A 55,957-nucleotide genomic window follows, 5' to 3' on the forward strand; every position below is an offset into this window, starting at 1 on the left:
TAGATGCCTCAAGAACCTCTATCTTTCCAGCTCGCGGGGGCATTGTCGCGTCCGAGATGCCTCCGCCACATCAATCTCATCGGTGGATCAGGGCTGAGCGCTGGCAGAGCGGTGCCGCTAGGGTGGGCCAATGGCGTCTGTCAGGCAGATTCAGGTCACGTTCGACTGCGCGGACCCGGTGCGCGTCGCCCGGTTCTGGTGCGAGGTCCTGGGATATGTCGCGGCGGTCGAGGACGAGCCGGGGGCGGCGTCCGCGTCGTGCAGCGATCCCGCAGGAGCCGGCCCGCGGCTGTATTTCCAGCGGGTCCCCGAGGGCAAGGTGGTCAAGAACAGGGTGCATCTCGACGTCCGGGTCGGCACCGGCCTCGTCGGCGCGGAGCGCCTGGCCGCGCTGGAGACCGAATGCGCACGGCTGGTCGCGCTCGGGGCGGTCCGCGGGCAGCTCCTGGTCGCCGACGAGGAAAACGAGTCGTGCCAGGTGATGCAGGACGTCGAGGGCAACGAGTTCTGCCTCGACTGAGCGGCCGCGGTCAGCGTGCCTCGCGCAGGTCGGCGAACGCCACGATGTTGTCGCGGTAGTGACCGGTCGAGGCGTCGAACTCGCCGCCGCAGGTGATCAGGCGCAGGGCGGCGCGGTCGACCGGGCCGTAGACGGCCTGGGTGGGGAACGCGTCCTTCGGGTGCCGCTCGACCTTGCCGACGGCGAACACCGCGAGGCTGCCGTCGAGGCGGGTCACGGTGACCTCGTCGCCCGGGACCAGGGTCGCCAGGTGGTAGAAGGCGCCCCTGGTGCCCTTCCAGTCGACGTGCCCGGCGAGGACGGCCGGTCCCAGCGCGCCCGGGGTGGGCGCGCCGGTGAACCAGCCGACGGTGCTCGCGTCCGCGGGCACCTCCATGGTGCCGTCGGGCCGCAGGGACAGGCCGACCACCTCGCTGGTCACGCCGAGCCTCGGGATGCTGACACCGACCGGCGGTGAGGACACCATCAACGGCCCGGAGGTCAGCTCGCCGGGGCGGCTCACCGTGGCCGAAGGCGCCGGGGTCGAGGGCCGGGGTGCCGGCTGTGATGCCGGCTGGGGTGCCGAGCACGCCGCCAGGAGCAGCACCGCGCAGAGCAAGGCGGGACCGCGCACGGCTCAGACCTTGCGGCGCCGGTAGAAGGCGACCGCGAGCGTGCCGGCCACCGCGGCGCCACCGACCGAGTAGATCAGCGCCGGGTCCATCCGGTTCCGCGGCAACGACGAGCCGTCGCCGGTCTCGACGCCACCGGCCGGGACCGAGCCGGCGGCCGCGCCGGCGACCATGCCGCAGGTCGCGACGTCGGTCGCCTCCTCCGGGATGTTGGGCACGCCGAGCGACTTCGCGAACGTCGACTCGCCGAGGGCTTCCAGGTCGTACTTGCCGTTGCCGTTCGCGTCGATGCCGTGCTGCACGATGTGCAGGTCCTTGATGTGCTCGATCGTGCCGGCCGGCAGCTGCGCGGCGGGGATCGTGCGCTCGTAGGACAGGTCGCCCTTGGCGTCGGCGGTCGGGAAGCGGTCCACCGCGAGGCCGCTCGCCTTCGTCGTGTCGCCGGTGGTCGTCAGCGAGACGAAGATGTCGCCGTACATCGGCAGCCCCTCCTCGACGCTGAGGTAGCCGTTGCCGTTCTTGTCGTCGGCCAGGGTCGGGCAGTGGAAGTCCGTGCCGCCCGCGGAGCCGTGCAGGTGCTGGGCGTGCGGCGAGCCGGGGGTCATGCCCGTCGACTTCAGCACGATCTTCAGGTCGCCGTTGGCCATGGGGGTGAGCGTCGCGCTGCCCTTGGCACCGGACTTGCCGAGTTCCTGCAGTTGCACCGAGACCGACTCGGCGGCGGACGCGGGCGCCGGTGCCAGGAACGGCACGGTCACCGCGACCGCCGCGACCGGAAGGGCCGCGATGGCGGCTCGTCTGAGGTTCATGAGGGGTCTCCGATCGCTTGACGATGTGACAGGAGTGGTTCGGAGCCGTGATCCGTCCGGATTGGTGCGGAAAGCTCAGCGCAGCTCGAAGCCGGCGGTCACGGTGCGGAAGCCGTCGAGCGCGGCGTCCCAGCCGGCGTCCGGCGCGGTCCACGACACGACGAACCCGCGGCCCTCGCCGATCGCGAAGTTCCGGCGCAGGGTGTGCCAGCGGGTGCCGTCCTCGTCGAACGTGTACTCCCAGTCGGCGCCGCCCTGCTGGTACAGCGCCACGCTGATGGTGACCCGGCGGTACCCGGCGGGCCTGGCCGGCCCGGCGAGCAGCACGCGTTCCTGCTCCGTCCAGTACGCCACCCGGTCCTCGTCCAGGGGCGGCGTCGGGTCGACGGTGAAGCCCTGCCGCCCGGCCGGGTCGAGGAAACACGCGACGGGACCGTCGGTGGCGCGCGCCCAGCCGTCGGGCACCAGGGTGCTGAAGCCGTCCTCGTCCCGCCGGACCCACCCCTGCGCGGCCGCGTCCGTGGCGGTCGCGTCCGCGTCCGTGGCGGTCGCCCCGGAACACCGCAACGGTGCCGGAAAGCGGACCTGCACGGTCGACGGCGCGGCCGGCGGCATGACCGCGGGAGGGGAGGCGTCGCCGGCCGGTCGGGTGGCGGCCCAGGCGCCGGCTCCCCCCGCGGCGAGGAGCACGACGGCGAACCCGGCCACGACCGCCTTGCGCCGCGTGGTCGCACGGATCGCCGTCGCCGCCGCGGTACCGGTGCCGCCGGCCGGACCGGACGGGGCCGCCGGCCGTCGCTGGACGGGGACACGCCACCGCGGGGCGGGTGGCCGCCGCCCGGCCAGCGCCGCCTCCAGCAGCGGCCGAGCTCCGGCGACGGTCAGGCGGTCGCCCGGGTCGCGGCGCAGCAGCCCCTCGATGACCGGCCCCAGCGGTCCGGCGCGCCGCAGCGCGTCCGGCGGCTCCTGCATCAGCGCGGTCAGCTGCTCGATCGGCGTGGCCCGCTCGTACGGCGGGCGGCCCTCCACCGCGAGATAGAGCGTCGCGCCGAGCGACCACAGGTCGGTGCCGGTGCTCGACGCGCCGGCCATGACCCGCTCGGGCGCGACGTACGCGGGCGAGGCGAGCAGCACGTCCTCGCGGGTCGCGTCGGCCCGGAAGCGCTCCTCCTCGAACACCGCCACCCCGAAGTCGCCCAGCAGCGTCTGCCCGTCCTGCGTGAGCAGCACGTTGCGCGGTGTGACATCCCGGTGCAGCACCCCGGCGGCGTGCGCCGCGGCGAGCCCGTCGAGCAACGCCAGCCCGACCTTCGCGGCGCGCTCGACGTCGAGCGGCCCGTCGTCGCGGACGACCGCGTGCAGCGACCGGCCTTCGACGAACTCCATGACGATCCACGGCCGCCCGTCGGCGAAATGCACGTCGTACACGCGGACCACATTCGGATGTTTGAGCCGTCCCGCGGTGCGCGCCTCGCGGATCGTGCGCTCCCAGATGTCGGTGCGTCCGGGTGCCACGCCGGCGACCGGCATGACCTCCTTGACGGCGACCTCACGGTCGAGGATCTCGTCGTGCGCCTGCCAGACCCGGCCCATCCCGCCGCGCCCGACGACCCGGACGAGCCGGTACCGCCCGGCGACGACCTCCGCCGCCACTCCGCCATCCACTGCCATAACCCGGAGTTCGGAGCCGCACCCCGGCCGGATTGGTGTCGTGTTTTCCGTGGTTGACGCGTCGCGGCCGCCGGGCAGGTCACGCGCCCGTGTAGGCGAACGCCGCCCAGAAGTGCGGGTCGCGGAACGGCTGGTCGTCGAAGCCGCCCGGGTCCGTGCCGGGCAGGACCGCGGTCAGCTCGGCGCGGGTCGCGTCGCGCAGCCAGCGCTGGGCCAGGTTCAGCGCGACGGCGGGCGGGTGCCGGGCCCCGCGCCACAGCTGGTAGAAGGCCGTCATCAGGTAGGCGGTCGCCAGGTCGTCGACCTTCCAGGCGCTGGCGACGACGCCGGCGAAGCCGGCCTGCAGCAGCGCCGACGGCAGGCCGACGACCTCGTTCGGGGCGGTGACCTCGGTCAGGTTGGTCTCGCACGCCGACAGCACCGCGAGGCGCCGGCGGCCGGCCGGAAGGACCCGGCGCAGCTCGCCGAGGGTGACGTCCCGGTCGGTGAAGCACAGGCGGGTGTCGAGGATCGCGTGCGGCTCGGCGACGCCGTGGCAGGCGAGGTGCCAGACGGTGTACTCGTCGGCGTTGTCGCGGAACTCGGCCCACGTGCAGTCGTGGGTGACCCTGGTCCCGGGCGACGGCCAGCGGCGGGCGACGGCGTCGGTCTCGTGCGCGACGTGCCGCAACGGGATGCCGCCGGGGCTCGCGGGCGCGTCGACGGCGAGCAGCCGCAGCGGCCGCCGGTCGAGGTCGCGGGCGAGGTCCTGGCAGCGGCGCAGCCCGCGGGCGTTCGGCGCGTACCGGATCGCCGAGTAGCGCCCCGCGTGGCCGGGCGTGTCCGGGTCCCCGGCGGCGTGCAGCGGCAGGAGGCTGAGCAGCCCGACCGGGACGAGCGTCACGACCGCGCCGCGCGCCTTGTCGAGCAGCAGGTCCCGCATCCCGCCGTCCCACAGCGTCCGCAGCACCTCCGCGAGTGGGTCGGCGGCGGCCGCCACCGGGTCCGCGTCCCGCACCGCCGCCGCGCCCCGCACGGCCTGGCCGGACCGTGTGGTGCCGACGAGCGCGGCGACGGCGGCCCGGTCGAGCTTCGGCAGCTCGACGAACTGCGGGTCGTGCCGGGCGGCGACGACGAGGGCGTAACCGCCGGCCTTCGCGGCCGCGATGTACAGCAGCGCGCCGTCGCCGGTCGCCGCGGTCACGGCCGGGTAGTCGACGGCGGTGACCTGTTCGCCGCCGAACGTCCCGGTGAGCGCGATCGCCCGGCCGGTCTCCAGCGCGACGACGGCCTCCCGGTATCTGCGGCTGCGCGCCAGCCAGTACCCGGCGTCCTCGATGTGCTCCTGCGCGGCGGCGAGGACCCGCTCCCGGGCGCGGGTGCCGGTGCGCGCCGCGGCGTCCAGCGGGATGAGCGCGACCAGGTGCCGGTAGGCCTCGGCGGCCAGCTCCGGGTCGCCGGTGCCGACGGCCCAGCCGACCCATGCCGTGGCGAACCGGGCCCGCTCGACCGCGGTCGGGCAGGACGCGACGGCGTCCGCCCAGGCCCGCCGCCGGCGCTGCGGGGTGCCGCGCCCGGTCAGCGCGTCGTGCGCCGACAGCGCCTCCTGCAGCACGATCCGGTCCTCGACGCCGGGGCGGCGCCACGGCCGGCACCGCCGCCGGGCCAGCCGCACCGCCTCACCGACGTCGGTGCGGCCCGACCCGCGCCGCAGCAGCAGCCGGGCCAGGTCCGTGTCCGCCGCGGTGGTGGACCGCCACCGGCGCAGGCCGAGGTGCCGTCCGGTGCGGCAGTCGGCGATCCCGGCGTCCAGCGCGGCCGGGTCGTGCAGCGTCCGCACCCGGCCGTGGGTGGCGTAGATGACCGGGCGCAGGTCCATGCACAGCTCGTCGGTCGCCTCGGCGGCCAGGGTCAGCTCGTCCATCGCCTGCCGCAGCGCGCCGCCCAGGACGAGTTGCCGGGCGCGCAGCAGGTGCAGCAGGCTCGGTGCGCCGCCGTCCGCCGCGAGCCGCCGGACCATCGCGTCGAGGGCACTGGGATCGTCGTGGAGCTCGGCCGCGTCGAGGGCGCTGTCGGCGCCGGCGGCGGCGCCGACGACGAGGTGGACCGGTGGGAGGCGGTCACCGACGGGGCCCGGTGAGCGACGCGTGCCCTCGATCGCGCCGGTGGTGGCGTGCAGGGTCCGCACCAGCCGGATCCGGCGGAACCCGTCCTGGTGCGCGGGCGTCAGCACGTCCTCCGCGCGCGCCGCGACGTCGCGCATGAGACGGTCGATCTCGGCCTCGAGCGGGTGCCCGATCGACGCCTCGCGCTCCAGCAGGCCGCTGCAGGCCGCCACGAAGACGCGCGCGTCGGTCCGGCGGCCGTTGTCGTTCTCCAGGTCCCGGGTGTCGATCCGTGGGTACCAGGCCCGCAGCTCGGGCACCGCGCCGTCGAGGTCGTCGGCGAGCGCGGCGAGGAGCACCATCTGCCCGATCGCCGTAGTGACCCACCAGTCCTCGCCGTGCTGCCACTGCCGCTGCCGGGTCTGCCGGAAGCCGTGCCACGCCGCCCGCGCCGCCGCGCCGTCACTGCGGAGCCAGGCGTCCTTGTAGGCCCAGATGTGCAGCTTCAGCTCCGCGGCGGTGCGCTGGTACCAGTCTGCGTTCGTGAGGTCGCGCCGGATGAGGTGCACCTCGGCCTCGTGCGCCCACGGCTGCTCGAAAACGGGGTCGGTCGGCCCCCCGCACTCCGGGCACGGAAACGGCCACCGCTCGGGTGGGGAGTCGTCGTCGCCGGTGAGGCAGTGCTCGTTGTGGCAGCGCCAGCCGGCCACCTGGGCGTCGGGCGGCGGCTGGTAGCCGTACGACGTCCGCGGCGGTGCGCTCCGGCGGGTCCACATGCCTGCGTCCTGACGGACGGTCCGTCAGGAGCGGGCATGAACGATTCGCGGATCGAGTTCGAGACGAAGATGTCCGTCACCGCCGCCCCGTCCCAGGCGTGACGGTGGGATGGCTGCGAAGGACGACCGGGTTCCGGTTCCCCGCCGACATGCCGCGGCGGCTCGAACTGCTCGGCCGGTTCGAGATGGACCACGCCGGGTCCGGCGTCGACCCGACCGAGGTCTACCCGACCTGCATCGCCCCCTTCTACGAGCGGGCGAAGGCCGACCCGCAGGCGTTCGTGTCGGCGCTGCTCGCCGTGGTCCGCGACGACACCGGCGGCTTCGTCACCTACGGCGCGAGCTGCCTCGTCGTCGAGCTGCTCGGCATGGACCTGAAGCTCGACGAGGCCCTGGAGCTGCTCGACCGGGCCATCGCCGTCAAGCACGACCGCGGCCTGCCCAGCGCCGCCCTGAAAGGCTACGAGTGGACGCGCTGGCTCGCCGTCCACGGCCCCGGCACCTGGTGACCCGGCAGGTCACAGCACCAGGTCACAAGAGCAGGTCACAAGAGCAGGTCACAGCAGCAGGTCACGGAGGCGGCCGCGCTGGATCTGGCCGGTGGCCGGGGTCCGGGGGATCGACGCCGCGGTCGCGACCCGGCGGGGCACCTTGAAGGTGGCGAGCCGGCCGTCCACGTGGGACCGCACCTGCGCCACCGTCGGCGCCGGGCCGTCGGCGGGGAGCACGAAGACGGCGCAGACCACCTCGCCCCACTGCGGGTCCGGGAGGCCGACGACGGCGACGTCCAGCACGCCCGGCAGGTCGCGCAGGGCGTGCTCGACCTCGGCGGGGCCGACCGACTCGCCGCCGGTGCGGATCACCTCGCGGGTGCGGCCGGTCAGGTACAGGTAGCCGTCGTCGTCGAGCTGGCCGAGGTCGCCGGAGCGGTACTCGCCGGTGAGCGGGTCGGCGCCGAGGTAGCCGTTCATCACCGCGGGCCCCGTGACGCAGACCTCGCCGTCGGGGGCGAGCCACAGCGCGTTCGGGGTCGCGGCCCGGCCGACGCTGCCGGGTCTGGCGGCCAGCTCCCAGTCGTGCAGGGCCGCCATCCGGCCGGCCTCGGTGGAGCCGTACAGGATGGTCGTCGTCGTCCCGGGCAACCGGGCCTTGATCCGCTCGACGAGGTCCAGCGCGACGCTGGAGGTGCCGGTGTCGGCGTGCAGCAGGGAGCGCAGGTCGGCGGTGCGGTGCTCGCGGTCCAGGAGGCGCTCCCAGACGGCCGGGATGCAGTAGAGCGCCGAGGGGCGGCGGTGCTGGACGACGTCGATGACCGAGGCGGCGTCGGCGCGGCGGACCAGGTGCACGGCCGTGCGGTGCTGCCAGGCCTCCATCACGTAGTGCCAGCCGCCGTAGTGGTACAGCGGGAACGTGCACACGACCCCGCCGGGCCCGCGCAGCCCGCTGGTGAACGTGCCGCCGCCGGGAGCGGCCCGCAGCCAGCTGGCGCGGTGGCTGACGAGGGCGCCCTTCGGCGTGCCGGTGCTGCCGCTGGTGAGGTAGACGATGTGCGGCGCGTTGTCGTCGACGGCCCGCCGGTCGAACGCGGCCGACCCGTTCCGCAGCGTCTCATGGTGTACGCCCGGCGCCGCGAACGCACGATCCGTCAGGACGAGCCGGGGGTCGAGGTACTCCCGGACCGCGTCCCGCTCGTGCTGGGGGAGGGCCGGGTTCAGCGGGGCGAACACCGCGCCGAGCCGGGCGCACGCGACGAACACGTCCAGGACCCGCAGGGTCGGCGCGGCGCACCACAGCACGACGTCCCCGGCGCCGACCCCGAGCCCGGCGAGCGCGTTGGCCGCCCTGTTCGCGGCCACGTCGAGCTCGGCGAACGTGAGCGCGTCCTCACCGAGGGTGGCCGCGGTCTGCCGGGGCACGGTCAGCGCGGCGAGGGTGACGATGTCCCCGATCAACAAGCTCATGCCGCCACCTCCGCTGCGCTCCGGCGTCGGCCTGAGCCGAAACTGAGCCCATGATGATCAGCCCTCCGCTGCGCTCCGGTGCTGCTCATGCGCGGTCCCATGGACCGATCATGACCTGGGCGGGGCCCAGTGCGCCGTGCGATGTCTTGTCCCGGGTGATGTCGAGGGCCTTGGGCAGCGCGTCGACGCCCTCCAGGCGGTGGGTGATCAGGCAGTCGACGTCGACGTCGCCGCGGGCGATGAGCCGCAGCCCCTGCTCGAACGCGCCGCTGCCGGGGGAGTAGCCGCCCGCCCCGGACCGTGGATGCAGCAGTGCCACCGCCCGCTCCCGCAGCAGCCCGAGCGGCGCGGGAGCCGTGCGCGGCAGGACCGCGACCATGACGATCCGCCCGCCGCGGCGCACGCACCGGGCGGCGAGGTCGAGCGTGGACGTGCCGGCGAGGCCGGCGCCCGGCGTGCCGCCCGCGGTCTCGAAGACGACGTCGGCGCCGATGCCGCCGGTCGCCTCCAGGACGGCGGCGTGCACGTCGTCGGCCGCGTCGATGACGACGTCGGCGCCGGCGGTGAGCGCCAGCGCGCGTTTCGCGGGGCTGCGGCCGGTCACCATGACGAGCCCGGCGCCGCCGTGCCGGGCCACCTGCGTGTGCAGCACCCCCATGACGCCGGCGCCGAGGATGAGGACGCTGTCACCGGGCCGTACCTCGGCGATCGCGTGCCCGTGCAGCGCGCCGGCCAGCGGCTGCACCGCGGCGGCCTGCGACGCGGTCACGCCTTCCGGCACGGGCACGACGGACTTGGCCGGGACGGCGACGCGCGAGGCGAACGCGCCCGGTCTGGTGAAGCCGAGCACCCCGGGGGACGGGCACGCGTCCGGCCGGTCCCGGCGGCACGCGGCGCACACCCCGCAGGCGGCGGTCTCGACCGCCGTGACGAGGGTGCCGTCGGGGAGGGTGCCGGCGAACTCGTGACCGCCGAAGCGGGTCGGGCCGGCGGCGAGCCGGGCGGCGAGGACGTCGTGCATGGCGACCGGGTCACCGGCGATCAGCATGCACTCGGTGACGCTGGGCTGGACGCAGGCGACGTCGATGACGACCTCGTCCGGTCCGGGGTCCGGGTCGGGGACCTCCTCGACGGTGGTGTCGCCGAAGCCGTGCATGACCAAAGCCCGCATCTCGTGCTCTCCTCGCGGCCGTGCTTGACGGTGCGATCAGATTTTGTATTCAATATTCAAATCTCGTCAAGGGTGCGAGGCTCGGCAAGGGAGGACGCGGATGGAGCGGGAGCTCATGGTCACCGGGGTCGGCGGGCAGGGCATCCAGCTGCTCGCCAAGACCCTCGCGCTCGCCGCCACCCGCGAGGGGCGTTACGCGATGCTCGCGGCCGACTACGGCGGCGAGATGCGCGGCGGGCCGTCCAAGGCCGGTGTCGTCATCGGCGACGCCCCGCTGAAGGCGCTGCCGATCCTGCCGTCGGCATGGTCGGCGATCTTCGCCCACCACCGCTTCGCCGAAGGGGTCGAGGACCGGATCCGGCCGGGCGGCATCGTCGTGGCCAACGTCCCGCTCGTCGATCCTTCCGGGTTCCGCCCGGACCTGCGGGTGTTCGCCGTCGACGCGATGGGCACCGCCAAGTCCGTGGAGGCGCCGCAGGCGTCCGGGTTCGTCCTGCTCGGCGCGTACAACGCGCTGACCCGGCTGGTCCAGCCGGCGTCGCTGACCGCCGCGATGGAGGAGCTGCTGCCGCCGTACCGGCGCCAGCACGCACCGGCGAACGCCCGCGCCCTGGAAGCCGGCGCCGCGACGGTGGAGGTCAGCGCATGAGTGTCAGGTGTGGCTCGGGCCGACGCCGGAGCGTAGCGGAGGTGGCGGCATGAGCCTGGAACTGCTCGACGGCGGCGCCGCCATGGCCGAGGCCGCGATCGCCGCCGGCTGCCGGTTCTTCACCGGCTACCCCATGTCACCGTTCACCGGCCTGCTCGAGGAGATGTCCCGGCGGCTGCCCGCGGCCGGCGGCGTCTGCCTCAACGCGGAGAGCGAGATCGAGGGCGTCAACATGACCCTCGGCGCCGCCGCCGCGGGGGCCCGCGCCGCCACCGGCTCCTGCGGGCAGGGCATCGCGCTCATGCAGGAGGCGATCGCCGAGGCCGCGCTCAACGAGACGCCGTTCGTCGTGTTCAACCTCGCCCGCAACCAGCAGGACTACTTCCAGGCGACCCGCGGCGGCGGCTGGGGCGACTACCGCACGATCACCCTCGCGCCGAAGGACATCCCCGAGGCGGTCGAGCACACCCAGCTGCTGTTCCACCTCGCCGACAAGCACCGCGCGCCCGTCATGCTCTACGGCGACCCGCTGCTCGCGCAGACCCGGGTCGGCGTCGACGTCCAGCCGCTCGACTTCGGTCAGTTGCCCCCGAAGGACTGGGCCCTGGACGGCACCGGCGGCGGCACCGGCAACAGCCGGCAGATCTGGACCTGGGCGATGGGCAAGGCCAACGCGCCCGGCCTCGGTCCCGACGGGCACTGGCGGGCGATCGCCGACAAGTTCGACCGCATCGCCGAGCTGGAGCAGCGGCACGAGGAGTCCATGGTGGACGACGCCGAGACGGTCGTCGTCGCGTTCGGCACCGCCGCGAAGTTCGTCGAGCACGTCGTGGACGGGCTGCGCGCGGAGGGGCACCGCATCGGCTGGTTCCGCCCGGTCACGCTGTGGCCGTTCCCCGGGGCCGCGCTGCGCCGCGCCACCACGGGCGCCCGCAACGTCCTCGTCTTCGAGCTCAACGCCGGGCAGATGCTCGACGACGTGCGCATCCACGCCGCCGACCGCGACGCCGTCCGGTTCGTCGGCGGGGTCAGCATCGCCGAGTCCGGCCTCTCCTACGGCCCGCTGCTCGACGCTCCCGTGATCCGCGACCGAATTCTGGGTGCAATATGACCATCGACACGTCAGGCCCGCCGGTGCTGCCCGCGAAGCTCGCCGCCGACTTCAAGCCCAGCCTGCTGCTCGGCGAGCACTCGCTGTGCCCCGGCTGCGGCGAGCCCGTCGCCCTGCGGATCCTGCTGGAGGTCCTGCAGGAGCTGGACATCGTGCAGCGCAGCATCGGCGTCGTCGGGCATGGCTGCTACGGCAGCTTCGTGCGCATCATGGACGTCGACGTCCTGCAGTGCCTGCACGGCCGCGCCCCCGCGTGCGCCACCGGCATCAAACGGGTCAGGCCCGGCGTCGCCGTCTTCACCCTGCAGGGCGACGGCGACATGGCCAACGAGGGCCTGCAGGAGGTGCTGCACGCCGCCGCCCGCGGTGAGAACATCACCTGCGTGATGCTCAACAACGGGGTCTTCGGCGACACCGGCGGCCAGCAGACCGCCACCACCGTCCTCGGCCAGCGGACCAAGACCAGCATCGAGGGCCGCGATCCTGGCACGCACGGCTACCCGATCCCCGTCGCCGACCTCGTCGCGTCCCTGCAGGGCGTCGGCTACGTCGCCCGCGGCGCCGTCTCCACCGCCGGTGGTGTCCTGCAGGCGAAACGCATGCTGCGCAAGGCGTTCCAGACCCAGCTCGACGGCGGCGGGTTCAGCCTGGTGGAGATCCTCACCATGTGCCCCACCGGCTGGTTCGTCCCGACCGCCGAAGGCCCGACCTACCAGCAGGGCACGATGGAGCAGACCTACGGCATCGGCGAGCTGGTCACGCGATGAAGCTGGAGCGCGCCAACACCAGCGAGGCCGTGGCCGCGCACGTGCTGGACCTGCTCTTCGCCGGGCAGCTGCGCAGCGGGCAGCGCCTCGACCTCGACGAGATCGCGTCCACGCTGGGCGTCAGCCGGGTGCCGGTCCGGGAGGGCCTCATCCAGCTCGAACGCGACGGCCTGGTCGAGCGCGCCCACTACAAGCGGGCGTTCGTCGCCGAGTTCGACGACGCGACCGTCCGCGAGGCCTTCGAGCTGTACGGCATGCTCAGCGCCCTCACCAACCGCAGGGTCGCGGCGCTGCGGGATCCCGCGGTGGTGGAGGAACTGGCGAAGCTCGACGAGCGCCTCGCCGACTGTGAGGACCCGAACGAGTTCGAGTCCCTGGCGCGGGAGTTCCGGCGGGTCGTCAACGTCGCCGGTGCCCGCAACCACCTGCGGGCGCTGCTGCGCACGTTCAGCGGGCTCGTCCCCGTCGCGGCCCGCTTCTCCATCGACGACGCGCTGCCCGCCGAGCGCGCCGCCCTGCACCTGGAGTTCGCCGCCATCCGCGACGGCGACCCCGACGCCGCCGGCGCCGCGGCCCTCGCGCACCTGCGGCTCACCGCCGACAACGCCGTCGCCGCCCTGCGCCGCCGGGGCGTCTTCGCACCATCCGGTGTGGACGGTCCGGAGTGGACGGACGCGGCGGCCGTACTGAAGGGAACACGCCCATGAGCCGCGGCACCCTCGTCATCGACGGCGACAAGTGCAAGGGCTGCGAGCTGTGCCTCGCCGCCTGCCCGCCCAACGTGCTGACCATGTCGGCGACCGTCAACGAGCAGGGCTACCGGTATCCGGAGCTGCACGACGGCTGCACCGGCTGCACCGCCTGCCAGATCGTCTGTCCCGACTACGTCATCGCCGTGTACCGCTTCACGTAGACCTGCCCGGCCGGTCGTCGTGATGTCGGCGGTCGCGGTGCCTCATGCCGGGCCCGCGGCTGCCGAAGTGAGGGGCATGGCGGGTGGGCGGATGCGCAGGCGGGCGGTGACGACCGGCGGGTTGGCCGCCGTGCTCGCCGTCGCCGTGCTGCGGCCCTGGGGCGTGTCCGCCGCCGCGTTCAGCGGTGGCACGAGCAGCCCCGGCAACCGTCTCACCGTCGGCTCGCTGACCGCGCCGACCGCGCTGACCCTCAACGCCACCTGCGCGGGCAGCACGCCCAGCGTCGGCGCCGCGTGGACCGCCGGGGCCGGTGGGTCGACGCCGACCGGGTACCGGCTGCAGCGCCAGCTCTCCGGCGTGACGCAGAACACCGTGCAGACCGCGGCGACGAACGCGACGGACACCGGCATGACCAACGGGCAGACGTACACCTACAGGGTCTTCTCGTACCTGTCGGGCTGGACGTCGGCCGCGGCCACCGGCACCGTCGCGGTGAACTGCGCCACCGCCAACCTGCTCACCAACCCCGGGTTCGAGACCGGCACCGACGCCGCGCCGTGGCGGATCGACACCACCGGCAACATGGCGGCGACCGTGTCCTCACCGGTGCACCAGGGTGCCGCCGCCGTCCGCGTGCCGATCAGCGCGCAGCTGTACACCACGGTGTCGGTCACGGCGAACACCTCGTACACGTTCTCGGCTTGGGCGTACACCGCGCCCGGCACCGGCTCCGTCAGCGCACTGCTGAAGGTGATCAGCGGCGCCAGCCTCTACGGGCCGACGACCCTGGGCAGTGTGCAGGGCAGCGGCACCGCCGGGACATGGAGCCAGATCTCGGTGGCGTTCAACTCCGGCGCGGCGACGACCGTCACACTGGCCATCGGCACGGGCACGGCGACCTACGACGTTTACGTCGACGACGTCAGCCTCAACTGAGCGGCCCGCCTGCCGAAACAGTACGGCATGACCACGCTGCACGCCCTGCTCCGGCCGTTCGCCGTGGGTGTGCTGGGCTTCGTGGTCAGCATGCTCGCCATGACCCTGGTGCCGATCGGGCTGGGCTGGTCGTCCTCGGTCGTGCTCAGCGGCTCGATGCGCACGGCGATCGCGCCCGGTGACGTCGTCATCAGCGCCCCGGCCAGGCCCGCCGACCTCGTGCCCGGCCGCGTCGTGCGGTTCCGTGACCCGGGCCCAGGACCCTGCCCAGGACGACCGGTATCTCGTGCACCGCATCGTCGAGGTCCGCCCCGACCACACCCTGGTGACCAAGGGCGACGCCAACGCGGCCCCCGACAGCACGGCGTCGCCCTTGGTCACGGCCGGAGACGTCGTCGGCGTGGCCCGGCTGCGCGTGCCGTGGATCGGCCTGCCCGCCCTGTGGTGGCGCGACGGGCACCACCTCCGCGTGGTGATCCTGGCCATCGTGCTGGCGCTGCTGTGGTGGGCGCGACACCCCGACCGCGACGACGACCCTCAGGTCCGGCACCGCCCGGCCGATGCGGATTCGTTGCCGTCGAAGGAGGCATTGTGCACGACCAAACGAAACCGGCGCGTTCGCGCGGTGAGCGGGAGATCCCCTCCCACCGCGCGAAGCGTCGCCGGCGCCGCACCCGGCTGGCCGGATCCCTGGCCGTCGCGGTCGCGGTGAGCACCTCCGGCGCCGTCGTCTACCAGGCGTCCTCGGCCGCGTTCAGCACCACGACGGTCAACCCCGGCGACTCGTTCGCCGTCGGGGCCCTCACGCTGACCGACAACGACAGCAACTCCGCGATGTTCAACGTGGCGGGCCTGATCCCCGGCTCCAGCGGCTCGTCGTGCATCACCGTGTCGTGGTCGGGCACCGTGACCCCGTCGGCGCCGGTCCAGCTCTACGTGGCCGCCGGCGACGCCACCGACACCCCGGGCAGCGGCGGCGGGGGCACGTCCGCGTACATCAACTGGAGCGTCGAGAAGGCGGCCGGCTCGGGCATCTTCGGCAACGGCGCCTCGTGCACCGGCCTGGCCGGCCCGACGACCATCTTCGGCAACACCGCCGACACGGTGATCACCGCGGGCCGCATGCTGTCCGACTTCACCGCGAAGAACACCTACAGCGCGGCCGGCGCCACCAGCGTCTCCTCGGCGTGGACCCCGGTCGCCGGGGTGGGCAGCACGATGGTCTTCCGGTTCAACTACAAGCTGGCCACCGACACCCCGAACTCGGCCATGGGCGCCGTCGCGGTCGTCAAGATCACGTGGGAGGCCCGGAGCTGACCCGCTGATCTGAGTTCGACGGTACAGTTGGCGATCTCGATATCGAGATACGTGACGACGGGGGACTCGTGACGGCGGACCAGCAGGGTGCCGGGCCACGCGGCGGTGACAACGGCAGGTTCCACATCTGGATCACCTTCGCCGGCACCATCCTCGCCGCCGTCATCGGCGGCGTCTTCGCCCTCGTCGCGGCCAACCGGGACGCTCCGGAGCCGGCGCCCGGCGCGGGTGCCCCGCTGGCCCCGCAGCGGGCGAGCACGGGCACCGGCGCCGAACCGGCGGTCACCACGACCGGTGCCGGCTCGGCCCCGGCAGCGGCCGGCACCGGCGGCGGGACGGCGGTGCGGTGGTCCGGGCAGCTCGTCGGCTCGACCGGCGGCCTGACCGACGCCGTCGACCTCGACGCGCGGCCGCCACGGTCCCTCGACGACACCGCGGCGGAGGGTGACCTGAGCGTCAGCCGCCTCGGCGCCGGCCAGTTCGACCTGCGCAAGGCCGCTCTGGGCCTGCCGTCGTCGTTCGCCCTGTGGGACGGTGCGGGCACCGCGGAGTTCGCCCAGTGCCAGGAGGCGGCCGTCGCCCGGGGCGTGACCCAGCTCGCCGGCGTCGAGACCGGCGCTGTGCTGTGCGTGCACACCAACCAGGGCCGCACCGCCCGGCTCACCGTACAGAAGATCGACGCCAGGCAGGGCGCGGTGACCTTCGACGCCGTCGTCTGGGACGAGACCTGACCGCTGTGCTCCGGTGCGGACTGGTTCAGTAACGACACCCGATTACTCAGATCGGACTGTGGAATTACGGCATACCATTCTCGCGCGGAGACACGTGCCAATGGCGGATCTTGGGTAGACAGTGTCCCGGGGTGCACACGCCATGAGGAGGACCGGGACATGAGCACGCCGCACGTGTCGGCGATCGACCCAGTCCGGACCGCACGGGCGGTGCGCAGCCGGTCGCGGCTGCGCGCGGTCGCGGCGACGGCACTGCACGCCGCCGCGTACCCGTTGTTCGACGGCATCAGCGAGCAGACCAGCGCCAAGCTCCGTGCGCCGGTCGCGCTCGTGGTGCTGGTCGAGGCCAACCGGCAGATCTTCCCCGGCGCGGTCGGCCTGCCCGAGCCGTGGCAGCGACGCCGGGAGACACCGCTGACGCACTCCTTCTGCCAGCACGTGGTGGGCGGTGCCGGGCCGCTGGTGATCGCCGACGCCCGCCGCGACCCGGTCCTGCACACCAACGACGCGATCCGTGACCTCGGCGTCGTCGCCTACGCCGGAGCGCCGCTCGTGGCCGAGGACGGCGAGACGCTCGGCGCGCTGTGCGCCATCGACTCGCGGGAGCGCAGCTGGACGGAGCAGGAGCTCGCCGATCTCGGCGACTACGCGGCCGCCTGCAGCGCCCGCCTGCACGAACTGGCCGCCGGCCGCGATCTTGACGGTCCCGACCATTTCGCTGACGAGGACGCCGGCGACGACCGTGCCGTGACGGCCCGTGAGGGCACGGCACCCGGCGATCTGTGGTCGCCCCGGTCCCTGCCGCCCGGTCTGCTCCTGGACACCAGGCCGCCGCTGAAGTCGGCCAGCACCGAGCTGGTCCAGGCCGGCCGGTTCCGCGGCGATCCGGCCGCCGTCATCGTGCGCGTCGGCGACGACCGGGTCTCGGCCCAGCGGTTCCAGCGGCAGGTCGAGGTCGCCGCCGCGTTCAGCCGGCGCCCGCCGGCCGTCGTGGCCGGCGACCTGATGTGGACCGATCACGACTCGGTGCTCGTCGTCCGCCGTGCCATGGGCGCGCCGCTGGCGATCGACCCGCACGGCGGACCGGCTCCCGACGCCTCGCAGCTCGCCCGGCTGGCGCACGCGGCCGCGCTGCTGTCCACCTGGCGGCCGGATCCGCAGGACGCGCACCGCTGGCGCGTCGACTACCCCGCCGAGCTCGCCGAGCACCGGCGGGCCGGCCGCCTCACCGACCGCGAGACGCGCCGCGCGCTGGACCTCCTGGACCACTGCGACGACCAGCGGACGTTCGCGCACGGCGACTACCGGCCGGCCGGCGTCGAGGAGTTGCCGTCGGGGCGGCTGAGCTTCCTGTGCTTCGGCCGGGCCGGCATGTACCTCGCCGGCTACGACCTCGCGTCCCTGTACTTCTTCGCCGACACCCCGGCCAAACGGGCGCTCCTGCAGCACCGGGTCGTCGAGGCCGACGTCATGGAACCCTTCGCGGTCAACCTCGTGCTCGCCACCGCCCGCGCCGCGGAACCTCCGCCCGCGTCCGCGTCGACCGGCGACCTCGCGTACCGTCGCGACGCACTGGCCCGCGGCCGCCGCCGCGCGCAGGCCCTGCTCGACGACCTCGGCGTCCGATGACCGTCTCGCCCGGGGCAAGGAGCCGGGGTGGGCGCCGGACCGCCCACCCCGGGCTCGTCACAGGGCCGAGTTGGCGCTGATGGTGAATCCGGTGTTGACCCGCGAGCCGGCGGCGTTGAAGCAGGACACGTTGCGCACGTAGATGGCCGTGCCCACGTGCGTCGGCGGGTACATCATGTTGCAGAACTCGTTGCCCACGCCGTACGCCGTCACCTGGACGTTGTCCGGCGACACGGCCAGCTGTGGGAACGTGACCAGCGACATCCCGACGCCGCCGCCGGTGAGGGTGTTCTGGTTGAACCCGAGCTGCGAGTTGAAGTTCGTGCTCGGCCCGGCCAGCGGCGGCTTGAACAGCAGGTAGCCGAAGTACTTCGGCGGCCAGCCCGCGCCGTACAGGGACTGGTTGTACTGGTAGGTCAGCACGAACCGGGTCTTGAACGGCACGCCGGTGGAGTTGTAGCAGGCGACCTTCGCCACCTGACCACCCGCGCCGGACGTCCACTCACGGATCTTGCACCGGGCGACGGTGCTGTTGACGGCGGTGACCTGGACGCTGCCGTCGAGCGGTCCGGCGGTGCTCAGGCCGGGCAGCTTCACCTCGTACACCGCGGGCATCGCGGTCGGCGTGACGGTGTTGACCGCGCCGGCCGAGTTGTAGCTGTGCACCAGGGTGCCGGTCGCGTCGTCGTAGTCGACGTAGCCGAACTTGCCGTTGATCGACCCGGCCGGTCCCGAGCTGCTCTCGAAGAAGGCGCTGAACGCCGTCGCGATGAGCACCCCGCCGGGCATCGCGCACTGCACGACGACGATCTCGTCGGAGCCGGACGGCCCCCACTTGACCGCCTGGCAGAACCGCGCGGCCGTGCTGATGGCGGTCACGTGCACGACGCCGCCCTTGGCCGCCTGACCGGGGAACCTGATCGTGTAGACGCCGACCGGCCCGGTCGACACGGTCGTCGCCGCGGGCCACGTCGCCGACGGCACCACGGCCCCGTTGTACAGCACGAACCCGTGCGCGTCGGGCAACGCCGCACTCGCCGGCGAGCCGCCCGCGGCGACACCCCCGACGACCGCGAGCAGCACGGCGGACAACATTTGGAGCGTTCTGCGCATGAAACCCTCCTTCTGGCGGGAAGGGTGAACAGGACATCACGCAGGGAAGCACCTCTGTCGATCGACATCCGTAACTTCGACACCTACCCGACAGTGCCGTTCTGCGCCGGTGTGTCGAGCCCGGCCCGGATCTCCCGCAGGCGTCGGGCGATGTCCGGGTGGCGGGCGGCGAGACCGTCGAGTCCGGTCCGCAGCGCCAGGTGCTGCGTCCACAGCACGCCGCGGGTCTGTTCGAGGATCTGGACGGCGAGGGCGGGCTGTCCGGTCTCCAGTGCGCAGGCGGCGGAGCTGCCGGTCAGTCCGTCCGTGCGCAGCAGCATCCGCTCCTGGGTGCGGCGGCGCACCCCGTGCCAGGCCAGCAGGGGCAGCAGGTCCGCGGCGGCGCCGCAGGCCCGCAGCGCCACATCCCACTGCCCCAGGCCGGAGGCGAACTCGCCGAGCCGTGCCAGGACGCCGATCCGCGCCGCCGCCGGCGCCGCCGTGACCTGCGCCGCCTGCCACCAGTATGCGAACCCGTCCCGGGTCTCGGCCGCGGTCACCTCGGCCTCCGGTCGTGAGCGGGCGATGTCGAGCAGGTCGCGGAGCAGCCGCAGATGGCCGAGCGCCTCCAGGACGCCGAACCGTTCGAAGTGGTGCCCGGGCAGCCGGTCGAGCACGGCGGTCGCCGTCGTGATGGCCGTCGTCAGGTCGTCTTCGTCGGCCTGCCGCTGGAAGCGCAGGTGCAACGCACTGGCGTACGCCGCGCACACCGCGGTGTCCGCCCGTTCCGCCGTCTGTGCCGCGATCACCGTGCGGCACCGCTCGATCGCCTCGCCGAGGTCGGCGCCGGCGGCGTCCCTGGTGTACCGGACCAGCAGCCCGGAGATGAGGCGGTGCTGGCGCGATGCCCACATCGAATGGCCGGGCGGGGTGAGGTCCAGGGCGCTGCGGGCTGCGCGGATCGCCTCGGCGAGGTCCGTGGCGGCGCCGGTCTCATGGAACGAGGTGATCAGCAACCTGGCGAGCTCCGATAGGCGGGCGGGCAGCTCGGCGGCGCCGGCGGGCGCGGCGGCGATCGCGTGCCGGGTATGGTGCAGCGCCTCGGCCAGCTCGGCCCGCTCACCGGTCCGGGCGAACCGCGCTCCGAGCGCGATGGCGAGGTTGAAGCGCCACAGGGCGGCGCCGCCGGCATCGCCGTCGCACAGTTCGGCGGCCTCGCGCATCGCGGCGATCCCCTGGTTGGCCGACGAGATGTTGCCGTCGACCGCGAACTCCGCCAGCAGGGTCAGTCCAAGGCTGCCGACCACGTCGGCGCGTCGCGGGTGACCGGGTGGTGCGCTGTCGGCGGCGCGGCGACCCAGGTCGAGCGCGGTCGCGAGGTCGTCCGGCGTGCGCGTGCGCTCGAACCGCTGCCGCAGCGCGCCGGCGAGTGTGGCCAGGACGTCCGGCACCAGCCGCGCATCGGTGATGGTGCTCGCCGCGGTCCGCCCGAACATGATCGCGTTGTCGAGGTGGTCGGGGTCCCCTGACCGCTCGAAGGACTGCAGGCTGGTCAGCGCGGCCAGCTGCGGGTCGGTGGCGTTGTCCGGTACTGCCGGGGCATCCAGTGCCAGCGCGAGCGCGTGTTCGATCCCCGCCCGGTCGGGGTCGTCGGGTGGGCAGTCCCGCAGCGCGGCGCGACCGGCGTCGACGGCGGCGTCGAGGTCGGCCGCTCGCAACGTCAGCGCGTACCGCTCCCGCAGGCGCTCGCACTGCTTGCCGAGGACCGAGGCGCGCAGGCGGCCGGGACCGAGGACGGCGGCGGCGCGCCGCAACAGGTCCACCGCGCCGTCGAGGTCGCCGGGGTCGCGGTCGCGTCGCCAGCGCAGGTGCAGCACCTCGGCCCGCGAGACCATGGCGAGGGACCGGTCCGGGTGCGCCGGCAGCGCCGCCCGGGTGAGGTGCGCGGCCTCGTCCAGTGCGGCGGTGTCGCCGTGCAGCTCGTACCGCAGCCGCAGCGCCGTGCCGAGGATGCGGTGCATCTCGGCGAGCTCGGGATACCCGGTGCGGGTCGCCGCCACGGCCTGCCGCGACCAGCGGACCGCGTCGTCCAAAGTGGCCGGGTCGCCGTCCCGGCGGTGGACGCTCTGCAGCAGGTGCCCGAGGTTGGACATGAAGACCGGCCGCCTGGGATCGTCCGGCGCCACCAGCTGGAGCGCGTCGCGCACTCGGGCCACGGCCTCGTCGAGGGCGGCCGGCGATCCGGTCACCTGGAACATCGCGTGCAGTGAGACGCCCAGGCCGGACAGGCTCACGGTGCGGGCCCGGACGTCGGCGGCGCGGTCCACGGCAGACCGCAGGTGCGTGATCGACCGGTCGAGGTCGCTCGCCAGTCCGGTGACGCAGAACCGGCGCCATCGCGCGACCCCCAGGTCGTGCGACAGGTCACCGGCGCCGGGCGGGTCGCCGGCGAGCGCCTCCTCCGCCTTCGCGATACCCCGGTCGAGGTCGGCGAGCGTGCCGGTGCGCCCGTGGTCCAGCAGCGCGTGGGCGACGATCGCCGGCAGCCCGGCCGGCACCGCGTCCGGGTCGTGCCGCGCGACGACGGCGAACAGCCGCTCGACGGTCTCGATCTCCCCGACCAGGTCCGGCCGGGCGAGGTGCCGGCACAGGTGCAGGAACCCACCGGCGCGGGCGGCGGCGCAGACCTGGCCCGGCGCCGTCCCGGCGGTCCGCAGCGCCGCGGCGGCGAGCGCGGGGGAGTCGTCGGCGAGGACTCCGCGCGGATCGTCGTGCTGCAGGTACGCCTCGACGCGGCACCACACGGCGTCCAGGAGCTGATCGGCCACGCCCGTCACTGACGGACGTCCGGTCGCCCGAAAAACAACCAAGCGATTGCTTGATTCTCGGTACACCTGCCGCTTAATCTTCTAAAAGATTTGGAGGTGAGCCGTGACAGTCACGACAACACCGGACGTGCGTGAGGGCGGGTCAGCGGTCTGGTCGCCGCGCATCACGCCGCCGATCGGGGTCGACCTCACGGAGCGGCAGGCCCTCGCCTGCGCGTTCCGCATCCTCGGGCACAGCGGCTTCAGCGAGAACATCGCCGGGCACATCACGATGGTCAAGGACGGCGGACCGGACGGCGTCATGTGGGTCAACCCGTGGGGCCTGTGGTGGGAGGAGATCTCCGCGTCCGACCTGTGCGTCGTCGACCGCGACGGCACCGTCCTGGAAGGCCGCTGGGACGTCACCCCGGCCATCCACATCCACACCGAACTGCACCGCGTGCGGCCCGACGCCAGGGTCGTCGTGCACAACCACCCCTATTACGTCACCGTCCTCGCCGCGATCGGGGTGCTGCCGGCGATCGTGCACCAGACCGGCTGCATGTACGACGGCGACCTCGCCCTCGTGCACGAGTACACCGGCGAGGTCGACGACGCGGCGCTCGGCGCCGACCTGGCCAGGCGGATCGGCGACAGCTCCGTGGTGATCCTCGCCAGCCACGGCATCATCGTCACCGCCCCGACGGTCCAGGAGGCGACGTACCGGTCGGCGAGCATCGACCGCGCCTGCAAGCTCGCGTACGACGTCATGCTGCTCGGCCGTGACCCCCTGGAGATCGCCCCCGGGCTGCGGCACGGCATGAAGAAGTCACTCATCGAGCGCGGCACCGACGTGTTCTGGGCCGGTGCCGTGCGCTCCCTGCTGCGCCGCGAACCCGAAGTTCTGGACTAGAAGGGCATCCTCATATGGCATCGATCGACGAACTGTTGCAGAACAGCGCGTTCACCATCGCCGACCGGTCGAAGGTGACGTTCCTGCCGGACCCGCCGCGGCAGCCCCGCAAGTACACCTTCATCTCCGTCGACGACCACATCGTCGAGCCGCCCGACGCGTTCGAGGGCCGGATGCCGGCGAAGTTCGCCGAGCAGGCCCCGCACGTCGTGGAGAAGGACGGCAGCCACGTCTGGATCTACGACGGCAAGGAGTTCCCCAACGTCGGGTTCAACGCCGTCGTCGGCCGGCCCGTCGACGAGTACAGCATGGAACCCAGCCGCTTCGACGACATGCGCCGCGGCTCGTGGGACATCCACGAACGCATCAAGGACATGGACCTCAGCGGCGTCTACGCCTCGCTGTGCTTCCCCTCGTTCCTGCCCGGCTTCGCCGGCCAGCGCCTGCAACTGTCCACGAAGGACACCGAGCTGGCGCTCGCCGCGACCCGCGCGTGGAACGACTGGAACATCGAGGCGTGGTCCGGGGCGTACCCGGACCGGATGATCCCCTGCCAGCTGCCGTACTTCCTCGACCCGGAGGTGGGCGCCGAGGAGATCCGCCGCAACGCCGAGCGCGGCTTCAAGGCCGTCACGTTCACCGAGGCGCCGCACCTGCTCGGCATGCCGTCGCTGCACACCGGGCACTGGGACCCGATCATGCGCGCCTGCGAGGAGACCGGCACCGTCATCAACCTGCACATCGGCTCGTCGGGCACATCGCCGTCGACCGCGCCGGACGCCCCGCCGGACGTCGTCGGCGTGCTGTTCTTCGGCTACTCGATGTTCTCCGCCGTCGACTGGCTGTACTCCCGCATCCCGGTCCGCTTCCCCGACATCAAGATCGTGCTCTCGGAGGGTGGCATCGGCTGGGTGCCCGGCCTCGTCGACCGGCTCAACCACATGCTCAGCTACCACCAGATGTACGGCACCTGGAAGGGCATCGACCTGACCCCGGCCGAGGTGCTGCTGCGCAACTTCTACTTCTGCGCGGTGGAGGACCCGTCGTCGTTCGCGCTGCGTGACGTCATCGGCGTCGACCACATCTTCCTCGAGCAGGACTACCCGCACTGCGACAGCACCTGGCCGCACACGCAACGCACCATCGAGGAGGAGATCGGCGGCCTGCCCGACGCCGACGTGCGCAAGATGACCTGGGAGAACGCCTCCCGCGTCTACCGGCACCCGGTGCCACCCGCGGTCCAGAACGACCCCGACGCGTACTAAACTGCCAGTCCATGGTCTCCGCCGACCGGCTTGCCGAGCAGGTCGCCGATCATATCCGCGGCCAGATCCTGCGCGGTGAGCTCGCCGACGGCGCCCCGCTGCCCAAGTCCGAGGAGCTCATCCAGCGGTATCCGGTGAGCATGCCGACGTTCCGCGAGGCGATGCGGATCCTGGAGGCCGAAGGCCTCATCACGGTGCGCCGGGGACGGCTCGGCGGTGCGGTCGTGCACCGCCCGTCCCCGGCGAACCTCGGCTACAACCTGGGACTCGTCCTCGCCGCGCAACGCGCCGGCATCGACGACGTCGCCGTCGCACTGCGCCACGTCGAGCCGGCCTGCGCCGCCCTGTGCGCCGGCCGGCCCGACCGGGCCGTCGAGGTGGTCCCCGTGCTGCGGTCCCTGCACGAGGAGTACGTCGCCCGCATCGACGACCTGGTCGGGGTCGTCGGCGTGTCCCGGCGCTTCCACGAGGCCCTCGTCGGGCTGTGCGGCAACCCGCCGCTCATCGTCCTCGCCGGGGCGCTGGAAGCGCTGTGGTCCAGCCACGAGCAGGACTGGGCCACCCGCATCCGGGAGACGACAGGTGTACCGCTGCGCGAGCGGCGCGCCGCCGGCGAGGTGCACGGCCAGATCCTGGCGCTGATCGAGGCCGGCGACGCCGACGGCGTGCACCGGCTGGTCACCGAGCATCTGACCTCCGCGCAACGCAACCCCAGCCCGGCCTCGGCCGTGATCGACGCCGGCCTCATCCGCCGCCAGCCGTGAATTGACGCTCCGTGCCCGCGGCGTGCTTTGCTATGGGGCGATGGTGAGTGTGGAGCGGGTTGTCGTGGAGCCGATCGACCAGGTCGCGGTCCGGCGCGCCAACCTGAGCCGGACGCTGCGCCACATCCGCGCCAACGGGCCCGGCTCCCGCGCCGCGATCGCCGCCGCCACCGGCCTGCACAAGACCACCGTGTCGAGCCTCGTCGAGGAGCTGCTCAGCCGCCGCCTCGTCCGCGAGACCGGCCTGGAGCGCTCCGGCACCGCCGGCCGCCCCGGCCGCCACGTGGCGCTGTCCCCGGAGCTCGGCGCCGTCGGCATCGAGATCAACGTCGACTACCTGGCGGTCCACGGCTGCGACCTGACCGGCCGCACCGTCGTCGAGCGGCGGGTCGGCTTCGACGCCCGTCGCCGCGACGTCGACGGCTGCCTCGCCGACCTGGCCGCGGCCGCCGACCGCGCCCTCGCCGAACTCGCCGACCATGCGGTGACCCCGGTCGGGTTGACCGTCGCGGTGCCCGGCCTCGTGGACGTCGCCCGCGGCGTCGTGGTCGTCGCTCCCAACCTCGGCTGGAGCGATGTGCCGGTGGTGTCCCGCCTCGCCGCCGGCCTCGACCCGGCGCTGCAGGTCGGCGTCGACAACGACGCGAACCTCGCCGCGCTCGCCGAACACACGTGGGGTGTCGCCGCCGGGACCGCCGACCTCGTGTATCTCACCGGATCCGTAGGCGTCGGCGGCGGCGCCATCACCGGCGGGCGGCTGCTGCGCGGCGCCGACGGCTTCTCCGGCGAGATCGGCCACCTCCCCGTCGAACCCGAGGGCGACCCGTGCGGGTGCGGGCGGACCGGCTGCTGGGAGACGAAGGTCGGGCTCGCCGAGCTGGTCCGCCGGATCACGCCCGAGTTCGCGTACGGCCTCGGCGACGGACCGGTCCCCGACCCCCGCGAACGCATCGCCGAGGTGCGCCGCCGGCTGGACGCCCGCGACCCGGCGGCCCTGGCGGCTGTCGCGGGGATCGGCCGGTGGCTCGGCCACGGCGGCGCCATCCTCGTCAACCTGTTCAACCCGCGGGTCGTGGTGCTCGGCGGCTACTTCGCCGACCTCGCCGACCACCTGATCCCCGCCGCGCAGGCGCAGCTCACCCGCCTCGCCATGGCGTCCCCGGCGGCCCGGTGCCACTTCGTCGCCTCCGACCTCGGCTTCACGGCCGCGGCCCGCGGCGGCGCCGGCGCGGTCATCGAACGCCTCATCGACGACCCGTCCTCAACCCCGGCGAGTTGAACCGAACGTCTGTCGATGACGACCGTGCGTGCCTGCCACAATGTGCCCGTGACGGACGTCGAGGCGAACATCCCCGGTGGCAAGGGCGTCCAGGTCGGCAACAACAACACCCAGTGGAACATCTGGTGGCACGACCGCCGGCTCGACGCCCCCGCGCTGGAGGCGCTGTCGGCGTCGCACGCCGCCGACCTGGTCGCCGAGCTGCCGTACAACGAGGCGGTCCAGGCCCTCGCGGCGATGCGGGTGGCCGCGTCCGCCGAGGTCGCCTGGGTCCTGCTCCGCAAGCACGAGGCCCTGGCGGTGTCCCTGCTCGGCACCATGAACCGGAGTCGCTCGCAGCCGATCGTCGACGCTCTCGTCACCAGGATCGCGTGGGTGGAAGGGCTGCCGCTTGCCGCCGAGGCGATCGAACGGGCTGAGATCGAGTACGGCAGTGAGCTCGGCGTCAAGGTCGGTCACCTGTCCCGGGCCACCCCGTTTCCGCAGGGGATGCAGGGCTTCCTCCGGGACTACGCGCGCGGCAAGATCTTCTGGAGTAACGGCGGCGGTGTGCAGGTCGTGCCTGCGGCGTTCGCGGAATATCATGTGGGTGACTGGCGGCTCGGATTTCCGTTGTCACCGGTGTCGCCCGCGGACACTTCGCCCGGCTTCGAGACCGAGGGCACACGGCAGCACTATGAGACGTCGACGGGAGTCTATTCCCAGGGCGTCTGCGAGCGACTGGGCTACGCCTGCGGGGGGACGGTCTACAGTTCCAAGCACGGCGAACACGCGACCGGCGGCGCGATCGGCCAGTATTACGAAGGCATCGGTGGCTCCGGCAGTCGGCTCGGGTTCCCGATCGGTCGCGCCGCCAAGGCCGGCCCGTCGCGGGCGGCAACAGGCGATGGAGCCACCGGCGGAACACAACGGTTCGAGGGCGGCACGATCTGCTGGTCGGACAAGACCGGTGTCGTCGAGGTCCGGCGTGACATCGCCGAGTATCACGATGGCCTGGGCGGCGTCACCGGTGTGCTGGGGTTCCCGGTCGGCGTCATGCTGCGGGCCGCGACGTCGCCGTTCGGGACCGAAGGCGATTTCCAGCGGTTCGAGGGTGGCTACGACTACCCGGACGACATCGTCTCGCACTGGACCGAGGCCGAGGGCATCGGCGGCTGCACCGTCTACGCCAGCGAACCCCACGGCGTGCACGCCGTGCGCGGAGGCATCGGCGAGCTGTACGAGCGGATGCACGGCACCGGCAGCTGGCTCGGCTTCCCGACCTCCGGCGAGATCGACGGCCGGACCTCACCCGAGCAGGAGTGGCGGTGCCACGCCACGTTCGAGGGCGGCGCGATCTACTGGACAGCCCCGCACGGCGCGGTCGCGATCACGCGCCCCGTCCTGGACCTCCTGACAGCCGACACCACCATGGCCGGACGACTCGGGTTCCCGATCGCCACCGAGGACCGCGTCGTGTACTTCGAACACGGCGTGGTGACCACCCGCAACGACGTCGCCGAGGCATGGCTCCGCCCGGCATAGGCCCGGGCTGAGGCGTCTCAGGCGGTCCCGCGGTCCACCCAGAAGTCGTCCGGGAGGGCCTCGACGTCGGTCGCGGACCGTTCGAGGAGGTCGGCCATCGGCAGCAGGGCGGTCGACGCCGCGTCCCCGGCCTCGGCCATCCGGCGGATCACGCCCGCCTGCCGCCGGGCCCGTCGCGGCACCACGGTCGCGAACGCACGCCGGTCGTCGTCGTGGCCGTACGCGTCGAGCAGCAGATGGAGCCGGCGGGACCGCTCCCGCAGGTCGTGCCCGCTCAACGGCGAGCCGTCCGGCGGCGACGCGAGCGGCACCCAGGTCAGCGCGGAGAACGCCAGGTCCCAGGCCCGTGACGACGGGCCGGCGATGTCCCAGTCGCAGAAGCCGACCAGCCGGTCGCCGTCCACCACCGCGTTGAACGGCGACGCGTCCTGGTGCCCGACGACCAGCCCGGGACCCATCGTGCCGCCGATGAACCAGCGCTCGTCCCGCGGCGGCGGGAAGCCGGCCGTCAGGTCATGGACCCGCCGCAGCCACCGGCCGACCTGGGCCAGCATCGAGTCGGCCGACGCCCAGCCGGGCCACGGGACCTGGTCGCCGATCGTCTCCCCGGGCAGATAGGAGAGCATCTCGCGACCCTGGTCGTCGAAGCCGAGCGCGCGGGGAGCGGCGTCGAAGCCGGCCTCCTCGAGGTGCCGCAGCACCGCGTGCACCGTCGCGGTCCACGGCGAGGCCGGCTTGTGGACGACACCGCCGATCAGTACGGCGCCGGTGGTCTTCCCGCCGGGCAGGGCCTCCTCGCGCATCAGCGCTGTCTATCAGGCACCGGCGGGGCGGCGACACCGAATTTCGCGGCGGCCGGTCGCCGCGTGGCCCACGATCGCGCCGACGCCAGGCGGGTCGGCAAGCGCATCGACCAGCGTGGAGGCAGGACGTGACGGACGGCAGCGCGCCCGCGGCGCGGGCGCTGGTCCGGCCGATCGTCGGTTCCCGGGCGGTGCCGGTGGCTGTCACAATCGGCCGGGGTTCCCGTGACGGAAGGTGATCTGCGATGACGGGTGTCGAGGTGATCCTCGCGGCGCTGGCGGCGGGGGCGGTGGCGGGCGGCACCGACGCGGCGAAGGCGGCGGTCGTGGACGCCTACACCGGCCTGCGCGACGCGCTGCGCCGCCGGTTGACGGGCCGCGGCCGGGCCGCGCTCGACGCCGGGGAGCCGGCGGCGCTCGCCGAGGAGCTGACCGCGTCGGGCACCGACCGCGACGAGGAGGTCCTCACCCTCGCCCAGCGGCTCCTGGAGGAGACCCGCGCCCCGAAATACACCGTCGACCTCCGCGACGCCAAGGGCGTCCAGGTCGGCGACGACAACATCCAGCACAACACGTTCAACTGAAGGCGGCCCGATGCCGGAACCCGCGACCGCCCAGGGCGCCCAGCACGGCGACCACAACGTGCAGCTCAACGTCTGGTGGCACGGCAAACGCTGGGACGCTGCCGAGCTGGAGGCGCTCTCGCCGTCCGTCGCCGCGGGTGTCCTGACCGAGTTGTCCCACGGCGACGCGGTCCTCGCCCTGGCCAAGCTGCCACCAGGCACGTCCGCCGAGATCTGCCGGGTCCTGCTGCACCGCGACAAGGACCTGGCGGTCTCCCTGCTGGCCTCGATGCACAGCAGCCGCTCCCAGCCCCTGGTCGACGCGCTCAAGGCCGAGTTTCGCTGGCTGACCGGCCTGCCGGCCGCGGCCGTCGCCGTCGAGCGGCTCGAGCTCAGGTCGGGAGCGGAGCTCGGCGTACCGGCCGGCCCGCTGATCTACACGGGTCCGTCCTGGCACCGCACGCATGGCTTCTCCCGGGAATACGCACACGGTTGGATCCACTGGACCGCCGCCGCTGGAGCGGTGATCATGCCCGAGGTGTTCGCAGCGGCCCTGGCCACCTATGGCGGTGTCGCAGGGATGCGGGGATATCCGGTGTCGCCGGTGACGTCCGCGTCGTCGCCCGGCGGCGCCACGACGGGCTCTTACCAGCAGCTCGAGGAAGGACGGATCTACAGCTCCAAGCACGGGGAGTACGTGACCATGTCCCTCATCGTCGCGGTGCACGAGTCCCACGGCGGCACGGGCGGGATTCTCGGCTTCCCGGTCTCCAACCTGAGTGTCACCGCCCGGAGGGCCGGGGAAGGCGCGGGTTACGTCCAATGGTTCGAACGCGGCGTCGCCTTCTGGTCGTCGCGCACGGGTGGGACGGCGGTGCTCGGTGCCATCGCCGCCTTCTACGGACACTGTGGCGAAGCGATTCGGCAGCTGATGGGTCTTCCGGTGGGCAACGCCATGCCAGCGGCCGGGTCTCCCTTCGGGACGAAGGGCATTTACCAGCGTTTCGAGGGTGCCGTCGACTATCCGGAGGACATCGTGCGGCACTGGAGCCCGGAGGAGGGCATCGGTGGCTGCACCGTCTACGCGAGCGACCGCCACGGCGCGCGCCTCGTCGAGGGCGCCATCGGCACGCTGTACGAGCGGATGCACGGGACCGGCAGCTGGCTGGGTTTCCCTACCGGCGACGAGGAGCGCGTCGCCGGCTCGTCCCATCCCGGGCCACCCACCCTCCAGCCGTTCGAAGGCGGCGCGATCTATTACTGGAACGAGGAACACGGCGCAGTGGCGGTCAGGTCCGAGGTGGTGGACCTGATGGCGGCCCACCGGCTGGGCCTGCCGACCCGGGGCCGGCGCGGACGGCAGCGTGCTGTTCTTCGAGCACGGCGTGGTGACCATCCGCGACGGCGTGGCCGAGCCGTGGGTCCGACCCGGATGAGGGTCAGAGGCCGTTGTTGGCGATGACGGTCTTGTACCAGTCGGCGCTGGCTTTCAAGGTGCGGCGCTGGGTGGCGTAGTCGACGTGGACGATGCCCCAGCGTTGGGTGTAGCCCTCGGCCCATTCGAAGTTGTCCATGAAGGACCAGAGGTGGTAGCTCTCCAGCGGGACGCCTGCCTGGATGGCGCGGTGGGCGGCGGTGAGGTGGTCGCGCAGGAAGGTGACGCGGTCCTCGTCCTGCAGCGGGTTCTTGGTGGCCATGCCGTTCTCGGTGATGCTGATCGGGATGTCGCCGTAGTCGCGCTTGACGCGGGTCAGCAGGTCGAAGAGGCCGTCGGGGTAGATCTCCTGCCACGTCGCCTGGGAGGTGGGGTGTCGCATGACGCGGCTGCCGGTGGCCGTCACGTGGGTGGGGCCGTAGTAGTTCACGCCGAGCAGGTCGTTGCGTGACCCGATGATCGCGAGGTCGCCGTCCTTGATCGCGGCGCGGACCGGCGCGTCCGCCGCCTGGGTGGCCAGCCAGTCCGCCGGGTAGCGGCCGAGCAGCAGCGGATCGAGCCAGCGCCGGTTCTCCTCGGCGTCCGCGGCGGTGGCCTGCCGGCGGGCGGCGTCGGAATCCACGGCCGGGTAGGTGGGGGAGAGGCTGAGCGCGGCGCCGATGCGGCTGCGGCCGCCGGTGGCGCGCAGCGCCTGCACCGCGAGGCCGTGACCGAGCAGGAGGTGGTGGCCGACGACGTTGGCCAGGCGCCGGTCCTGCTTTCCGGGGGCGTGGGTGCCGGCGGTGTAGCCGACGTCGACGACGGTCTTCGGCTCGTTGATGGTCAGCCAGGTCGGGACGGTGTCGCCGAAGGCGTTGAACATCGTGTGCGCGTAGTCGGCGAACCAGGAGGCGCAGTCACGGTTCTCCCAACCGCCGAGCTCCTGCAGGGCCTGCGGGGTGTCCCAGTGGAAGAGGGTGACGACCGGCGCGATCCCGCGGGCGAGGAGGCCGTCGATGAGCCGGTGGTAGAAGTCGACGCCGCGCGGGTTGACGGTGCCGCGGCCGGTCGGCAGGACCCGCGACCACGAGATCGAGAACCGGTAGGAGGTGAGCCCGAGGTCTCGCATGATGTCGAGGTCCTCGGGATAGCGGTGGTAGTGGTCGGCGGCCACGTCGCCGGTGTCGCCGTTGCGGATCCGGCCCGGCTCGTGACTGAAGACGTCCCACACCGAAGGCCCGCGACCGTCCTCCTTCGCCGCGCCCTCCAGCTGGTACGCCGACGTCGCAGCGCCCCAGCCGAATCCGGGCGGGAACGGCAGTGCCGACGCGAACGCAACAGAGGGGCGCACGGCGGCGGCAACCGCGCCTACCGCGCCAAGGGTGAGGACCGATCGCCTACGCATGCGGCGAACGTAGCTCGCATCACGCTATACCCACAAATATCACTCGCAATTACGACAAAGCAGCGTCGACTCCGATGTTGTCGTCCCAACGGCCGCCGCTGAACACCCCGTCGAACGCCACCCCGTTGCCCGCCAGGTCGTTGTCGTGCACCCGGCCGGACGAGCACTGGCCGGACGCCGTGATCCGCAGCCCGTGCGTCTGCGACCAGATCCGGTTGTCGCGGATCGTCGGTGCGTCGACGGCGGCGGCCAGCGTGACGCCGGGCCTGGACGAGGGTGCGTCCGGCAGCCGGTACGCGGCGCCACGCGGCGGAGTGCCGTCCCGCCAGGCGGTGGCGGCGCCCGGCCGGGCCGGCGCCAGCATCAGCGACGTGGCGGTGTTGCCGGTGACCAGCGCCTGCTGCGCCCCCACCGACACGATCTTCCCGGTGTGCCCGCCCGCGGGCCAGGCCGCCGCGGTGTCGTGCACGGCGTGCGGCGAGTAGGAGACCGTCGTCCCGCCGCCGGCGGCGCCCGGCGCGGACTGCCGCCCGTTGCCGTGCACCCGGTTCCCAGTCAGGAACACGTCGGTGACGGGGGAGTCGACCCGGATGCCGTCCAGGGCGTTGTCCCAGATGTCGTTGCCGGTCACGGCGATGCCCGCGGCGGGTCCGGCGTCGCCGCCGAGGAACCGCTCGCCGAGTGCCTCCGCGCGGCCGGACGGCCCGAGGCTGTGCTGCCAGTACCCGTACCGCCCGTTGCGACTGATCCGGTTGCCGTCGAAGGTGTACGGGCCGGGCGTGTTGCCGACGGCGACCCCGTCCCACGCGTTGCCGTCGATGACGCAGCCGGTCACGATGCCGCCCCGGCCCGCGACGGACGACGTGCCCAGCGCCGACACGTCGTAGCCGGCCTGGTGGTTGCCGAGCATCGTGCACGCGGACACGATGAGGCCGTCGGCGCCCCAGTCGGAGATGCCGAAGCGGTTGCCCTCGGCGTGACAGCCGACGATGCGGATCCCCCGCGTCGGCGGCCACCGGCGCTTCTGCAGCTCGACGAAGATGCCGTTGGTCCCGTTGCCCACGGTCGTGCACGCGGTGACGGTGAGCCGCTCGACGTCGCCCCAGCCGCCGATCCCGATGCCGATCCCCGCGCCGCCCATCTCCTCGCCGTCGTTCAACCGGCCGCAGTGCCTGGCGAGGACCGAGTCGAGCACGGTGTCCTGCAGGAAGTCGCAGCCGAACCCGGTCGCGCCGGTGTCGTGGATGTACAGGTCGTGGAAGCGTCCCCGCAGCACGTACTGCAGGAACAGCCCCTTGGCGTTGACGTCGTAGGCGGGCAGGGTCACCCCGGAGCCGTCGATCTCGAGGTGCGCGAAGGTGCAGTCGGCGAGATGGTTGTCACGTCCCGCGCCGTGGTCCCGCGCGGTGAAGATCGCCAGCGGTGTCGGCGCGGTGGGCCGGGACGGGTTCGACAGCACGAAGCGGGTGGCGCCCGCCCCCGCGCCGATCAGCGACACGCCGCTGCGCCATCTGGTGCCCTCGTCGTGGATGGCGTACGTCCCCGCGGAGCACAGGACGGTGCGGGGCTGACCGTCGGCGGCGTAGGCGTCGCCGAGACTGTCGACGAGCGCCGCGAGCGCCGGCTGGTCGTTGGTCGTGCCGTCCCCGGCGAGCCCGTGCGCCCGCGCCTCGTAGACGAGTCGTTCGGCGATGCGCATGAGGCCGCCCCCTCCGCTCGGTGCCACGTCCGCACCGCATACCCGCTGGCCCGCGCGCAAACATGCGAAGGCCGGAGGCGTGAGCGGCACGGCAGCGGGCAGGGGAGAGCGTATGCGCGGGTTGCAGGGCGGGCTGATCCGGAGGATGGTGCTGGCCACCTGCATCCTGTTGCTGTTCGTCGGCGGCGCGTTCGGCACGCTGCTGGTCTCGATCGGCGAGGACCGGGAGACCACCCGGCTGTCGCGCCACTCCCACGAGCTGTTCGCGGCCGCGGACGAGGTCCACCGGCACACGGTGGACCTGCTGACCGCGCAGCGGGCCTACGCGCTGTCGGGCGACCCGCTGTTCCTGAGCCGGTGGGAGCTGGCGCGCGCCGCGCTGCAGCAGGCGAACGCGCGGCTCGCGTCGCTCGCCGTCACCGACGCGCAGCAGCGGCAGGCCCTGCGGATCACGCAGACGAGCACGTCGTTCGCCGAGGACTACTCGCTGCCGGCGCTGGACGCGGCCCGCCGCAAGGACCCCGCCGCCAGCAGCGCGCAGAAGCTCCTCGAGGGAGACCGCCGCATCGAGCAACTGCGCGCGTATCTCGGCGAGCTGCGGGTCACCGAACGCGACGTCATCATGGCCCGCGACGCGCGCGCCGAGACGATGGCCAACCGGGAGATGATCGCGATCCTCGCCGGGCTGGCCGGGTCGGCGCTCGTCATCGCCCTCGTCGGCGGCTACCAGACGCGGCTGCTGGTCCAGCCGATCCGCCGGGCCGCCGCGATGGCCGACCGGCTCGCCGGTGGTGACCTGGCCACCCGCATGCCGGAGACGGGCAAGGCCGAGATCGGCGGGCTGGAGCGGTCGTTCAACGTCATGGGGGAGGCCCTGCAACGCGGCCAGGAGGAGCTCGGCCAGTTCGTCGGGACGCAGACGGCGTTGCGCCGCGTCGCCACCCTCGTCGCCCGCGGTGGCACGCCGACCGAGGTCCTGGACGCGGTCGTGGAGGAGCTCGGGCAGCTCGTCGGCGCCAGCACCGCGCGGATCGTCCGCTTCGAGGCCGACGGCACCGGCACGATCGTCGCGGCCTGGGGCAGCCCGGTCCTGGAACTGCCCGTCGGCGCGCGGGTGTCGCTGGAGGGCGACAACGTCACCGGCATCGTGCAGCGCACCGGCCGGCCCGCCCGGCTGGACTCCTACGAGCACGCGTCCGGCCCGCTGGCCGCGTACGTGCGGGCGCGCGGGATGAACGCCTCCGTCAGTGCACCGATCAGCGTGGACGACCGCCGATGGGGCGCGGTGACGGCGTCCACGATGCAGGGGCAGACGCTGCCCCCGGACGCCGAGGCGCGCCTCGCGGAGTCCACCGACCTCATCGGCACCGCCATCGCCAACGCCGAGACGCGCGACGAGCTGATCGCGTCCCGGGCCCGGGTGGTCCTCGCCACCGACCACACCCGCCGGCGCATCGAACGCAACCTGCACGACGGAGTCCAGCAGCGGCTGCTGTCCCTCGGGCTGGACATCCGCCGTATCCAGCACTCCGTGCCGGACGAGCTGTCCGGCCTGCGCGCCGAGCTGTCCGAGGTGGTCGCGGGCATCAACGGCACCGTCGAGGACGTGCGGGAGATCTCCCGCGGCGTGCACCCGGCGATCCTCACCGAGGGCGGCCTGAAGCCGGCGGTGAAGGCCCTGGCGCGGCGGTCCGCGGTCGCCGTGGAGATCGAGCTGACGCTGCCGGGGCGGCTGCCCGAGCCGGTCGAGGTCGCCGCCTACTACGCCATCGCCGAGTCGCTCGCCAACGCGGCCAAGCACGCGCACGCGTCGCTGATCCAGATCGACGCGGCCGTCCGTGTCGGCTGGCTGGAGCTGTCCGTGCGCGACAACGGCGCCGGCGGTGCCGACCCCAACCGCGGCTCCGGGCTCGTCGGCCTCACCGACCGCATCGAGGCGCTCGGCGGCACGATCCGTGTCGACAGCCCGGTCGGCTACGGCACCCGCGTGCGGGTCCGTCTCCCGCTCACCCGCGAATAGGATCGCAAGACCCCTTGCACCCTCCCTCGATCATTGCCGTGCATCAATATCATCTCTGCCGGTCCAGTGACGCCCGCGTATGCTTCGGACAGTTTTGGACCCCGTGCAGAGCGGGCGGCACCGATCCGGGAGAAACGGCCTATGAGTCAGGTTATTCGGCGCAATGCGGCATTTCTCGTCCTGCTCGCGCTCGCCGCCGGCACCGCCGCCGTCGTATGGTTCGTCCTGCCCCACGACCGTGAGGTCAAGTCGCTCGGGATCTTCCTGTTCAAGCTGCTGCCGTTCGTCTTCGCCACCGAGGCGATCGCCCGGCTCGACGTCGAACTGGCCCGCCGGCTGCACCTGGTCCGGATTCTGATCCCGGCCGCGTTCTGCGTGTTCTTCCTGTACTTCGTCCCGAAGATCTTCTTTTACCTGGACGATTTCCCGACCGTCTACTACCACATTCTCGTGCTCACCCCGATCGTCATCATGTCGCTCGCCCTCGCCCATCGGCTCGGCGGCGGGACGGCCGGGAATGTGCGCCGGATCGCCTACGCGATGCTGCTCATCATGGTGTCGGGCCTGGAGGACCTGGCGTTCCTGACGGTCAACGACCACACCGATCCACAGTGGAGCACCATCCCCGAGGTGTGGACGTGGGCGTCGCACATCAAGGTGTTCCTCGGTCACTACCCGACCAAGGTCGAGGCGTACGTCTTCATCGCCGTCCACGTCGTGCTCGTGCTGTTCCTGCTGGCCGCGCCGAGCCGATGGTTCACGCTGCCGCGGCGGCACCGCGGCGGGCACCGCGACGCGGCCGTGACCGAGCAGCCGGCGACCCGGGTCTGAGCCGGGCGAACAGCGCGGAAGGAGACGTGCCATGGCGACACCGACGTCGCTGGTGACCGGCGGCGCCGGCTTCATCGGCGCGAACGTCACACGGTCCCTGCTCGCCGACGGCCACCGCGTCGTCGTCCTCGACGACCTCAGCGGCGGGTCACCGCACAACGTCCCGGACGCGGCGGTCTTCCGCCAGGGCAGCGTCTGCGACCCGGTGGCCGTCGCCGAGCTGTTCGCCGAGTTCCGGTTCGACTACGTGTTCCACCTCGCCGCGTACGCCGCCGAGGGGCTGAGCCACTTCATCAAACGGTTCAACTACACCAACAACGTCGTCGGCAGCGTCACCCTCATCAACGCGGCCGTCAACGCCGGCACCGTGCGCTGCTTCGTGTTCACCTCGTCGATCGCCGTCTACGGCAGCAACCAGGTGCCGATGAGCGAGGACCTGATCCCGTCGCCGGAGGACCCCTACGGCATCGCGAAGCTCGCCGTCGAGCAGGAGCTGCGGGTCACCCACGACATGTTCGGGCTGCCGTACGTCATCTTCCGCCCGCACAACGTCTACGGCGAGTACCAGAACATCGGCGACCGGTACCGCAACGTCATCGGCATCTTCATGAACCAGGCGCTGCGCGGCGAGCCCTTCACGATCTTCGGCGACGGCGAGCAGGTCCGCGCGTTCACGCACATCAGCGACGTGGCCCCGGTCCTCGCCCGCGCGGTCACCAACCCGGCCGCGTACAACGAGACCTTCAACATCGGCGGCGACACCGTCTACTCGCTCAATGCCCTCGCCACCGCGACCGCCGAGGCGATGGGCGTGCCGCTGCACGTCACGCACCTGCCGGCCCGCAACGAGGTCCGGCAGGCGTACGCCGACCACGACAAGGTCCGCAAGTGCTTCGGCCTCACCGCCGACGAGATGCCGCTGCGGGACGGGCTCGCGGCGATGGCCGCCTGGGTGCGCCGGCACGGGCCGCGGGAGCCGTCGGTGTTCGAGGCGATCGAGGTGCACCGCAACCTGCCGCCGTCGTGGCTGGTGACCCGGTGATCCCCCGGCAGCGCACCGGCGAGGAACGCCCGGCGTCGCTGACCGCGTTCATCCCGTGCTTCAACGAAGAAGCACAGGTCGACGAGGTCCACGCCACCATCGACGCCGAACTGTCCGGCTACCCGGGCCTGGAGATCCTGTTCGTCGACGACGGCTCCACCGACGGCACCCTCGACAAGGTGAAGGCCCTGGCCGCCCGGGACCCTCGGGTGCGCTACGTGTCGTTCTCCCGCAACTTCGGCCTGGAGGCCGCCCACGGCGCCGGGTTCCGTTACGCCAGCGGCGACTGGGTCGTGCAGCTCGACGCGGACCTGCAGTCGCCGCCGGCCGAGGCGCCGAAACTGATCGCGAAGGCCCTCGAAGGCTACGACGTCGTCTACGGCATCCGCCGCGAACGCCACGACCCGCTGTTCCGCCGGCTCGGCTCCGCGGTCCAGCAGCGGATGGCGCAGCGGCTGTTCGGCGTCGACCTCGTGTACGGCTCGTCGGTGTTCCGCGTCGTGCGCGCCGGTGTCGCGCGGCGGGCCGTCGACCTGCGCCTCGCCACCCCGTACTTCGTCGCCACCATGCCACTGCTCGGCGCCCGCTGGGCGACCGTCGACGTCGCGCACCGGCAGCGGCAGGACGGCGGGTCCCGGTGGGCGGTGTGGCGGCTGTTCTCGCACAGCGCCGAACTGTTCTTCGGCTACTCGCTGCGGCCCCTGGTCTGGGTCTACGCGGCGGTCGCCGTGGCCGTCCCGGTCGTCGTCGCCGCCGGCACCGCCGGGAGGGTCGCCGGCGAGGTCGTGCTGCTCGGCGCCGTCGGGGTGATCGCCGCCTACGTGCACCGCCTGGTCCGCGGCGGCGTGCGCCCTCTCCTGTACTACGTCCGCGAGGCCAACATCCCGATCGCCCCGCACGACCTGCTGGCCGCCGAAGCCCCCTCAACGCGGGAGACCGTCAGATGATGCTCATCCTGGGCGCGAGCGAGGACCAGCTGCCCGTCTACCTCGAGGCCCGCCGCCGCGGCATCCCCACGATCGGCGTCGACGCCCGCTCCGACCGGCCCGCGTTCGCGTACGCCGACATGTGGCTGCCGGTCAGCATCAAGGACCACGAAGGCATCGTCGCCGCGCTCGCCGGTGGCCGCCCGACCGCCGTGGTCGCCGCCGCCAGCGAGGCCGGCCTGTGGACCTGGCACGAGCTGAGCAACCGGTTCGAGCTGCCGTACCGGTTCCCCGCCGCCGCGGCGCGCGCGTCGCTGGACAAGGCCGCGTTCCACGAGGTCGCCCGCGCCGCCGGCGTCCCCGGCTACCGCTGGCACCAGGGCGCCGACCGGGCCGCGCTGATCCGCGCCGCGCACGAGATCGGCTTCCCCGTCGTGGTGAAGCCGCCGGACACGTCCGGCAGCAAGGGTGTCAGCCTCGTCGAGGACCCCGCCGGCCTGCCCGCCGCCCTCGACGACGCGGCCCGGTTCACGGCCCCCGGCGGGCCGCTGCTCGTGGAGGAGTACCTCGCCGGGCGCAACCTCACCGTCGACGTGTTCATGCGCGCCGGCCGGGTCGCCTTCGCCGGTATCACCGAGAAGCGCCTGGTGCCCGGCCCGCGGTTCGTCATCGGCGGGCACACCGGCCCGGCCCCGGTCGGCACGGGCACCCGCGGCCGGCTCGTCACCGCCGCCGGGCGGCTCTGCCGCGCGATCGGCCTCAGCGACGGGCCCGCCAACTTCGACGTCATCCTCCGCGACGACGGCACGTTCGCCGTGCTGGAGGCGAACGCCCGGTTGTGCGGCAACGCCTTCCCGCTGCTGATGCGGCACATGTACGGCGTGGACACCGTCGCCGCGCTGGTGTCCCTGGCGCTCGGCGAACCGGTCGACCTGACCCCGACCCGCGCCGACGCCGGCATCATCCACATCCTCGCCTCGCCGCTCGCCACGGACGGGATCCTCACCGCGGTCGACGGGCTCGCGGCGGCCCGCGCGCTGCCCGGGGTGGTGTGCTGCGAGGTGTACGCCGAGCCGGGCGCGACGGTCCACCCGTTCGACCAGGCGGCGAACAAGGTCGGCTACCTCGTCGTCACCGGCCCCGACGCGGCGGCGGCGCAGGCCCGGCTGGACGCGGCCCTCGCCGTGCTCCGCCTCGAGTTCACCGCCGTCGCCGAACCCGCGACGGTCAGTCTGCCCGGTTGACCGCGACGGCCGGGGCGTACTCGCTGACCACCAGCTGGCCCTTGCCCCCGGCGGTCAGCGGGATGCGGTCGCTGAGCCGCATGTCGAGCGGCACCGCTTTGCCGGCCCGCTCCCGCAGCGACCGTTCCGTGCCCGCGAGGACCGCGTCGCCGGGCAGCGAGCCGTCCGGCACGACGAACACCCGGATCGTGCCGGCCGCGTCCTGCCGCACGTACATCTCCGCGACGCCCGGCTCGTACATGGCGACGCCGAGGAACACGTCGCCGAAGACCTTCCGGCCGTCGGGCAGGACGACGGCGTCGTTCATCCGGCCGCTGGTGAGCGTCATCGTCCGGAACCGGCGCCCGCACGGGCACGGGTCCGGCCGGATCGTGCCGAGGTCGCCGAGCGCGTACCGCACCAGGGGCATCGCCCGCTCCTGGAACGCGGTCACGACGACCTGGCCCTCCTCGCCGTCGGGCAGGACCGTGCCGTCCTCGCCGAGGATCTCCACCAGGACCCGGTCCTCGGCGAGGTGCCGCCCGCCGCGGTGGCACTCGAAGTAGATGTTCAGCGTCTCGTAGGCGGAGTACTCGTCGCGGACCGGCACGCCGAAGCCGTCCTCGAGCAGCGCCCGGCACGCCGGCACCAGCAGCTCCGACTCCGTCAGCACCAGCCGCAGATCCTGGCGCAGCCGCGCCCGCTGGTCGGCGGTCATCGTCCGGACCAGCTCCCGCAGGTGCACCGGATAGCCGATGAGCACCTTCGGCCGGTACGCCAGCAGCCCTGCGACCCAGTCGGCGGGTGGTGTCGTGGTCAGGATGACGTGCCGCCGGAACAGGCCTGCCTTCTCCACCAGGCGGCCCGGCATCGGGAACGGCTTCAGGTGCGCGAGCCGGTCCCACGGCAGGTACCGGCGGGTCGCGAAGAACCGCCGGACGCAGGCGGCCATGTGGTAGTCGTGGGCGTTCATGTCGTGCCAGCCGGTCACCCGGTGCCCGGTCGTGCCGCTGCTGGAGAACTCCGAGCACGCGTCCGTGTCGACGCCGTCGGCGACGAACTCCCGGTTGGACGTGCCGCGCAGGATCGTCTTGGTGAGCAGCGGCACCCCCGCCAGGTCCGCCAGGGACGCCAGCCGCGGCAGCCGGCCGCGGTAGTAGGGGACGTGCGCACCGGCGTGCGCGAGGAACCGGTTCAACCGGCGCAGCTGGTAGCGGCGCAGGGCGGCCCGGCTGCCGTACTGGCGCAGCAGCGACACCGGCACGTACGCCATCTCACGCAGCAGCATGGTCGGGCTCCTTCGCGCTCGGGCGGCAGGCTTGCCGTCCAGTCTGCCAATACGCATGTGCCGCCGTCTATGTGTGAGCGGGTCCGGGCGGTGTGCGGGCCAGCTCGGCGACCTTCGCCCGCACGGTCCGCGCGTCCGGGTGGCCGAGCGTCGTGAGCAGCTCGGCGGCGCACAGCCAGGCGGTGCGGGCGTCGGCGGTCCTGCCGAGCGCGGCGAACGTGTCGCCGAGGTGCCCGGTCACGACCGCCTCCAGGTAGCGGTCGCTCTGCCCGCGCAGCAGCTCCACCGCCTTGCGGTAGCAGCGGATCGCCTCGGCGGGCAGGCCGCTGCGGTACCGCGAGTACGCGAGCGTGTCCCAGGTGATGCCCTCGCCCTGCCGGTCGCCGAGCCGCTGGTGCAACGCGATCGCCCGGTCGCAGCACCGCACCGCCCGCGCGTGCTCGCCGAGGTGCGCGTGGTGCCAGCCGAGCGCGTTGAGTGTCTGCGCGCGGCCGTGGTCGTGGCCCGCCTCCTCGAACGCGGCCAGGGCGCGCCGGTCGTCGGCGAGCGCCAGCTCCGGCCGGCCCTGCCACGCCGACACCCGGGCCATGCCGCGGTAGGCGAACCCCTGGCCCACGAGGTCATCCCGCCGCAGGCACGCCTCCAGGGCCGCCCGCAGATGGCCGCGTGCCTCGTCGAAGCAGCGCAGCCACGTGTACGCGCGAGCGAGCCCCCGGTGCGCGTGCGCGATGCCCGTGTCGTCGCCGAGCCGCAGCGCCGAGCGCAGGGCGGCCTTGTGCACGGCGACCTCCGCGTGCCAGTTGCCGCGCTGGTCGAGGATGAAGAGCATCGCCCACGCGAGCTGCCACGCGTGCCGGTGGAAGCCCGCGCCGTCGGCGTACCTGACGGCGGAGCGCAGCACCTGGTCCTCGGCGGCGAACCATTCGCGGGCGCGGCGGCCGTCCGGGAACGTCTCCGGCCGGACGCCCGGCTGCGGCGCCGGCAGCCGCAGCGGGTCGCGGAGCGGCTCGAGGCACAACGCCGCCGCGCAGGCGCTGTGCACGTAATGGTCCAGCAGCCGCGCCGGGCCGCCGTCGGTGGCGCCGGCCCGTTCGATGCCGTACAGGCGGACCAGGTCGTGCATCCGGAACCGGCCGGGGACCTCCTCCGCGATGAGGCTCGCGTCGAGCAGCTCCCGGACCGCGGCCCGCTGGGCGGCCGGGTCGAAACCGGTCATGCTCGCCGCCGCGGCCGCGCTGACGTCCGGTCCGGTCGCCCGGCTGAGGTCGCCGAACAACCGCCCGGCCGCCGGCGACAGGTGCCGCACCGACCCGGCCATCGCCGCGCGGAGACTGACCGCGAGGTCGCCGGCGTCGAGCGCGTCCAGCCGGGTCCGGCGGGCGCGCAGCTCGGCGACGAGATCGGCGAGGCGGCGGTGCGGGTCGGTGGCCGCGCGCGCCGCGACGATGCCCAGCGCCAGGGGCAGCCCGCCGCACAGCGGCAGCAGCGCCTCCACCGCCCGCGGCTCCGCCGCGACCCGGTCCGCGCCGAGCCGGGCCCGGAGCAGCTCGGCCGCGTCGGCGCCGCTCATGCAGCCGAGGGTCACGGTCCGGGCGCCGTGCGCGGCGACCAGCCCGGTCAGCCGCCGCCGGCTCGTCACCAGCACCGCGACCGTCGCCGACCCCGGCAGCAGCGGCACGACCTGCGCGCTGTCGTGGGCGTTGTCCAGCAGCACCAGCATCTTGCGGCCGTCGACGAGCTCCCGGAACAGTGCCGCCTGCTCGTCGGGGCCCGCCGGGAGGGCCGCCGCGTCGGTGCCGAGCGCGGCCAGGAACACCCGGACCGCGGCGGCCGGGCACAGCGGCTCGCCGGACGGGTCGAAGCCGCGCAGGTTCACGTAGAGCTGCCCGTCGGGGAAGCGGCGCCGGTGCTCGTGCGCCCACCGCAGCGCGAGCCAGGTCTTGCCGATCCCGCCGGCACCGCCGACGACGACGATCGCCGCGGTGCCGTGCTCCGGGTCGCCGCCGGCGGTGAGCGCGGCGGTGAGCTCCGCGAGATGGCTGTCCCTGCCGGTGAACGCGCAGGGCGCCGCGGGCAGCTGCTGCGGCGCCGCGCCCGCCCGGCGCGGCGCCGACGCCTGTCGCGGCGGCACCGGCGGCTGGGGCGGCTGCGGCGCGGCCAGCGCCGGGTCGGCGAGCAGCATCCGGCGGTGCAGGCGGCGCAGTTCCTCGCCCGGCTCGATGCCCAGGTGCTCGGCCAGTTCCCGGCGCAGCCCGTCGAAGCGGCTCAACGCCTCGCCGCGCCGGCCGCACCGGTACAGGGCCAGCATCGCGGCACCGGCGAGGCTCTCGTCGAAGGGCTCGGCGTCGGCCCTGGCGGTCATGCCGTCGACCACCGTGGCGTGCAGCCCGAGGCGCAGCGCGAGGTCGTCCCTGGCGCGTTCGGCCGTCCGGCGGCGGCGGTGCAGGTCCCGGCGGACCGTGTTGAGCCATGGCGTGTCGAGCCCGCCGAACGCGTCCCCGGTCCACAGCCGCAGCGCCGCGTCGAGCAGCCGCACCGCTTCGGGGTCCTCCGCGGAACCGGCGCGGCGGACGAGATCGTCGAACAGGTGCAGGTCCACGGCGAGCGGGTCGATCTGCACGACGTATCCGGCCGGCCTGCGCTGCACCGTGCACCCGCCGACCGCCAGGGTCTGCCGCAGCCGCGACACGTAGCTGTAGAGCGCGTCGCGCGGCCGGCGGGGGAGCCGGTCACCCCACGCCCGGTCCAGTAGCACGTCGACCGGCACCGGCCGGCCCGGCTCCACCAGCAGCGCCGCCAGCACGCACCGCTGCCGCTCATGGCCGAAGTCCACGGCGACCTCGCCCACGCGCGCCGCCACGTCACCGAGCAGCCGGATGTGCATCATCGATTCATCACCTCCCCCTGTACCTGCTTCCACGGTCGAAGCCCGCACTTGGTAAGGCCGTTGACTGTCGACAACCCGACGCCGTCGCGTCCGGCGGTGCCGCGTGACTACCCGCCGGTGCCGGCGGCGTCCGGCTCGGGCCGGTAGCGGGCGGCGACGGCCGTGGCCCGCTGGTGCAGCGACATGCGCAACCATTGCGGGGCAAGGACCTCGGCGCTCATGGCGAGCTGCCACAGGGCCCATTCGGCGTGCCTGGAGTCCTGGAACGCGACCTCCATCCGCAGCCGGCCGTCCGCCTCGGGCGCCTCGGTGAGGACGGCCAGCGCGGTGGCGACCAGGTCGTCGCGGCGGGCCGGGTGCAGGCTGAGCCGCACGACGACCTGGTCGCCGCCGGTGCGGAAGCGGGTGCTGCGCTCCTGCCAGGCGCGGTCCAGGTCGACGCGGTCCGGGCGCCGGGCGGGCTCGGCGAGCTCCTCGGCGGCCAGGACCCGGGACAGGCGGTAGGTGCGGTCCTCGCCGGCCCGCGTCGCCAGCAGGTAACCCTGCTCGCGGACGGTGACCAGGCCGATCGGGTCCACCGTGCGCCATGCCGGGGACCGGTCCACCGGGGCGTAGCGGATGCGCAGCCGGTGCCCGGCGAGGACCGCCCGCCGGATCGCGGCCATGACGGTGCCGGGCACGTCATCCGTGGCCTGACGGCGGGCGAGCAGGTCGGTGTCCGGGTCGATGAGCAGCCGCTGGGCGGCGCCGGCCGCGGTGGCCCGGTAGCTCTCCGGCAGCGCGTCGACGACCTTGCGCATGGCCGACGCGAGCGCCGAGCCGAGCCCGAACGCCTGCGCGCCGCTGCGGGAGCCGGCGACGAGCAGCGCGAGCGCCTCGTCGTGGTTGAGGCCGGTGAGCTCCGTCTGGAAGCCGGGCAGGAGCGTGAACCCGCCGTGCCGGCCGCGCTCGGCGTAGACCGGCACACCCGCCGCCGACAACGCCTCGATGTCGCGCAGGACGGTGCGGGTGGAGACCTCCAGCTCCCGCGCGATGCTCGCCGCGGACAACCGGCCGCGCCGGCGCAGCAGCAGCACCAGGGAGACCAGGCGGTCGGCGCGCATCCGGGAACCGTACCGGAATACACGACACAGGATGTCGTCATTCATTGCGAGGCTCGTCCCGTACGACGCGCAGGACGTCGGCGACGAGTGAGTGGAGATGTGACAGTGCGACGATCGTCGGTCAACCCGTGGACCTGGTCGGTGGAGCTCGGGTTCAACCAGGGTGAGCTCGTCTCCGGGCAGACCCGGACCCTGTACTGCTCGGGGCAGACGTCGATGGACGGCGACGGCCGGCCGCGGCACGACGGTGACATGGCCGCGCAGCTGGCGTTGAGCCTCGACAACCTGGAGGCGGTGCTCGGCGGCGCCGGCATGTCCCTGGCGAACCTGGTCCGGCTCAACGTCTACACCACCGACGTCGACCTGCTGTTCCCGCAGTACGGCGTGCTGGCGGCGCGGCTGGGCGCGGCAGGGGCGGCGCCGGCCACGACGATGCTCGGCGTGACGCGGCTGGCGATCCCCGGGCAGCTGGTCGAGCTGGAGGGCACCGCCGTCGACTGACACCTCGCCCGGCTCACGCCCGGACCGCCGCGCCGGCACGGAGGGCGGTGAGGGAAAGGTCGAGGGCCGCTTCGAGGTGGTCGGTCCGGCCGGTGGCGAGCAGGAGCAGGACGCCGCCCTGGATGCCGGCGAGCACGGCCGCGGCGGTGCGGTCGGCGTCCACGGCGGCCGGGACCCCACCGGTCGCCTGCAGCTGGCGGATCCCGTCGGCGATCGCCGTCTGCCAGCGGTGCATCAGGCCGGTCACGATGGCCTGCGCCGCCGGGGTACGCCGGCCGACATGGCCGAGCAGGATGCTGAGCGGGCACTGGGTCCCCTGCTCGCGGTAGCGCGCGACGAGCCGGTCGCGCCACTGCTCCCACGCCGGCCAGGAGGTCAGGTCGCCGAGCATCGGCTGCTGGTCGGCGAGGACCCGGTCGGCCTCGTGCCGCGCGACGGCGAGCAGCAGCGCCTCCTTGCCGGACGGGAAGTAGTGGAAGAGCTGGCTCTTGCTGGTGCGGGTGCGGGCCATCACGTCCTCGAGGCGGACCTCGTCGACGCCGCGTTCGCGGATCTCCGCGGCGGCGCCGGCGACGATCCGCGCCCGGGTCTGCGCGCCTTTGCTCGTCAGCGTCATGTGTCCGGTCCCGCGGCGGCCACGATCCCGGGCCTGTCGTCCGTCATCACCCCATCCTTCCGGTTCGCCCGCCCGGTCACGCGCCGTTGAACACGGGCGGCGCGTAACCGGCGGGCTTGTCGCCGATGCCGAGGCCGGGGCTGACGATCCACGACTGGTACCGCGGCGTGAACATCACGTACGGCGGGACCAGCGCCGGTTCGCCGGCCTCGTCCAGCCGCCGCCGCAGGGGCGCGGGGAGCTCGAAGTCGAGCGCGGCCAGGTTGCCGTCGAGCTGCTCGACGCTGCTCGCGCCGATGACCGCCGACGCGACACCCGGCCGGTTGACCACCCAGTTGATTGCGACCTGCGCCATGCTGCGCCCCAGCTCCCCGGCGACGTGCTCCAGCGCGTCGAGCACCTTCCAGTCCGCGTCCTTGACCGGGCTGTCGGCGAGCCGGCCCTCGCCGGTCAGGCCGCCCTCGCCGCGCCGGTACTTGCCGGTGAGCAGGCCGCCGCCGAGCGGGCTCCACGCGGTGAGACCCATGCCGAGCGTCTGCGCCATCGCGACGTACTCGGGTTCGATGCCGCGGGCGGCCAGCGAGTACGGCAGCTGCACCGTGATCATCGGGGTGAGCGCGTGCGCCTCCGCGTAGCTCTGCGCCCGGGCGGCGTACCACGCGGGCACGTCGGACAGTCCGGCGTAGCGGATCTTCCCGGCGCGGACCAGGTCGTCGAACGTCCGCACGACCTCCTCGACCGGGGTGATCCGGTCCCACGTGTGCAGCAGGTACAGGTCGAGATGGTCGGTGCCGAGCCGCCGCAGCGACGCCTCCAGCGCGCGGACCATGTGTTTGCGGCCGTTGCCGCCGGCGTTGGGGTCGCTGGGGTCGACGGTGTTGGTGAACTTGCTGGTCAGCACGAGCCGGTCGCGGACGCCGGCGGCGGCGATCAGCCGGCCGAGGATGCGTTCGCTCTCACCGGCGGTGTAGAAGTCGGCGGTGTCGACGAAGTTGCCGCCCGACTCGACGTACCGGCGGAAGATCGGCTCGGCCTGCTCCGCGGTCCTGCCGTACGCGGCGTGGAAGCCGCCGACGCCGAAGTTCATGGTGCCGAGCGCCAGCCGGCTGACCCGGAGCCCTGACCGGCCGAGCAGGTAGTAGTGCTGCATGATGCGGTCCTCTCGCGGTGCGGGCGGCCAGGACCGGCCGCCGTCACCGACTGTGCCGCTACAAAACTGGACCTGCCAGTCCAGAATCGGCGGCCTCCAGGTCGACGGTGAAGACCGAGCCGCCGCCGGGGTTCGGCTGGTGGGTGACGTCACCGTGGTTGGCCTGGGCCAGGTTGCGCACGATGTACAGGCCGAGCCCGGTGCCCTTGACCTTGCTGGCGTCGCGGTCGGCGCGGGTCAGCCGCTCGAACAGGCGGCGGCGGAACTCCTCCGGGACGCCCGGTCCCTCGTCGCGCACGTGGATGCGGACGCGGCCGGTGCGCGCGATGGTGGTGATCTCGACGCACGACGCCCCGCCGCCGTACTTCGCGGCGTTGGACAGCAGGTTGGTCAGGATGTGCTGCAGGTGACCCTCGTTGACCAGCACCTCGGCGTCCTGCCCGGTGATCGGCACGTGCTCGGCGTCCGCGCCGGTCAGGGCGGTCTCGATCTGGTGCCGCACCGGCAGCGGCGACCGCTCGGCGTGGATGGTGCCGGCCTCGATGCGCACCATGTCCAGGACCTCCTGGACGATGTCGTCGAGGCGGTGCGCCTGACGGCTGATCCCGTCGATGACCTTGGTCCGCATCCGGTCGTCGAGGGTCGGCCAGTCGTCGGTGAAGACCTCGGTGTAGCCGAGGATCGCGGCGAGCGGGTTGCCGATCTCGTGGCCGAGCATGCCGATGATGTCGAGCTTGAGCTGGTTGGCCTCCTCCAGCTCGGCGTTGCGGGCGGTGAGCGCCTCGGTGGCGAGGTCCCGGGCGTGTTCGGCGGCCCGCCGGGCGGTGATGTCGGTGTTGACCTCGAGCACCGTGCCGGTGAGGTCGGCCTGCAGGACCTGCCGGCTGAGCACGGTGACCGTGTTGCCGGCGGCGGTGACGTGGTCGAGCTGGCCGTCCCACCGGCCGTCGCGCCGCAGCGCGCCGACCTGGTCGGCCTCGGTGGTGCCGGCCGGGAAGACCGTGCCGAGCAGGCGGTGCGAGCTGCGGCCGAGGACCGTGGGCAGGGACCAGCCGTAGAGGTCCGCCGCTCCCTGGTTCCACCAGACGATGCCGCCGTCGACGGTACGCACGATGACGGCGGCCGGGATGAGCTCCAGCAGGGTCGCCTGGCGGCGCAGCTGCGCGACGGCGGCCCGGCGTTCGGTGATGTCCTCGACCTGCGTGACCAGGTAACGGGCCCGGCCGGTCTCGTCGCGGATGGCGGCGGCCCGCAGCGCCACGTGCACGACGTGGCCGTCCTTGTGCAGGTACCGGCACTCGAGGGCGGCGGTGTCCTGTTCGCCGTGCTTGATGGCGGTGATGACGGCGTGGCTGCCGGCGGCGTCGTCGGAGTGCTGCAGGTCGAGGAAGGTCATGGTGCCGAGCTCGGCGGGGCTGTAGCCGGTGATGGTGCTCATCGCCGGGTTCGCGTCGAGGTAGCCGCCGAACGTGTCGTCGTCGAGCCCGACGATGACCAGGCCGAGGGGCGAGTTGACGAACGCCAGCTTGAAGCGGGTCTCCGCGGCCTCGAGCGCGGCGAGCGCGGCGGTGCGCTCGGCGAGCAGGGCGGCGTTGTGCGCGGCGTCGTCGGCGTGCCGCAGCGCCGAGCTGAGGCTGTCGGCGAGCAGCGACACCTGCTGCTCGTCGGTGTCGTCGAAGGCGTGCGCCCGGATCGCGGACACCTTGAGGGCGCCGATGACGTCGTTGCCGGCGTGCAGCGGGGCGATGAGCATCGCGCCGATCCCGAGCCGGTCGCAGGCGGCCTGGTTGACGCGCGGGTCGATGGTCGTGTCGCGGCAGTGCGCCGGGGCGCCCTCGGCCAGGACGGAGCCGCTGAGCGACCCGACGACCGGGACCCGGACGTCCTGCGCGTCGGTGAGGTTGCCGGCGGTCGCCGCGTACACGAGGGCGTCGCCGTCGAGGAGCTCGACGACCGAACCGTCGGCGGCGGGGAACAGGTGCACGGCCCGCTCCGCGACGACCCGGATCGCGGCGTCGCGGTCGCCGGCGGCGGCGGTCACCTCCCGCTGCACGAGGAGCGTGTCACGCAGCCGCTGGAACGCCCGCTCGCTGAGCTGCGCCGCGGCCCGTTCGGCGGTGATGTCGCGCAGCTGGACGACCGCGGACGCCGGACCGGCGGCGTCGGCGATGACGGAGGTGTGGCTGGAGACGTAGACGACGGCCCCGTCGCGGTGCCGCAGCACCGACTCCTGCACCGTGCGGGACTGTTCGCCGTCGGCGAGGGCCGCGAGCGCCGGTTCGAACGCCGGGTTCGGCCGGGCCAGCAGCGTCGGGACCGGCATCGCCTGGGCCTGCTCCGGGGTGTACCCGAGCAGCCGGCTGAACGCCGGGTTGATGAGCGTGATCCTGCCACGGTCCGGGCCGCGCAGCCCGACGACCATGTTCGCGACCGGGCTGTGGTCGAACACCTCGGCGAAGCGGCGTTCGCTGCGGTTGAGCCGGTCGAACGCCGCCTGCACCTCGGCCCGCTGCGCCTTCAGCGCGGCGTTGGCGGCCGTGGCCCGCTCCAGCAGTTGCCGGTTACGGGCGACGTCGTCGGCGTGCCGCAGCGCGCCGGTGAGCGCGTCCGCGAGCAGGCTCAGCTGCTGCTCGTCGGCGTCGCAGAACGAGCCCGGGTCGCGGCTGCTGACGGTGAGGACCCCGAGCGGCCCGTCGGCGGTGAGCAGCGGCGCGACGATCAGCGACCGGACCCCGACCATCCGGCTGACGGCGGCGGCGACCCGCGGGTCGGCGTGGGTGTCGTCGCACCGCAGCGTGCTCAGGGTGCGCATGGCGAGGCCGGCGAGGGAGCCGCGCAGCGGCAGCGGCGGGCGGTCGGCCCTGATCGCACCGGTCGCCGCGGCCAGGTGCAGGGCGGTCTGATGCTCGTCGAGGAGGTTGACGACGGCGGCGTCGCCGGCCGGGATCACCTGCAGCGACCGTTCGGCGATCAGCTGCAGCACCATGTCGCGGTCGCCGGCGGCGGCGGTGACCTCCCGCTGGACGGCGATCGTGGTCCGCAGCCGATCGGACTCGCGCTCTGCGTGCGCCTCGCTCAGCGCGAGCGCGTGGCTGTCGGTGCTGTCGATCGACTCGGTGACCACGTACCGGGCACCGTGCGCGTCATGGGTCACGACCGCCCGGGTGGTCACCCACACCTGGGAGCTGTCCTTGCGCACCAGCTGCCGGTCGATGACCAGCTCGTGCAGGTCACCGGCGGCCAGGGCGTGCAGGCCGACGATCACCGCGTCCCGCTCGGCGAACTCGAACAGCGCCCAGGCGGACCGCCCGACCAGGTCGTCGCGGTAGTACCCGACGAGCCGGCAGAACGCCGGGTTCGCCTCGATCAGGTCCCCGAAGGTGTCCGGCTCGAGGCTCGCGACGGCCTTGGCGATCATGCTGTGCTCGAACGCCTCTGCGAGCAGCCGTGCGCGCGACTGCTCGTCGAGCCGCTCCAGCAGGCCCACGATCACGCCCTGCTCATCGGCCGGGTCGCCGCGGACCTGAGCCGCTCGCCCGGAGCTGTGCGGGCCGGCCGGTGAGCACGGTCGCTCGCGGCGTGGGACGTCAGCGCAGCTGCGGCAGGAAGCGGTGCCGGGCGAGCGCCGCCGTCGTCTCCGCCGCGAGGGCGACGACGAACGCGGTGATCGCGAGGACGACGATCCAGGCCCAGACCCGGTAGCCCGGCGGGTGCGCGTAGGCGACCCAGTGCAGCGCGAACGTGGCGACCGCCGCGTAGGGGAAGGCGAACGCCCAGAACCCGGCGTTGAAGCGCAGGTGGCGGTACACGCTGATGAGCCGGAGCTGGACGAGCGCGGCCAGCAGCGAGTAGCCGGCGAGCCCGAAGGCCACGGCGTCGACCTTGCCGTGGGTGATGGCCAGGTACGCCAGGCCGGCGAGGGCGGGCGGGGCCGCCAGGATCGCCATGGTGGGTTGCAGCTGCGGGGGCAGCGGGGGACGGAAGTACAGCCGGGCCAGCGTCATCGCCTCGATGGCCAGCCACGACACGAGGCCGAGGCCGAAGAGCACCCGGGCGGGGCCGGACCAGCCGGCGAGGGTCGCGCCGATGGCGGCGATGAGCCCTCCGGCGACGGCGGGCAGCACGTATCCGGGGTGCAGCTTGTCCAGGTCGAGCCCGTCGGCGATCCACTGGCCGGTCATCCACCCGGCCAGCACGATCGTGAGGATGGCGAACACCCCGAAGAGCCACTGACCCGCCGCGCGCTCGTGCCGCATCAGCCCGATGGCCAGCAGCATGCCGACGATCGGGATCAGCGCGACGAACGGCCCCAGCACCGGGTGGGACAGTTCGGCGTGCCAGCCGCCCGGCCGCCGCGGCACCTGCACGACGTAACCGGCGAGGAGCGTCAGCCACACCGCGGCCGCCAGCACGCACAGGACGTCGGAGACGAGCGCGGGTGTGAACCCAAGCACCGCGGCGTAGCCCCAGCAGCCGGCGAGGCCCGTCAGCCCGTACGCGATGCCGAAGAGGTTCGGCGTGATCCCCACGCGTGGCTCACTCGTCCCTGCGTTCACCGCGGCACGCTACCCGGCGTGCCGGCGGTTATGCCGGCGCCGCGGCCCGGCAAGATCTTTCGCATTCGGGTGCCGCCGCCCCGCCGACGCCATACGCTGGAGCACGTTGAGCAGGCGACGGCGCGCCCATGGTGTGCGGACCATGGGCGCCTCCGGTGGGCCACGGGCCCGCCGTCACATCACCAGTTGTGTGCCACGTTCACCGCGAGGGTGGCGGCCACCGTCACGAAGAACACCGCCCATCCGACGAGGTTGCGCGACCCGACCCGCAGGTGCGCGACGAGGGCCCCGCAGAAGTAGAGCACCAGCCCGGCCGCCGCGACCGTCCCGAGGACCGGCACCGCGAACCCGGCGAGCAGCCCCAGCGACCCCGCCGCCAGCAGCGCCCCCAGCACCGGCACGAACTTCCGCGGGATCCGCTTCAGGTCGGCCTGCGCCTTCGGGTATTCGTGGCCGATGAGGTACGTGACGGCGGCGCTCCCCGTGAGGAACGCGGCGACGATCGTGAGCGTGACGTAAGCAGCAGACATGCGTCCAAGGACGCGCGCCGCCCTCGGAACGTGACACCCGCCGGTGTGACCTGCGGCACCGGCTCACGCGTGCTGCAGGACCGCCGCTTGCAGGTCGGCGATCTCGAGCTCGGTCTCGGTCCGCGCCGGCAGCACCATCGTGTAGCCGACCTGCCGCACGGTGCCGATCATCGACTCGTACTCGCTGCCGAGTTTCGCCCGCAGCCGCCGGACGTGCACGTCCACGGTCCGGTGGCCGCCGAAGTAGTCGTACCCCCACACCTCGCGCAGCAACTGGTCGCGGGTGTAGACCCGGCCGGGGTGCTGGGCCAGGAACCGTAGCAGCTCGAACTCCTTGTAGGTGAGGTTCAGCGCCCTGCCCTTGAGCTTCGCGGCGTACGTGTCGGGGTCGATGCTCAGCGCGCCCGCGGTGATCTGGCTGTTCGCGGCCCGGACCGCGGCCTTCGCGGCCTGGGTGGCCAGCCGCAGCCGCGCCTCCACCTCGGCCGGCCCGGCACCGGCCAGGACCACGTCGTCGATGCCCCAGTCCGAGGCGACCGCCACGAGCCCCGACTCCTCGACCACGGCGAGCACCGGCGTGCGCAGCCCGGACGCCCGCAACGTCCGGCAGAAGCTCCGCGCCTCGGCCAGCTGCCGCCGCGCGTCCACGAGGATCACGTCGGGCTCCGACCCGGTCGCGCACTCCCGCACGTCGAACCCGGCCACCCGCCGCGTGTGCGCCAACAGGTCCAGGGCCGGCAACACCCGCGCCGCGGGCACGAGGACCGGCTGCGTCACCGCCGTCACCACCAGGATCTCCACACCGCGCAGCGTCCACCCCGAATGTTTCCGCTTGCGTCCTTCGGCATTACACGCGACGCACGGATGGGCCCGGCCCGGGTGATCGGTCGGACCCATCCGATCCCCGGGCCGGCACGTGGCGGCACTCTGGCCTGTCAGGTGAGGGTGCAGGTGACCGCCGGGGCGGGGTTGGTGGTGTTGTTCCAGCTCGCCAGGAAGCCGAACGACGTCGACCCGGCCGGTGGCAGGCCGCCGTTGTACGAGACGTTGCGCGCGGTCACGGTCGTCCCGGCCTGGGTGACGGTGGCGTTCCAGGCCTGGCTGACCTGCTGCCCGCCGGTGAAGCCGAGGGTGACCGTCCAGCCGGTGGCCGCGGCCGCCGACGTGTTGCGCACGGTGACCTCGCCCTGGAACCCTCCGCCCCACTGCGAGGTGATCCGGTACTCCGCGGCGCACCGGGACCCGGCGGACGGAGACGCCGACCGGGACGGCGACGGCGACGCGGACGCCGACCGGGACGCCGACGCCGATGTGGACGGGGACGGGGTCACGCCGCCGAGGACCCGCGCGAGCACGGGGAACCACGCGTTCGCCATCTTCTGGAAGCCGGCGTCGTTCGGGTGCACGCCGTCGCCCGTGTCGGTGGCCGCGTCGAAGCCCGTCCAGAGGTCGGCGACGACGACCGGGGACTGCGCCGTCGTCAGGCCGGCCGCCCAGCCCGGCAGCGCCGAGTTCAGCGCCACCACGTCCGCCGGGCACGTCGCGCACGCGCCGGCGCTCATCGGGATGATCTGCGCGACGATCACCTTCACCGCCGGGTTCTGCGTCCGCATCTGCCCGACCAGTTTCGTGAACGCCGTCAGTTTCGCCGCCGTCGGGATGTACCCGCCCCACATGTCGTTCGTGCCGAGGTGCATCAGTACGACATCCGGACGGGCCGCGGCGAGCCACGGCGGCAGCTGGTTGTTGTCGGCGATACCCGTCGCGGAGAAGCCGCCGTGACCTTCGTGGTCGAAGTCGTAGGCGTAGCCGGGATTGCAGCCGCCGCCGTCGGACACCCCGCCGACGAAGTCGATGTTGGTGTATCCGCTGGTCTGCAGCCGCTGCCACAGCTTGGCGCGCCAGCATCCCGGCCCGGCGGTGATGGAGTCGCCCAACGGCATGATCCGCACCGGCGCCGCCGCCGAGGCCGCCGGCCCGGCCGCGACGAAGGAAGCCGCGACGACGACGGCGGCGATGGTGGCGTACAACATGGAACGCAACGACATGAGCGCGAACTCCTATGGGAGAGGGGCGTGCGGGGGGACTGCACCGGCCCGGCTCCCATGGCATCGTGCGACGTCGATGCTACCGCACGGCCCGCCCGCGTCCGCCGCGACCGCCCCGGTACGGTGTCGCCCCGTGGGCGCTCTCGGTTTGCACATCGGCTTCGCCGGCACCCCGGCGGACGGCGACGCACTGCTGCGCGAGGTCTGGGACATCCTGGCGGACCGCATGTCCCGGCTGGCCGACTCGTCGGCCGGCGAGGAGATCCTCTCGCACTACCTGCACTTCCAGGAGTCCGACGGTCTCGCCGACGGCACCTGGTCCGCGACGTCCGGCGGGCTGCTGTACTCGTTCGGCGACGCGGCCGGCCTGTGCGTCGTGGAGATGCGCGCCTGCCGGCACTGGGCGGCCATGACCGTCCTGGACCGCTGGCCGGCACTGACGCAGGTCGCCGCCCGCCACGGCGTGGACCTGACCCCGCCGGTCGGCGGGGACGTGGAGGAGGCGCTGCGGCGGCAGCTGGCGGGTGGCGCCGGCGAGGTCTTCTTCCACCACTTCACCGGCCCGGGCCAGGAGCGCCTCGGCCACGCGACCGCCACCGCGACCCCGGCCGGCGACCACGAGCTGCGCTTCTACAACCTCGACGAGCCCGTCCTCGCCCTGTCGGCGACCGGCGAGGACCGCGAGCGCATCACCGGCCTCATCGCCACCGGCGTGTGCGCCTGCGACATCTGCCAGAACCTGCGCTACTTCCGCGACCTGCCCCGCGCCCGCCGGCAGTACGAGTGAGCGGATCGGCCGTTGCGGCGCCGATTTACCTAGCAGTACGATGCATTGCACTTCTAGGTGTACCGGGGCGGGGTGAGCACGGTGAAGGTGGCGAAGGATCTGGTGGCCGCGTCGGCGACGCCGATGGTGCTCGGGATTCTCGCGGAGGGGCAGAGCTACGGCTACGCCATCCTCAAGCGGATCAACGAGCTGTCCGGCGGGGAGCTGGACTGGACCGAGGGGCTGCTGTATCCGTTGCTGCACCGCCTCGAGCGGCAAGGCCACGTCGAGGCGAGCTGGCAGGCGGTGACCGGTGAGCGGCGCCGCAAGTACTACCGGATCACCGAGCAGGGCCTGGCCGAGCTGGCCGAGCAGCGCCGCCAGTGGGGCACCGTCGTCGAGGCGCTCAAAGCGGTGTGGGACGGTCAGGGACCGCTGAGCGCGACCGTGGTGCCGGCATGAGCGACCTCGAGGCGCAGATCGCGCAGTGGCGCGACTATGTCCAGCGCCGCCGGGAGCTGCGCGGCGCCGACGCCGACGAGCTCGAGGACCATCTGCGCGGGTCCGTGGAGGAGCTCGTCGGGGCCGGGCTGAGCGAGGACGAGGCGTTCCTCGTCGCGGTGAAGCGGATGGGCAGTCTCGACGAGCTGTCCCGCGAGTTCGCCCGCGAGCACTCCGAGCGGCTGTGGAAGCAGCTCGTGCTGACCGGCGAGCCGGGTCCCGCGGCGACGAAGTCGCGCAGGGCGCTCTGGGTGATGATCGGCTGCGCGGCCGGCGCCGCGGCGACGTTCAAGGTGCCGCAGCTGTTCGGCGCGGACCTGGACGACGACGGCGTGTTCTACGCGACCAACCTCAGCCTGTTCGCGCTGCCGTGGCTGGCCGGGTTCCTCGCCTGGCGGCGGCAGGCCCCGCCGAGGCTGATCGCGGTGATCGCCGGGCTGTTCGCGCTCGGCACCGTCGCCGCCAACGTCTACCCGCTCGGCGAGGAGTCCCAGTCGGTGGTCGTCACCGGCATCCACCTGCCGATCGCGCTGTGGCTCGTCGTCGGGCTCGCGTATGTCGCGGACGACTGGCGGTCGCCGCGGCGGCACATGGACTTCATCCGCTTCACCGGTGAGGTGTTCGTCTACTTCGTGCTCATCGCGCTCGGCGGCGGGGTGCTGACGGCGTTCCTGGCCGGCACGTTCGAGGCGATCGGCGTCAGGCCGGAGCGGTTCATCACGCAGTGGCTGGTGCCGTGCGGGGCGATGGCGTCGGTGGTCGTCGCGGGCTGGCTGGTCGAGGC

The 55,957-nt window shown here is 73.3% G+C and carries 51 protein-coding genes (1 of these 51 cut by a window edge); 29 read left to right on the forward strand and 22 right to left on the reverse strand.

Annotation, left to right across the window (positions count from 1 at the left end):
* The first annotated feature begins 130 nt into the window (after positions 1-130).
* Positions 131-520 (forward strand): VOC family protein, encoded by a 390-nt coding sequence (locus tag ACZ6TV_RS16440; protein WP_465298005.1) that lies wholly within the window; start codon positions 131-133, stop codon positions 518-520.
* A gap of 10 nt (positions 521-530) precedes the next feature.
* Here the strand turns inward: ACZ6TV_RS16440 and ACZ6TV_RS16445 are convergent, their stop codons facing one another.
* Entirely contained in the window at positions 531-941 is a 411-nt protein-coding gene (locus tag ACZ6TV_RS16445) for a class F sortase (RefSeq protein ID WP_465298006.1), read from the reverse strand.
* A 13-nt stretch (positions 942-954) separates the two neighbouring features.
* Here ACZ6TV_RS16445 and ACZ6TV_RS16450 point away from each other — a divergent pair, with 13 nt between their 5' ends.
* Entirely contained in the window at positions 955-1,158 is a 204-nt protein-coding gene (locus ACZ6TV_RS16450; RefSeq protein WP_465298007.1) for a hypothetical protein, read from the forward strand.
* Here the strand turns inward: ACZ6TV_RS16450 and ACZ6TV_RS16455 are convergent.
* The 3 genes from ACZ6TV_RS16455 to ACZ6TV_RS16465 all read right to left on the reverse strand — a co-directional run bounded on the left by ACZ6TV_RS16455 (position 1,137) and on the right by ACZ6TV_RS16465 (position 6,471).
* Entirely contained in the window at positions 1,137-1,940 is an 804-nt protein-coding gene (locus ACZ6TV_RS16455; protein WP_465298008.1) for a hypothetical protein, read from the reverse strand. The genes ACZ6TV_RS16450 and ACZ6TV_RS16455 overlap by 22 nt on opposite strands.
* Positions 1,941-2,015: 75 nt before the next feature.
* Complete coding sequence (locus ACZ6TV_RS16460; RefSeq protein WP_465298009.1) at positions 2,016-3,605, reverse strand: serine/threonine-protein kinase; 1,590 nt, start codon at positions 3,603-3,605, stop codon at positions 2,016-2,018.
* A gap of 85 nt (positions 3,606-3,690) precedes the next feature.
* Positions 3,691-6,471, reverse strand: coding sequence for a CHAT domain-containing protein (locus ACZ6TV_RS16465; protein WP_465298010.1), 2,781 nt, complete (start codon positions 6,469-6,471; stop codon positions 3,691-3,693).
* A gap of 98 nt (positions 6,472-6,569) precedes the next feature.
* Between ACZ6TV_RS16465 and ACZ6TV_RS16470 the strand changes: the two genes are divergently transcribed.
* Positions 6,570-6,980 (forward strand): hypothetical protein, encoded by a 411-nt coding sequence (locus tag ACZ6TV_RS16470; protein WP_465298011.1) that lies wholly within the window; start codon positions 6,570-6,572, stop codon positions 6,978-6,980.
* Positions 6,981-7,028: 48 nt separating this feature from the next.
* Here ACZ6TV_RS16470 and ACZ6TV_RS16475 read toward each other — a convergent pair whose 3' ends face one another.
* Together ACZ6TV_RS16475 and ACZ6TV_RS16480 are read right to left on the reverse strand one after the other, a co-directional pair.
* Positions 7,029-8,432 carry a class I adenylate-forming enzyme family protein gene (locus tag ACZ6TV_RS16475; RefSeq protein ID WP_465298012.1) on the reverse strand — a complete coding sequence of 468 codons (1,404 nt, stop codon included), beginning with the start codon at positions 8,430-8,432 and terminating at the stop codon, positions 7,029-7,031.
* An 85-nt stretch (positions 8,433-8,517) separates the two neighbouring features.
* The gene (locus ACZ6TV_RS16480; protein ID WP_465298013.1) at positions 8,518-9,603 is read right to left on the reverse strand and encodes a zinc-dependent alcohol dehydrogenase; all 1,086 of its coding nucleotides are present in this window, start codon (positions 9,601-9,603) and stop codon (positions 8,518-8,520) included.
* A gap of 100 nt (positions 9,604-9,703) precedes the next feature.
* Here ACZ6TV_RS16480 and ACZ6TV_RS16485 point away from each other — a divergent pair, with 100 nt between their 5' ends.
* The 6 genes from ACZ6TV_RS16485 (at position 9,704) to ACZ6TV_RS16510 (ending at position 13,980) form a co-directional block, all read left to right on the forward strand.
* On the forward strand, positions 9,704-10,252 hold the full coding sequence (locus ACZ6TV_RS16485; protein WP_465298014.1) for a 2-oxoacid:acceptor oxidoreductase family protein: 549 nt from the start codon (positions 9,704-9,706) through the stop codon (positions 10,250-10,252).
* 49 nt (positions 10,253-10,301) lie between these two features.
* On the forward strand, positions 10,302-11,363 hold the full coding sequence (locus ACZ6TV_RS16490) for a hypothetical protein (RefSeq protein ID WP_465298015.1): 1,062 nt from the start codon (positions 10,302-10,304) through the stop codon (positions 11,361-11,363).
* Positions 11,360-12,130: a thiamine pyrophosphate-dependent enzyme gene (locus ACZ6TV_RS16495; RefSeq protein WP_465298016.1), complete on the forward strand. Its 771-nt coding sequence runs from the start codon at positions 11,360-11,362 to the stop codon at positions 12,128-12,130. Before ACZ6TV_RS16490 ends, ACZ6TV_RS16495 begins: the two co-directional genes overlap by 4 nt.
* Complete coding sequence (locus tag ACZ6TV_RS16500; protein WP_465298017.1) at positions 12,127-12,837, forward strand: GntR family transcriptional regulator; 711 nt, start codon at positions 12,127-12,129, stop codon at positions 12,835-12,837. The genes ACZ6TV_RS16495 and ACZ6TV_RS16500 overlap by 4 nt, the downstream gene beginning before the upstream one ends.
* Positions 12,834-13,043: a 4Fe-4S dicluster domain-containing protein gene (locus ACZ6TV_RS16505; protein ID WP_465298018.1), complete on the forward strand. Its 210-nt coding sequence runs from the start codon at positions 12,834-12,836 to the stop codon at positions 13,041-13,043. Before ACZ6TV_RS16500 ends, ACZ6TV_RS16505 begins: the two co-directional genes overlap by 4 nt.
* Before the next feature lie 409 nt (positions 13,044-13,452).
* Positions 13,453-13,980: a carbohydrate binding domain-containing protein gene (locus ACZ6TV_RS16510; protein ID WP_465298332.1), complete on the forward strand. Its 528-nt coding sequence runs from the start codon at positions 13,453-13,455 to the stop codon at positions 13,978-13,980.
* Here ACZ6TV_RS16510 and ACZ6TV_RS16515 read toward each other — a convergent pair.
* A complete protein-coding gene (locus tag ACZ6TV_RS16515) occupies positions 13,953-14,171 on the reverse strand; it encodes a hypothetical protein (RefSeq protein WP_465298019.1) in 219 nt (72 codons plus the stop codon). The genes ACZ6TV_RS16510 and ACZ6TV_RS16515 overlap by 28 nt on opposite strands.
* 95 nt (positions 14,172-14,266) lie before the next feature.
* On the opposite strand from ACZ6TV_RS16515, the gene ACZ6TV_RS16520 reads away from it, so the two are divergent.
* From ACZ6TV_RS16520 to ACZ6TV_RS16535, 4 genes are all read left to right on the forward strand, one after another.
* Entirely contained in the window at positions 14,267-14,692 is a 426-nt protein-coding gene (locus ACZ6TV_RS16520; protein WP_465298020.1) for a hypothetical protein, read from the forward strand.
* Complete coding sequence (locus tag ACZ6TV_RS16525) at positions 14,689-15,297, forward strand: hypothetical protein (protein ID WP_465298021.1); 609 nt, start codon at positions 14,689-14,691, stop codon at positions 15,295-15,297. Before ACZ6TV_RS16520 ends, ACZ6TV_RS16525 begins: the two co-directional genes overlap by 4 nt.
* A gap of 68 nt (positions 15,298-15,365) precedes the next feature.
* Positions 15,366-16,028 carry a hypothetical protein gene (locus ACZ6TV_RS16530; RefSeq protein ID WP_465298022.1) on the forward strand — a complete coding sequence of 221 codons (663 nt, stop codon included), beginning with the start codon at positions 15,366-15,368 and terminating at the stop codon, positions 16,026-16,028.
* 159 nt (positions 16,029-16,187) lie between these two features.
* Positions 16,188-17,657 (forward strand): GAF domain-containing protein, encoded by a 1,470-nt coding sequence (locus tag ACZ6TV_RS16535; protein ID WP_465298023.1) that lies wholly within the window; start codon positions 16,188-16,190, stop codon positions 17,655-17,657.
* A gap of 57 nt (positions 17,658-17,714) precedes the next feature.
* Here ACZ6TV_RS16535 and ACZ6TV_RS16540 read toward each other — a convergent pair whose 3' ends face one another.
* Together ACZ6TV_RS16540 and ACZ6TV_RS16545 are read right to left on the reverse strand one after the other, a co-directional pair.
* Positions 17,715-18,770 (reverse strand): hypothetical protein, encoded by a 1,056-nt coding sequence (locus ACZ6TV_RS16540; protein ID WP_465298024.1) that lies wholly within the window; start codon positions 18,768-18,770, stop codon positions 17,715-17,717.
* 83 nt (positions 18,771-18,853) lie between these two features.
* Positions 18,854-21,577, reverse strand: coding sequence for a hypothetical protein (locus tag ACZ6TV_RS16545; protein WP_465298025.1), 2,724 nt, complete (start codon positions 21,575-21,577; stop codon positions 18,854-18,856).
* A 103-nt stretch (positions 21,578-21,680) separates the two neighbouring features.
* Between ACZ6TV_RS16545 and ACZ6TV_RS16550 the strand changes: the two genes are divergently transcribed.
* From ACZ6TV_RS16550 to ACZ6TV_RS16570, 5 genes are read left to right on the forward strand one after another with little or no spacing between them, the layout of a single operon-like run.
* Positions 21,681-22,469 carry a class II aldolase/adducin family protein gene (locus tag ACZ6TV_RS16550; RefSeq protein WP_465298026.1) on the forward strand — a complete coding sequence of 263 codons (789 nt, stop codon included), beginning with the start codon at positions 21,681-21,683 and terminating at the stop codon, positions 22,467-22,469.
* A gap of 14 nt (positions 22,470-22,483) precedes the next feature.
* Complete coding sequence (locus tag ACZ6TV_RS16555; protein ID WP_465298027.1) at positions 22,484-23,734, forward strand: amidohydrolase family protein; 1,251 nt, start codon at positions 22,484-22,486, stop codon at positions 23,732-23,734.
* A gap of 11 nt (positions 23,735-23,745) precedes the next feature.
* Positions 23,746-24,498 carry a FadR/GntR family transcriptional regulator gene (locus tag ACZ6TV_RS16560; protein WP_465298028.1) on the forward strand — a complete coding sequence of 251 codons (753 nt, stop codon included), beginning with the start codon at positions 23,746-23,748 and terminating at the stop codon, positions 24,496-24,498.
* 40 nt (positions 24,499-24,538) lie between these two features.
* Positions 24,539-25,777, forward strand: coding sequence for an ROK family transcriptional regulator (locus ACZ6TV_RS16565; protein WP_465298029.1), 1,239 nt, complete (start codon positions 24,539-24,541; stop codon positions 25,775-25,777).
* 48 nt (positions 25,778-25,825) lie between these two features.
* Entirely contained in the window at positions 25,826-27,301 is a 1,476-nt protein-coding gene (locus tag ACZ6TV_RS16570; protein ID WP_465298030.1) for an LGFP repeat-containing protein, read from the forward strand.
* Between the two features lie 17 nt (positions 27,302-27,318).
* Here ACZ6TV_RS16570 and ACZ6TV_RS16575 read toward each other — a convergent pair whose 3' ends face one another.
* Complete coding sequence (locus tag ACZ6TV_RS16575) at positions 27,319-28,104, reverse strand: phosphotransferase (protein ID WP_465298031.1); 786 nt, start codon at positions 28,102-28,104, stop codon at positions 27,319-27,321.
* A gap of 245 nt (positions 28,105-28,349) precedes the next feature.
* On the opposite strand from ACZ6TV_RS16575, the gene ACZ6TV_RS16580 reads away from it, so the two are divergent.
* Positions 28,350-28,688, forward strand: a complete 339-nt coding sequence (locus ACZ6TV_RS16580) for a hypothetical protein (protein ID WP_465298032.1) — start codon at positions 28,350-28,352, stop codon at positions 28,686-28,688.
* Positions 28,689-28,746: 58 nt separating this feature from the next.
* Positions 28,747-30,129 (forward strand): LGFP repeat-containing protein, encoded by a 1,383-nt coding sequence (locus ACZ6TV_RS16585; protein WP_465298033.1) that lies wholly within the window; start codon positions 28,747-28,749, stop codon positions 30,127-30,129.
* Here the strand turns inward: ACZ6TV_RS16585 and ACZ6TV_RS16590 are convergent.
* Together ACZ6TV_RS16590 and ACZ6TV_RS16595 are read right to left on the reverse strand one after the other, a co-directional pair.
* Positions 30,107-31,486 carry a GH1 family beta-glucosidase gene (locus tag ACZ6TV_RS16590; RefSeq protein ID WP_465298034.1) on the reverse strand — a complete coding sequence of 460 codons (1,380 nt, stop codon included), beginning with the start codon at positions 31,484-31,486 and terminating at the stop codon, positions 30,107-30,109. The genes ACZ6TV_RS16585 and ACZ6TV_RS16590 overlap by 23 nt on opposite strands.
* Before the next feature lie 49 nt (positions 31,487-31,535).
* Positions 31,536-33,185 carry a right-handed parallel beta-helix repeat-containing protein gene (locus ACZ6TV_RS16595; protein WP_465298333.1) on the reverse strand — a complete coding sequence of 550 codons (1,650 nt, stop codon included), beginning with the start codon at positions 33,183-33,185 and terminating at the stop codon, positions 31,536-31,538.
* A gap of 112 nt (positions 33,186-33,297) precedes the next feature.
* Here ACZ6TV_RS16595 and ACZ6TV_RS16600 point away from each other — a divergent pair, with 112 nt between their 5' ends.
* The 5 genes from ACZ6TV_RS16600 (at position 33,298) to ACZ6TV_RS16620 (ending at position 39,248) form a co-directional block, all read left to right on the forward strand.
* Positions 33,298-35,205: a sensor histidine kinase gene (locus ACZ6TV_RS16600; RefSeq protein ID WP_465298035.1), complete on the forward strand. Its 1,908-nt coding sequence runs from the start codon at positions 33,298-33,300 to the stop codon at positions 35,203-35,205.
* A 141-nt stretch (positions 35,206-35,346) separates the two neighbouring features.
* A complete protein-coding gene (locus ACZ6TV_RS16605) occupies positions 35,347-36,036 on the forward strand; it encodes a hypothetical protein (protein WP_465298036.1) in 690 nt (229 codons plus the stop codon).
* Between the two features lie 31 nt (positions 36,037-36,067).
* On the forward strand, positions 36,068-37,078 hold the full coding sequence (locus ACZ6TV_RS16610) for an NAD-dependent epimerase/dehydratase family protein (protein ID WP_465298037.1): 1,011 nt from the start codon (positions 36,068-36,070) through the stop codon (positions 37,076-37,078).
* Positions 37,075-38,025 (forward strand): glycosyltransferase family 2 protein, encoded by a 951-nt coding sequence (locus ACZ6TV_RS16615; RefSeq protein ID WP_465298038.1) that lies wholly within the window; start codon positions 37,075-37,077, stop codon positions 38,023-38,025. Before ACZ6TV_RS16610 ends, ACZ6TV_RS16615 begins: the two co-directional genes overlap by 4 nt.
* Positions 38,022-39,248 carry an ATP-grasp domain-containing protein gene (locus ACZ6TV_RS16620; protein ID WP_465298039.1) on the forward strand — a complete coding sequence of 409 codons (1,227 nt, stop codon included), beginning with the start codon at positions 38,022-38,024 and terminating at the stop codon, positions 39,246-39,248. The genes ACZ6TV_RS16615 and ACZ6TV_RS16620 overlap by 4 nt, the downstream gene beginning before the upstream one ends.
* On the opposite strand, the gene ACZ6TV_RS16625 is transcribed toward ACZ6TV_RS16620, so the two are convergent.
* The 3 genes from ACZ6TV_RS16625 to ACZ6TV_RS16635 all read right to left on the reverse strand — a co-directional run bounded on the left by ACZ6TV_RS16625 (position 39,232) and on the right by ACZ6TV_RS16635 (position 44,505).
* Positions 39,232-40,515, reverse strand: coding sequence for a phenylacetate--CoA ligase family protein (locus ACZ6TV_RS16625; protein WP_465298040.1), 1,284 nt, complete (start codon positions 40,513-40,515; stop codon positions 39,232-39,234). The genes ACZ6TV_RS16620 and ACZ6TV_RS16625 overlap by 17 nt on opposite strands.
* 67 nt (positions 40,516-40,582) lie before the next feature.
* The gene (locus ACZ6TV_RS16630; RefSeq protein ID WP_465298041.1) at positions 40,583-43,402 is read right to left on the reverse strand and encodes an AfsR/SARP family transcriptional regulator; all 2,820 of its coding nucleotides are present in this window, start codon (positions 43,400-43,402) and stop codon (positions 40,583-40,585) included.
* Between the two features lie 107 nt (positions 43,403-43,509).
* A complete protein-coding gene (locus ACZ6TV_RS16635) occupies positions 43,510-44,505 on the reverse strand; it encodes a helix-turn-helix transcriptional regulator (RefSeq protein ID WP_465298042.1) in 996 nt (331 codons plus the stop codon).
* Positions 44,506-44,610: 105 nt separating this feature from the next.
* Between ACZ6TV_RS16635 and ACZ6TV_RS16640 the strand changes: the two genes are divergently transcribed.
* Positions 44,611-45,006, forward strand: coding sequence for a RidA family protein (locus tag ACZ6TV_RS16640; protein ID WP_465298043.1), 396 nt, complete (start codon positions 44,611-44,613; stop codon positions 45,004-45,006).
* A 13-nt stretch (positions 45,007-45,019) separates the two neighbouring features.
* Here ACZ6TV_RS16640 and ACZ6TV_RS16645 read toward each other — a convergent pair whose 3' ends face one another.
* The 7 genes from ACZ6TV_RS16645 to ACZ6TV_RS16675 form a co-directional block, all read right to left on the reverse strand.
* Positions 45,020-45,622: a TetR/AcrR family transcriptional regulator gene (locus ACZ6TV_RS16645; RefSeq protein ID WP_465298044.1), complete on the reverse strand. Its 603-nt coding sequence runs from the start codon at positions 45,620-45,622 to the stop codon at positions 45,020-45,022.
* 76 nt (positions 45,623-45,698) lie between these two features.
* Positions 45,699-46,772: an aldo/keto reductase gene (locus tag ACZ6TV_RS16650; protein ID WP_465298045.1), complete on the reverse strand. Its 1,074-nt coding sequence runs from the start codon at positions 46,770-46,772 to the stop codon at positions 45,699-45,701.
* Positions 46,773-46,830: 58 nt separating this feature from the next.
* Complete coding sequence (locus ACZ6TV_RS16655; protein ID WP_465298046.1) at positions 46,831-50,265, reverse strand: PAS domain S-box protein; 3,435 nt, start codon at positions 50,263-50,265, stop codon at positions 46,831-46,833.
* A 94-nt stretch (positions 50,266-50,359) separates the two neighbouring features.
* Entirely contained in the window at positions 50,360-51,301 is a 942-nt protein-coding gene (locus tag ACZ6TV_RS16660) for an SLAC1 family transporter (RefSeq protein WP_465298047.1), read from the reverse strand.
* Between the two features lie 206 nt (positions 51,302-51,507).
* Positions 51,508-51,858: a DoxX family protein gene (locus ACZ6TV_RS16665; RefSeq protein WP_465298048.1), complete on the reverse strand. Its 351-nt coding sequence runs from the start codon at positions 51,856-51,858 to the stop codon at positions 51,508-51,510.
* A gap of 63 nt (positions 51,859-51,921) precedes the next feature.
* Entirely contained in the window at positions 51,922-52,659 is a 738-nt protein-coding gene (locus tag ACZ6TV_RS16670; RefSeq protein ID WP_465298049.1) for a response regulator transcription factor, read from the reverse strand.
* Between the two features lie 134 nt (positions 52,660-52,793).
* On the reverse strand, positions 52,794-53,906 hold the full coding sequence (locus ACZ6TV_RS16675; protein WP_465298050.1) for a cellulose binding domain-containing protein: 1,113 nt from the start codon (positions 53,904-53,906) through the stop codon (positions 52,794-52,796).
* Positions 53,907-54,039: 133 nt separating this feature from the next.
* Here ACZ6TV_RS16675 and ACZ6TV_RS16680 point away from each other — a divergent pair, with 133 nt between their 5' ends.
* The 3 genes from ACZ6TV_RS16680 to ACZ6TV_RS16690 form a co-directional block, all read left to right on the forward strand.
* Positions 54,040-54,693 (forward strand): hypothetical protein, encoded by a 654-nt coding sequence (locus tag ACZ6TV_RS16680; RefSeq protein ID WP_465298051.1) that lies wholly within the window; start codon positions 54,040-54,042, stop codon positions 54,691-54,693.
* An 81-nt stretch (positions 54,694-54,774) separates the two neighbouring features.
* Positions 54,775-55,134: a PadR family transcriptional regulator gene (locus ACZ6TV_RS16685; protein ID WP_465298334.1), complete on the forward strand. Its 360-nt coding sequence runs from the start codon at positions 54,775-54,777 to the stop codon at positions 55,132-55,134.
* Positions 55,131-55,957: the 5' portion of a permease prefix domain 1-containing protein gene (locus tag ACZ6TV_RS16690; protein WP_465298052.1), read on the forward strand. 523 nt of this gene lie beyond the right edge of the window; 827 of the gene's 1,350 nt are visible here — the first part of the coding sequence; its start codon is at positions 55,131-55,133; the stop codon falls past the right edge of the window. Before ACZ6TV_RS16685 ends, ACZ6TV_RS16690 begins: the two co-directional genes overlap by 4 nt.

It is taken from the genome of Dactylosporangium sp. NPDC051087 (assembly GCF_055586325.1).

Excerpts from the sequence above, each read along its gene's own strand:
- ACZ6TV_RS16605 (WP_465298036.1), top strand. The coding sequence starts at position 35,347 with ATGAGTCAGGTTATTCGGCGCAATGCGGCATTTCTCGTCCTGCTCGCG.
- ACZ6TV_RS16535 (WP_465298023.1), top strand. The coding sequence starts at position 16,188 with ATGAGCACGCCGCACGTGTCGGCGATCGACCCAGTCCGGACCGCACGG.
- ACZ6TV_RS16495 (WP_465298016.1), top strand. The coding sequence starts at position 11,360 with ATGACCATCGACACGTCAGGCCCGCCGGTGCTGCCCGCGAAGCTCGCC.
- ACZ6TV_RS16620 (WP_465298039.1), top strand. The coding sequence starts at position 38,022 with ATGATGCTCATCCTGGGCGCGAGCGAGGACCAGCTGCCCGTCTACCTC.
- ACZ6TV_RS16505 (WP_465298018.1), top strand. The coding sequence starts at position 12,834 with ATGAGCCGCGGCACCCTCGTCATCGACGGCGACAAGTGCAAGGGCTGC.
- ACZ6TV_RS16595 (WP_465298333.1), bottom strand. The coding sequence starts at position 33,185 with ATGCGCATCGCCGAACGACTCGTCTACGAGGCGCGGGCGCACGGGCTC.
- ACZ6TV_RS16490 (WP_465298015.1), top strand. The coding sequence starts at position 10,302 with ATGAGCCTGGAACTGCTCGACGGCGGCGCCGCCATGGCCGAGGCCGCG.
- ACZ6TV_RS16650 (WP_465298045.1), bottom strand. The coding sequence starts at position 46,772 with ATGCAGCACTACTACCTGCTCGGCCGGTCAGGGCTCCGGGTCAGCCGG.
- ACZ6TV_RS16510 (WP_465298332.1), top strand. The coding sequence starts at position 13,453 with ATGACCAACGGGCAGACGTACACCTACAGGGTCTTCTCGTACCTGTCG.
- ACZ6TV_RS16540 (WP_465298024.1), bottom strand. The coding sequence starts at position 18,770 with ATGCGCAGAACGCTCCAAATGTTGTCCGCCGTGCTGCTCGCGGTCGTC.
- ACZ6TV_RS16515 (WP_465298019.1), bottom strand. The coding sequence starts at position 14,171 with ATGACGACGTCACCGGGCGCGATCGCCGTGCGCATCGAGCCGCTGAGC.
- ACZ6TV_RS16565 (WP_465298029.1), top strand. The coding sequence starts at position 24,539 with ATGGTGAGTGTGGAGCGGGTTGTCGTGGAGCCGATCGACCAGGTCGCG.
- ACZ6TV_RS16600 (WP_465298035.1), top strand. The coding sequence starts at position 33,298 with ATGCGCGGGTTGCAGGGCGGGCTGATCCGGAGGATGGTGCTGGCCACC.
- ACZ6TV_RS16630 (WP_465298041.1), bottom strand. The coding sequence starts at position 43,402 with ATGATGCACATCCGGCTGCTCGGTGACGTGGCGGCGCGCGTGGGCGAG.
- ACZ6TV_RS16625 (WP_465298040.1), bottom strand. The coding sequence starts at position 40,515 with ATGCTGCTGCGTGAGATGGCGTACGTGCCGGTGTCGCTGCTGCGCCAG.
- ACZ6TV_RS16475 (WP_465298012.1), bottom strand. The coding sequence starts at position 8,432 with ATGAGCTTGTTGATCGGGGACATCGTCACCCTCGCCGCGCTGACCGTG.
- ACZ6TV_RS16675 (WP_465298050.1), bottom strand. The coding sequence starts at position 53,906 with ATGTCGTTGCGTTCCATGTTGTACGCCACCATCGCCGCCGTCGTCGTC.
- ACZ6TV_RS16455 (WP_465298008.1), bottom strand. The coding sequence starts at position 1,940 with ATGAACCTCAGACGAGCCGCCATCGCGGCCCTTCCGGTCGCGGCGGTC.
- ACZ6TV_RS16440 (WP_465298005.1), top strand. The coding sequence starts at position 131 with ATGGCGTCTGTCAGGCAGATTCAGGTCACGTTCGACTGCGCGGACCCG.
- ACZ6TV_RS16480 (WP_465298013.1), bottom strand. The coding sequence starts at position 9,603 with ATGCGGGCTTTGGTCATGCACGGCTTCGGCGACACCACCGTCGAGGAG.
- ACZ6TV_RS16635 (WP_465298042.1), bottom strand. The coding sequence starts at position 44,505 with ATGCGCGCCGACCGCCTGGTCTCCCTGGTGCTGCTGCTGCGCCGGCGC.
- ACZ6TV_RS16645 (WP_465298044.1), bottom strand. The coding sequence starts at position 45,622 with ATGACGCTGACGAGCAAAGGCGCGCAGACCCGGGCGCGGATCGTCGCC.
- ACZ6TV_RS16665 (WP_465298048.1), bottom strand. The coding sequence starts at position 51,858 with ATGTCTGCTGCTTACGTCACGCTCACGATCGTCGCCGCGTTCCTCACG.
- ACZ6TV_RS16580 (WP_465298032.1), top strand. The coding sequence starts at position 28,350 with ATGACGGGTGTCGAGGTGATCCTCGCGGCGCTGGCGGCGGGGGCGGTG.
- ACZ6TV_RS16450 (WP_465298007.1), top strand. The coding sequence starts at position 955 with ATGCTGACACCGACCGGCGGTGAGGACACCATCAACGGCCCGGAGGTC.
- ACZ6TV_RS16590 (WP_465298034.1), bottom strand. The coding sequence starts at position 31,486 with ATGCGTAGGCGATCGGTCCTCACCCTTGGCGCGGTAGGCGCGGTTGCC.
- ACZ6TV_RS16500 (WP_465298017.1), top strand. The coding sequence starts at position 12,127 with ATGAAGCTGGAGCGCGCCAACACCAGCGAGGCCGTGGCCGCGCACGTG.
- ACZ6TV_RS16465 (WP_465298010.1), bottom strand. The coding sequence starts at position 6,471 with ATGTGGACCCGCCGGAGCGCACCGCCGCGGACGTCGTACGGCTACCAG.
- ACZ6TV_RS16610 (WP_465298037.1), top strand. The coding sequence starts at position 36,068 with ATGGCGACACCGACGTCGCTGGTGACCGGCGGCGCCGGCTTCATCGGC.
- ACZ6TV_RS16485 (WP_465298014.1), top strand. The coding sequence starts at position 9,704 with ATGGAGCGGGAGCTCATGGTCACCGGGGTCGGCGGGCAGGGCATCCAG.
- ACZ6TV_RS16555 (WP_465298027.1), top strand. The coding sequence starts at position 22,484 with ATGGCATCGATCGACGAACTGTTGCAGAACAGCGCGTTCACCATCGCC.
- ACZ6TV_RS16575 (WP_465298031.1), bottom strand. The coding sequence starts at position 28,104 with ATGCGCGAGGAGGCCCTGCCCGGCGGGAAGACCACCGGCGCCGTACTG.
- ACZ6TV_RS16560 (WP_465298028.1), top strand. The coding sequence starts at position 23,746 with ATGGTCTCCGCCGACCGGCTTGCCGAGCAGGTCGCCGATCATATCCGC.